Source organism: Roseovarius sp. MBR-154, assembly GCF_053628595.1.
The window spans coordinates 55124-111521 of the sequence record NZ_JBRJGR010000002.1 but is presented as its reverse complement, the minus strand read 5'-3'; the positions used below and the strand labels follow the sequence as shown (position 1 = coordinate 111521).

The following is a 56398-nucleotide window of genomic DNA, read 5'->3' as shown; positions in this document are numbered from 1 at the left end:
AGCGGATCGATTCCATCGCCCGCGAGATCACCGCGCGGCGCAATCCCAACATGCTGATCTTCATGCTTGCGGTGATCGTGGGCGCGCCCGGCTGGGGCTTTGTCGCGATGGCCGGCTGGACGCTGCTGTGGCTGATCTTCCACGGGGTGCGGCTGGTGCAGGCGTGGCTGCGCCCGGCACCGATCACCTCCTGGATGGAGGGCTGAACGCGGCATGGCGGGCACGGCAATCTTCGATCTCGACCGGACCATCACCCGGCAGCCCACATGGACGTGGTTCCTGCTGCATGTGAACGGGCGGCGCCCGCTGTTCTGGCTGCGCATGACCGGGATCGTGGGGCGGATGATCGGCTACAAGCTGCGTCTCGTGCCGCGCGACGCGATCAAGGCGGCGGGGGTGCGCACGCTGGCAGGTCATGACCGCGCCTCGCTTGAGGCCAAGGCGGACCGCTTTGTCGCGGGGCTGCTGGCGGATGGTCTGCGCCCCGGCGCGCGTGCGGCCATCGCGGCGCACAAGGCGCGCGGCGACCGGCTGGTGCTGGTGACCGCGGCGGTCGATGTGGTGGCGGAACCGCTGGCGCGGGCGCTTGGTTTTGACGATGTGATCGCGACCGGGCTGACATGGCCCCCGGGCGCGCGCGGTCCGGTGATCGACGGGGCCAATTGCTATGGCGCGGAAAAGCTGCGGCGCATGGAGGCGTTGCAGGCCGCGCGCCCCTTTGCCCGGCCGATCCACGCCTATAGCGATCACCTTTCGGATCTCGACCTGCTGACGCTGGCGGACCACGGCATCGCGGTCAATCCGTCCTCCGGTCTGCGCCGCGCGGCGCGGGCCCATGGCCTCGAAATCGTCGATTTCGAGCATTCGCAATCCCTACCCGTGACATTGGAGACCCCTGCATGAAAGCCATCATCCTGAGCGCCGGGCGCGGCTCGCGCCTGCTGCCGCTGACCGAAACCCGCCCCAAATGCCTGCTGCCCGTCGGCGCGACCACGGTGCTGGGCCGTCAGCTCGACACGCTCGAGGCGGCGGGGGTGAGCGAGGCGGTGGTGGTCACCGGGTTCATGACCGCGCTGGTCGAGGACGAGGTCGCGCGGCGCACGGGGCCGATGCCAGTGACCACCATGTTCAACCCGTTCTTCCAGATCGCCGACAATCTGGCAAGCTGCTGGATGGTGCGCGACCACATGGATGGGGATTTCCTGTTGATCAACGGCGATACGCTGTTTGAGGCGGCGTTGCTGGAGGATGTCCTGTCGAGCCCGCACGAGATGCCGGTGCAGGTCACCATCGACCGCAAGCAGGCCTACGATTCCGACGACATGAAGGTGCAGCTTGACGGCACCCGCCTGCGCGCCATCGGCAAGTCACTGCCGCCCGAGCGCGCGGATGCGGAATCGATCGGGATGCTGCGTTTTACCGGCGAGGGGCCGGAGATCTACCGCGCGAAGCTGGAGCAGATGATGCGCACGCAGGACGGCGTGTCGCAATGGTTCCTCAAGGCGATCGACGCGATCGCGAGCACAACCGGACAGGTCGGCACCTTTTCGATCGAAGGCCGCCGCTGGAACGAGGTTGACACGGTCGAGGATTACGAGGGCATAGACGGGCATTTCAAGACCTGACAACGCGGCGATCTGTGCCGCACTGCGTCAGGCGCGCAACATTTGGTGATCTGCCGGTGCCCTTTGTTTCACAGGGGGCAAGGAAGCTGCTATAGACCACCAAAAGGGGAAGGGGACCAATGGCTTTTTCTGGTGGCGATATGCGGCGCGCGGCGGGGGTCTTGCTGGCCGCATGCCTGTGTCTTGGGGGCGGCGGGCTTGTGACGCGCGCCACGGCGCAGGAGGCCGATGCGGCCTCGGAGAACGCCGCGACGGCCGAAGAGCCGCGCGGCACGAAGCTCGCCTTCGGAACCATCAAGGTCTCGGCTGACATGCCGCTCGAAGTGGTGTCGGACACGCTCTCGATGGATCAGAATGTCGATATCGCGATCTTTTCCGGCAACGTCACTGTCGATCATGGCGAGTTGCGCCTCGAGGCGGAGAGCGTGCAGGTGGAATATGGCAACACCGAGGAGGGCGGGGCGGCCAATGGCATCATCCGCGTGATTGCCGAGGGCGATGTGCTGATGCAAAGCCCCGACGAGACCGCCGAGGGTGACAAGGCGGTCTATACCATCGCCACGAGCGAGATCGTCGTGACCGGCGATGTGGTGGTGACGCAAGGAATCAACCGGGTCTCGGGCGAGCGCATGATCGTCGACCTGGAGGCGGGCACAGCGGTGATGACCGGTCGCGTGCGCACCTTCATCGACCCCGGTTCGACCCGTGACGAAAACGCCACCCCCGAGAGCGCGGAGCCCGACGCGGAGACCGGTCAATGACAGCAGACGCGGCGACCGCGCCGGATGCCTCGCAAGGGCTGCGAGTGCGCGGATTGCGCAAGAGCTACAAGCGCCGGATGGTGATCCGCGACGTGAGCCTCGATCTCGAACAGGGCGAGATCGTCGCATTGATGGGGCCGAACGGCTGTGGCAAGACCACCTGTTTCTACATGATCGCCGGGCTGCTGGAGCCCGATGGCGGGCAGGTGATCATCGACGGGGTCGAGGCCACGCATCTGTCAATCGACCGGCGGGCCAAGCTGGGCATCGTCTACCTGCCGCAGGACATCTCGATCTTTCGCGGGATGAGCGTCGAGGACAATATCCTGACCATCCTTGAATTGCTGGAGCCCGACGCCGCCAAGCGCCGCGAGAAGCTGGAGCAACTGCTGGAGGATTTCGATATCGTGCGGCTGCGCGATGCCTCGGCGCTGTCGCTCTCGGGCGGCGAGCGGCGACGGGTGGAGATCGCGCGCTGCCTTGCAGCGAATCCCCGATACCTGCTGCTCGACGAGCCCTTCGCCGGGGTCGATCCGATCACGGTGGCGGAAATCCGCGTGCTGGTTTCCGACCTCAAGGCGCGCGGCATCGGCGTGCTGATTACCGATCACAACGTGCGCGACACGCTCGAAATCGTGGACCGCGCCTATATCTTGCATGATGGCGGCATATTGATGAGCGGCACGCCGCTGGAGGTGGTGCGCAACGAAGACGTGCGCCGGGTCTATCTCGGGCAGGATTTCCACGTCGCGTGAGGCTTGCGGCGAACACGATCCTGTGCCAATCCGCCGCCATGCGTTGTGATTCCGCGCGCCCTGGCATAGGGTCGCGCCGCTTGCCGGTCATAGGGTCCCAAAAGGGCGCGGCAGTGTCTCATGCCTGAAGGATGATTGCAGATGGAAGATGTGAAACCCTCGCGACCCGAGAAGCCCAAGTCCCTGAACCGTCCCGTGCGCCGCTTTGTCAAGCGCAACGGCAAGAAGGCAATGAGATGGGCGTCGCGCTTTCAGAGCAAGCAGAGCCTCGTGCCTGACACGCCGTTTCTCGACACGCGCCATTTTCCGTTTCTCGACGAGTTCGAGCAGAAATGGGAGGTGATCCGCGACGAGGTGCGCGAGATCCTCAAGAACCGGGATGACATTCCCGGTTTCGAGGAACTGTCGCCCGACCAATACCGGATCGCGCAGGACCGGCAGTGGAAGACCTTCGTGCTCTACGGTTTTGGCGAGCAACTGCCCAAGAACACCCGGCAGGCCCAGGTGACCACGGAACTTCTGAGCCGGGTGCCCAATGTCCAGACTGCCTGGTTCTCGATCCTCGCACCGGGGTATCACATCCCCGCACATACCGGCGTGACCAAGGGCATCCTGCGTGCGCATCTGGGGCTGATCATCCCGCAGGAGCGCGAGAAATGCCGCATCCGCGTCGATGACGAGGTGCAGGCCTGGGAAACCGGCAAGGTCATCGTGCTTGATGACACTTACGAGCACGAGGTCTGGAACGATACCGACGAGGAGCGCGTGATCCTGCTGTTCGATTTCGACCGCCCGATGGGGTGGCGGGGACGGATGCTGAACCGCTTCATGCTGTGGCTGATGAAGTTCACCGCGTTCTATCAGGAGCCCAAGAAGAACCTTGCCAGTTTCGAGGACCGGTTCGAGGCGGCGACCCGTCGCGCCGATGCCAATCTCGAAAAGCTGAGCGACTAGGGACCGCCACCGATGCGGTCGGAGTTCGGCTCTTATCTCAAGTCATTGCGGGCGCGGCATCTGTCGCGGTGGCGCACGGGGCGTCACGTCGAGGCGCATCTGCGCTTTCCGGGCATGGCGTTTCACGAGGCGCTGAGCCGTGTCACCTATCGGCGGTTGTTCGGCCAATGGCCGGACCTGGACTACCCGCGCACGATCAGTGAGAAGCTTTGCTGGCTCAAGATCAATGACCGCCGCCCGATCAACGCGGTGATCACCGACAAGTACCGGATGCGCGGCTATGCCGAGGCGCTGGGGCTGGGGCACCTTCTGGTAGATATTCACGGGGTGTGGGATGCCGCCGACAAGGTGGCGTTCGACGCCCTGCCGGATGCCTACGCGCTCAAGGTCACCAATGGCAGTTCCTGGAACGTGATCAAGCGTCCAGGCGAGTCGATTGACGTGGATGCCGCGCGGCGCAAGCTCGATCGCTGGATGAAGACCGAGATGGCCGACAACAAGGGCGAATGGTACTACGCCGCCTCGCCACCGCGCATCATCGCCGAGCGATATCTCGAGAATGAAGCGGGCGACATGCCCGACTACAAGCTTTATGTGATGAATGGTGAGACCCGGATCGTGCATTATTGCGATAGCCGCTTCAACGGGCTGCGGCGCATCTTCATGCTGCCGGACTGGACGCCCGCGCCGTTCACCTTTCCCGCGTTCGGAGAGTTCGGCGCCTTGCCGGAGCGCCCCGAGGCGCTGGACGAGATGGTGCGCCTCGCGCGGATTCTCGCGCAGGACTTTGCGATGGTGCGGGTGGATTTCTACATCCATCAGGGGCGGCTCTTGCTGGGGGAACTCTCGCTCAATCCCGGCGGTGGTTACACGATGTTCAAGCCCGACGAGTGGAATCTGAAGATCGGCGACTGGCTGGACTTGCCCGACAAGGCCAGCATCGCAGGCTGAGGCCGGAGCCCTCCGGTTTTCCCTTGCACGTGCAGATACGGCTCAATAGAAGACCGGTGATTTTGACCGCCGCGGACGCCTCCGCGGCCTGATGCATATGGAAGGACGAACATGCAGGTCACCGAGACGCACAACGAAGGTCTGAAGCGGGGATACAAGATGATCCTGTCGGCGCAGGCGCTGGACGACAAGGTCAACGCAAAGCTGAAAGAGGCCCAGCCCGATATCGAACTCAAGGGTTTTCGCAAGGGCAAGGTGCCGCTGCCGCTGCTGAAAAAGCAGTTCGGTCAGCGCGTGCTGGGCGAGGCGATGCAAGAAAGCGTCGACGACGCGATGAAGGCGCATTTCGAGGAAAAGGGCGAGCGCCCGGCGTTCGAGCCTGACGTGAAGATGGCCAATCAGGACTGGAAGGAGGGCGACGACGTCGAGATCGAGATGACCTACGAGGCGCTGCCCGAGATCCCCGAGGTCGATCTGGGGTCGCTCAAGCTCGAGCGGCTGGTCGCCAAGGCGGATGACGCCTCGGTCGACGAGGCGCTCAACAATCTCGCCGAGAGCGCGCAGGATTTCAAGGATCGCAAGAAAGGCAGCAAAGCCAAGGACGGCGATCAGGTGGTGATCGACTTCGTCGGCAAGGTCGATGGCGAGGCGTTCGAAGGCGGCACCGCCGAGGACTACCCGCTGACCCTCGGTTCCGGCAGCTTCATCCCCGGCTTCGAGGAGCAGCTTGTCGGCGTGAAGGAGGGTGAGGAAAAGGCCGTAACGGTCAACTTCCCCGAGGAGTATCAGGCCGAGCATCTGGCGGGCAAGGAGGCGGTCTTTGACTGCACCGTCAAGGCCGTCAAGGAGCCGGTGGCGGCGGAGGTCAATGACGACCTCGCCCAGAAATACGGGGCCGAGGACCTGAACGCGCTGAAAGAGCAGATCCGGGAGCGTCTGGAGCATGAATTTGCCGGTGCGGCGCGTGCGATCCTCAAGCGGCACGTGCTCGACGCGCTCGACGAGAAGGTCAGCTTCGATCTGCCGCCCACCATGGTCGAGACCGAGGCCAAGCAGATCGCGCATCAGATCTGGCATGACGAGAACCCCGATGTGCAGGGCCACGATCACCCCGAGGTCGAACCTACCGAAGAGCACATGAAACTGGCGGAACGGCGCGTGCGCCTGGGTCTGTTGCTGGCTGATCTGGGCCAGAAGGCCGAGGTGCAGGTGAGCGATGCGGAGATGACCCAGGCGGTGATGAACCAGGCGCGGCAATATCCCGGTCAGGAGCGCGAGTTCTTCGAATTCGTGCAGAAGAACCCGCAGATGCGTCAGCAACTGCGCGCCCCGATCTTCGAGGACAAGGTGATCGACTATGTGGTCGAACTGGCCGATGTCACCGACAAGGAGGTCTCGAAGGAAGAGCTTGAGAAAGCCATCGAGGCGATGAACGACGAGGACTGATCCCGGTCAGCCTATCGCAATATCAAGGGCCGCCCCGGGGAGAAGTGGGGCGGCCCTTGTCGTTCGTGCGTGAGTGGGCGCGGATGTTCATGGATCATGGCTCGCACCCGCGCTGACGGGCCCTTCTGGGGGGTCAGGCGCCGACGTCTGCGCGCGAACGAATCTTCTTCACCAGCGCAGCCTTGAGGCGCTCCGCGGCTTCTTTTTCATCATCGGTGGTGGCGGCGGCGATCTGCTGATCGCAATATGCGCGCAATTCGGGCGGCATCATCGCCTCGGCGTCGCGTGCGGCAAGGGCCTCGGCCACCTCGTCCTCGTCGCCGAAGATGTTGCCGGTGATTCCGGCGAAGTTGCGGATCCGCGCGATTCGCTCTTCGGTGATGTCGCTGAGCGCCGCGAGAGCCTTGGTCTTGCCCATCTGGACCGTCTGTCCGAGATAGCCGTAGGGTGCGTTGTCACAGCGCTTGAGAATGCGATCCATGGCCGGATCGACCACGCTGATCACGTCCGTGATGCCGGACTCGTAGGCGTATTCGGCGATGCCCGCCATCAGTTCGCAGGCCGTGTAGGATACGCTGCGGGTTGCCTCCGGTCGCTTCAGGCGCTCGGTATCTATGCAGAACCGGGTGTTTTCCCAGACAGTTACGCTGCGCAGCGGCGGCTCGCCCATGAGAATGTCCTGAAACACGTCGGTCAGCATGTGCGGCCCGGTGGTTTGCAGCATGCGGTTGCACCCCACCACGTCATAATTTTCGTCAAGCGCGACAAGATAAACCGGATCGAGGCTGTCGAACATATCGCGCTCGCGCCCGTCCTGAATGGACACCTCCCATCCGAGGCGATCGTGAAAGACACGGGCCCGCAGCTTGAACATCTCGTCGATAACGGATTCGAACCGGTCGCGGTTCAGCGCGTCGATTACAAGGATCATTGTGTTTCTTCCCCAATAAAGAGTTATGTGGGGAAGAAGATAACGATTAACGACCGGATGGATATTAGGGAAATCCCGTAGTCCGCTAGCGGGCAGAGATTTGCCAATCCTGATCTATCGGTGACGCAAGATCACCGAGACGTGACATGTCCGTGATATGAAATCAACCGGGTTGTATCAAACCGAGACTGACGGCGCGGCCCACCGCTTGCGCGGTGCTGATCGTGCACAGCTTCTCGCGGGTCGAGCGCAGGTGCACCTCGACGGTCCGCGACGAAATCAGCAGGATGTCGCCGATGTCCTGCTGGGATTTTCCGGCTGCAACCCATTGCAGAATCTCGATTTCACGGGAGGAAAGCTTGGGCTGGCGCAGGGTCCTCATGAGCGGGTCGGAATTCATCACGGTATCGTGCAGGTGAACCGCATTGTTGAGTAGGCCGCCGATGATGTCGCGCTTGAGTTTGGTCCATTCGTCCTCGGCCACCGACGTGCAGGCGCAGAGCAGGCCGATCTCGCCATACATTCCCCGAATCGGCACGGTAACGCCTTGCGAGGGCAGGTTGAAATCATGCGCGTCCTTGAAGACCCGGTCGTAATTCGGATCGCGGACCAGGCGCCGCCAGTCCACCGGAGCGACGGATCGGGACGCGGAATTCAGGGTTGGGTCGTATTCCTGGAGGCGATGCTTGACGTAATGCGCCTTCCAGTCGTCAGGATAGGTAGTGAAGCCGTGCATCTTTCCCGAGATCGGGTTCGAGGCGAAATAGGTCGCATGTTCAACGCCAAGCGTGTCGCACAACTGTTTGAGATGTCCGACATAATCGCGTTCGCATTCCGGAATGCTCGCCAGATCTATGAGGTCTATGCGTTTGTTCATTGCGTCCGGGGACCATGTGGTGGTCCTGAAGCCTCCATCCCTTTGAAATGATGAAAACGGTGCATCTACAACACAACTAAACCTAGGTACGATAGCAGCATATGCGCCATTATCAATGGCACTACGTTACATGCCTGTCTCGATCACCAGCCGGGCCCGCTCGTGGATGCGAAATGTTCCCCGCTATGGGCCGCCGCAGATGCCGCCCGGGTCGCCCGGCCCTGTCGTCCCGGTCCGAAAAAGGGGAACGCCGCGTGCCCGGGTGGGCACGCGGCGTCGCTGTCGCAATTGCCTGCGATATCAGCTTCTCTCGTCATCATCCTCGACGGCCTCGGCCACCGGGGCGAGGTCGTCATCGTCAGAGGCGGCGGCACCGATATCCTCGAAGAGTTCGGCGATCTCGTAATCGGCGGCCTCCTCGGCTTCGGCGGCGGCGTCCTGGATGCTCTTGCCGGAGGCCTGCAACTCGGCCTCCTCGTTGGAACGTGCCACGTTGAGCTGGATCGTCGCCTCGACCTCGGGGTGCAGCGTGACGATCACGTCATGCAGGCCAAGTTCCTTGATCGGGCGGGTCAACGCGACCTGCTTGCGCTCCAGGGAAAAGCCGTTCTCGGTGGCGGCATCGGCTGCGTCGCGGGTGCTGACAGATCCGTAAAGCGCGCCGCTGTCCGAGGCTTGGCGAATCACGATGAACTGCTGACCGTGGAGTTTCGCGGCCATCGCCTCGGCCTCTTTGCGGGTCTCGAGGTTCTGCGCCTCGTACTGCGCCTTGCGGGCTTCGAAATCGGCGATGTTCTGCGCCGAGGCCGAGAGCGCCTTGCCCTGCGGCAACAGGTAGTTGCGCGCGAAGCCGGACTTCACATCGACGACTTCGCCCATCTGGCCCAGCTTGGCCACGCGTTCAAGAAGGATCACTTGCATCTGACTTCTCCTTATTTCACGGCATAGGGCAGCAGGGCGAGAAAACGGGCGCGCTTGATCGCACGGGCCAGCTCACGCTGCTTCTTGGCGGAGACGGCGGTGATGCGCGAGGGTACGATCTTGCCGCGTTCGGAGATGTAGCGTTGCAGCAGACGCGTGTCCTTGTAGTCAATCTTGGGCGCGTTGTCACCCGAGAAGGGGCAGACCTTGCGGCGACGGAAAAACGGTTTTGTAGCCATGGTTTATGTTCCTTTCTTCAGGTGATGGATCAGCGGCGCTCGCGGCGTTCGCCACGATCACCACGCTCTTCGCGCTTCTGCATCTGGACCGAGGGACCCTCGGCGTGCTCGTCGACCTTGATGGTCAGGACGCGCATCACGTCGTCATGCAGGCGCATCAGGCGTTCCATCTCCTGCACGGCCGAGGCGGGGGCGTCGGTGCGCAGAAAGGCATAGTGGCCCTTGCGGTTCTTGTTGATCTTATAGGCCATCGTCTTGACGCCCCAATACTCGTTATCCACGAGCGTGCCGCCATTGTCGGTCAGCACGGCGCCAAAATGTTCGATCAGGCCTTCGGCTTGCGCGTTGGACAGATCCTGACGCGCGATCATCACATGCTCATACAGCGGCATGTCAGCTCCATTTCTATCAAGGCGCATTTCATAGGAGGGGCATTTTCCCTTTCGCGGCCCATCCACGAGAGACTGCGCGGTCAATAACGAATGCGAAAGGTTGTGCGTGCATACATGTCGGCATCGCGTGGCGCAAGCCGAATTCCCGGCATCATGCGCGGGCCCGCGGATTGCCGTGCCGGTGCCCCATTTCCGGCGCTTTTCGCGGGCAGGTTCGGTGTGTTCGAGCAGAAGGAAAAGACAATGGTTGCATTGCCCGATATTGAGCGTGAATTCACGCAGGCCCCGCACAGCTATCAGGAGCCTGTCGATCTGCCGGAGCACAGAATGATCCGGATCGAAATGTCGACACTGCTGCGCGCACTCTGCGGCGTGGCACTGCTGGGCGCCGCTTTCGGCGTCTGGGTCGTGCATACGGGGGCGGGCGACCCGGCGATGATGCTGATCAAACTGGTGTTTTCGCTGGCGCTGTTCTGGGCGGGTACGCTGTGCCTTTCCGTCTTTGTTGCCGACACCGACCTACCCGAAGTGGAGATCGACAGCCGCGCCCGTACGCTTCGCGTGATCCGTCCGCAGCCCGGTGGACGCACCGCGCGGGTCAGCGTGCACGATTTCGACGATCTGGCAGAGCTATCGCTGCGCGACCGGATGTTGACCGCGCGGGACGCCCACGGGCGTCAGATCGTGTCGCTGGAACTCCATGACACGCGCAGTGAACGTGTGCTGCGGAAGGCTTTGAGCCTGGCGGCCTGAACCGCGCGAGCGGCACCTGTTCGCCTGTCCACAGGATCTGTTTGAAACTGTACTATTGTTCTTCTTGGGAACCATGCCATTTGTTACGGGTCAGTCCGACACGATATTTTTGGAGGTTCCCGCCATGAAACAGACTTTGATCGCCGCCGCGCTTGCCATGGGCGCAACCGGCGCGACCGCAGCACCCGAGGCCTATACGCTTGACCCGAGCCACAGCCAGGTCGTGTTTACATATAATCATCTTGGTTTTTCGACCACGCATGGCATGTTTTCGGGCTTCGAGGGCGAGATCATGTTCGACGCCGAGGACCCGGCCGCCTCATCGGTCAATGTCGCCATTCCGGTCATGTCGATGTTCACGGGCTGGGAGAAGCGTGAGGAACATTTCATGTCGGATGACTTCTTCGGCGCGAGCGAGGGTGACATGGTCACTTTCACCTCGACGGGCATTGACGTGACCGGCGACAACACCGCCGAGATCACCGGGGACCTGACGATGAATGGCGTGACCAAATCGGTCGTGCTCGATACCACGCTCAATCAAAAGGCCGACGCGCATCCGATGAACAACAAGCCGTGGCTCGGCTTCGATGCCAGCACCACGCTGCTGCGTTCGGATTTCGGGGTCGACAAGTTCGCTCCTTACGTCAGCGACGAGGTTGAGGTGAAAATCTCGATCGAGGCTGGCAAGGCGGAATAAACCCGCTGTTCCACTCACGGAAAAGTCGGGGCCGTTGGCCGTTCGCGAGGCTGCGGACGGCCCCTTTTCATCGTGGGATCAGGTGCCGTAGGCGCGGTTCGCAGCCATGACTTCGTCTGCCGCACCCAGCAGCGCCTCGACGATCCTGTCCAGTTCGGGCCGCGTCAGCCGGGCAGGCAGGCGGGCATCGCAGGCGCGCATCAGCATGGCGCGGGTCTGCGGCAGATCGGGCATCTTTCCCGGCAGGAATTGCCAGTTCCAGAAGGCGCGGGCATTGTCGGCGCTCAGCCCGAAGACCTGCACCTTAAGCCCGCGCGCCGCCGCCGCCTCTGCAAAGGCGCGGGTTTCGTCGTCGCTCAGGCCCACAAGGTTGAACTGGATGGAATCCGGCGCGCGCTGTTCCGGCCCGAGTTTCGCAGGCACCGACAGCCACGGCGAGGTATCGAGCCGCGCCGCCACGTAATCGTGATTGGCGCGACCCTCGCGCACCCGGCGCGCCACCTCGGGCAGTTGCGGGCGGATGATCGCGGCCGACAGGTTGTTCAGGCGCAGGTTGTAGAGTGGCAGGCGATTCTGCCAGCGGGCAAACCCGGCCTCGATCTCGGCGTCGGGTGTGCCCAGATGCTTGGCCCAGTTATGCTCGTAAGCCCCCGACATGATGACCGCACGGGCAATGAGATCGGCATCGTCGCTGACCATGATCCCGCCTTCGCCCGCGTTCACCAGCTTGTAGGATTGAAAGCTGAAACAGCCGACGCGCCCGAGCGTGCCGATGTTGCGGCCATTCCATGTGGTGCCGAGCGAATGCGCGGCATCCTCGATCACCGGAATGCCGCGCGCGTCGCACAGCGCCATGATCCGGTCCATGTCGGAGGTGTGGCCGCGCATGTGGCTGATGATCACCGCCTGCACATCGTCCAGCCGTGCCTCGAAATCCGCCAGGTCGATGCGGTAGTTTCCGCCCACCTCACACAGCACCGGCACGCAATCGGCATGTACCACCGAAGAGGGAACGGCGGCAAAGGTGAAGCCAGGGATCAGCACGCGGGCATCGCGCGGCGGGCCAAGTGCCTTGAGCGAGAGAAACAGCGCCGCCGAGCAGGATGAGACCGCGAGCGCGTATTTCGACCCAAGAAGCGCCGCGAATTCCTGTTCCAGAAGGGTGACCGGCGCATTCTCGGGCGCGGTGTAGCGGAAGAGATCGCCCGAGTGCAGCATCCGGTCGATTTCCGCGCGCGCGGCCTCTGGGATGGGTTCCGCGTCATAGACATTTGGGCTCTGCGTCATGTTTTCGGATTTCCTGAATATAGACTTCGGCTTTCCGGAACATGTAGGCCCGAATTGTGACAGTTTGTCAAAGAAAACCCCGCCTCATCCGGGCGGGGGTGCGTTTTCAGCCGAACGGCGAGGGATCAGATGCCGAGCCGGTCGCGCATCGAGAACCAGGTCATCGCCAGCACCAGAAGCGGCGTGCGCAGCGCGGTGCCACCGGGAAAAGCCGGGGCGGGCACGCGCGACAGCGTCTCGAACCCCGCCGCCTCGCTGCGCACCGCATCGGCCATGAGCTTGCCTGCATGGGTCGCGGTGCCCACACCATGCCCCGAATAGCCCGAGGCCGAGAGCATGTTGGGCGCGAGCCGCGCGAGATAGGGCATGCGTTTCATGGTGATTGCCAGCGTGCCGCCCCAAGCATAGTCGATGCGCGCATCGCGCAGATGCGGAAAGATCTCCAGCATCGGCTTGCGCACCAGTGCCGCAATGTCGCGCGGAAAGCGGTAGCCATAGCTCTCGCCGCCGCCAAACAGCAGGCGCTTGTCATGGCTGAGGCGAAAGTAATTCACGACGAACTTGCTGTCGGCCACGGCGACGTCGCGGGCGAGCACGCGCGCGGCCTCATCGCCCAGGGGTTCGGTCGCAGCGATGAAATTGTTGATCGGCATGACGCGGGCGGCGACCGTTCGGTCGAGGCCGCCGAGATAGCCGTTGCAGGCAAGGATCACGTGATCGGCCTTGACCGCGCCAGCATCGGTCGCCACGCGCGCCTGGGTGCCGCGGGCGATGTGATGCACCGCTGATCCCTCGAAGATACGCACGCCCGCCGCCTCTGCGGCGCGGGCAAGACCGAGCGCGTAGGCCAGCGGGTGCAGATGGGCGGCACCCATATCGAGCGTGCCGCCCTTATAGGCCGACGAGGGGCAGAGCGCCTGCATTGCATCGGCATCGAGTTTCTCAAGCTGATCATAGCCATAGTGCTCGGCCAGGTGATCGGCATAGCCATGCTCTGCCGCTGTCTCGCGGTCTGAGAAACAGGCATGCGCCACGCCCGGTTTCAGATGGCAGTCGATACCGTGCCGTGCCACCAGCGACGTGACCAGCGCCTTCGCATCCTCGGCCAGCTCCCAGAGTTTCAACGCATCCTCTGACCCGACCAGCCGCTCGAGCGCCGTCTGCTCCATCCGCTGTCCGCTGCCCAGTTGCCCGCCATTGCGTCCCGAGGCGCCGAAGCCCACGCGCTGTGCTTCCAGCAGCACCACGTCGAGCCCCGCCTCGGCCAGGTGCAGCGCCGCCGACAGCCCGGTATAGCCCGCGCCCACCACACAGACATCCGCCCGCATCTCGCCGCGCAACGGCGCGAACGGGGCGAGCGGTGCGGTGGTCGCGGCATACCAGCTTGGCGGATACTCGCCGCGCCGGTCATTGGCATAGAGCAGGTTCATGTCTTCTTCTTGGTCAAAATACTCGAAATCCGACGGCCTAGACCGGATCAGACGTTGAGCAGCAGGTGCTCACGCTCCCACGGGCTGATGACTTGCAGGAATTCCTCGTATTCGGTGCGTTTGACGATGGCATAGACGCGGGCAAAATCCGGCCCGAGGATGTCGTGCAGCGCCGTTGCCTCTTCGAACATGTCGAGCGCGTCGCCCATGACGTTGGGAATATCCGGCTCTCCGGCATAGGCGTCGCCCTTGAACTGCTTGTCGGGCCATTCTTCCTTGATGATGCCCAGAAGGCCGCAGGCGAGGCTTGCGGCGATGCCGAGATAGGGGTTGCAGTCCATGCCCGCCATGCGGTTCTCGATGCGGCGCGAGTCGGAGCCCGAGAGCGGTACGCGAATGCCGGTGGTGCGGTTGTCGCGGCCCCAGGCGAGGTTGATCGGCGCGGCGTGATCCTTGACGTAGCGGCGGTAGGAATTGACGTAAGGGGCCAGCACCGCGATGGCCGAGGGCAGGTGTTTCTGCAAACCGCCGATGAAGTGGAAGAACGCATCGGTCTCGCCGCCCTGCGGGCCGGAAAAGAGGTTGCGCCCGGTTTCCATGTCGAGGATCGAGTGATGGATATGCATGGCGCTCCCGGGCTCGTCCTCGATCGGCTTGGCCATGAAGGTGGCGAAACAGTCGTGGCGCAGCGCCGCCTCGCGAATCAGCCGCTTGAAGTAGAACACCTCGTCGGCCAGCTTGATCGGGTCGCCGTGGCGCAGGTTGATCTCCAGTTGCCCGGCACCGCCTTCCTGCGTGATGCCGTCGATCTCGAAGCCCTGCGCCTCGGCGAAATCGTAGATGTCGTCGATGACGGGGCCGAATTCGTCGACGGCGGTCATCGAATAGGCCTGCCGCGCGGCGGCGGGGCGGCCCGACCGGCCCATCATCGGCTTGATCGCATGCGCGGGGTCAAGATTGCGCGCCACGAGGAAGAATTCCATTTCCGGCGCGACCACCGGTTTCATGCCGCGCTTGTGATACATCTCGACCACCCGGCGCAGCACGTTGCGCGGGCTGTAGGGAATCGGCGCACCGTTGCGGTCGAAGGCGTCATGGATCACCTGCAGCGTCCAGTCCGCCGTCCACGGCGCGGCGGAGGTGGTCGACATGTCGGGCCGCAGGATCATGTCCTTCTCGATGAACCCGTCCTCATCCGCCGCCTCGCCCCAATCGCCGGTGATGGTCTGGTAAAAGATCGAATCGGGCAGGTGGAAATATTGCTGGCGGGCGAATTTCGAGGCCGGCACGGCCTTGCCGCGCGCGATGCCGGGCAGGTCCGAGATGATGCATTCCACCTCGTCGAGCCGTCGGTTTTCGAGATAGGCTTGCGCCGCTGGCGGCAGCGTCTTGGTCAATTCGCGTAGATCGGCCATGTCAGGCCCCTTTCCTGAAGACATCCGCGATGCGCGTGGCCATGGCGGCGTTGTCGGTGGGCGTGGTAAGACCTCGGCGTGCATGATCGCGCAACGGGTCCGGCACCACGCCGACGGCCCGGTGTTCGATCAGCCGGTCCATCATGGTTGCATTGAACTCGGGATGCGGCTGCACCGTGAAGATGCGGTCGCCGTAGCGCAGCGCCGCGATGTCGCAGCCTTCGGCGCGGCCCACGACCTCGGCCCCCTCGGGCACCGCGATCACCTGGTCCTGATGCCAGGCGTTGAGGGTGAGCGGGGTGCCTTCGATCTCGTATTGCGTGGGTCCCACGCGCCAGCCGTCGGGGTGTTTCACCACCGTACCGCCAAGCGCTTGTGCGATGATCTGATGACCAAAGCAGATGCCGACCATCGGCAGGCCCTCGGCGTGAATGGCGCGGATCAGATCCTCGAGCGGCGCAATCCAGGCGTGATCCTCGTAGGCGCCGTGTTTCGAGCCCGTCACGAGCCAGCCATCGGCGTCTTGCGGTCCGTCGGGAAACTCTTCGTCGACGACCGAATACGTCACGAAGTCAAAGTCGTTCCCGTCCAGCATGCGCGCCATCATTGTGTCGTAATCGCCCAGTTCCGGCAGGACGACATCGGGGGCGTGGCCGGTTTGGAGGATGCCTATTTTCATCATTGGCCCGTTATTTGATCAAATTATGCAGCGGTTGTTCTGACGCAGGCTACACCGTTTCGAGATAGGTCTTCCAGTGGTCCTCTGCGTCGATCTTCGAGATATGCGCATGTTCCTGTCGCTTGGTCATCACCAGATTGCGGATCAGCTCCGCCGGAAAGATGCGCGCGATCAGCGGATCGGCCTCGAAAAGGTCGATGGCCGCGCCCCAATCGGCGGCGAGTTGCGGCAGATCGGCCTCGTAGGCGTTGCCGGTGATCGGAGCGGGCGGGGTCATGCCGTCCTCGATGCCGGTGATGGCCGCGCCAAGGATGGCGGCGAAACTGAGATAGGGGTTGATATCGCCGCCCGCGACACGATGCTCGATCCGGCGCGCGGCATTGGGCCCGCCGGGGATACGCACCGCTGCGGTGCGGTTTTCATAGCCCCAGCCCGCGCCGGTGGGCGCATGCGCGCCGGGCACGAGACGGGCGTAGCTGTTGGCGTGCGGCGCGAAGATCAGCGTCGAGGGTGGCATCGCCGCGAGACAGCCTGCGACCGCGCTGCGCAGGATGTCGGTGCCCCGGTCGGTGCCGTCGTCAAAGACATTGCGGCCCTCGCCGTCCAGCACGGAGAAATGCATGTGCATGCCGTTGCCGGTGTCGTCGCCAAAGGGTTTGGCCATGAAGGTGGCGACATAGCCATGTTGACGCGCGAGCCCCTTGATCATGGTCTTGAAGAGCCAGGTATCGTCGGCGGCGCGCATCGCGGATTGGTGATGCAGGGTCAACTCGAACTGCCCGATCCCGGCCTCGCTGATCGCGGTCTCGACGGGGATCTCCATCTCGGCCCCGGCGGAATAGAGATCCGACAGGAAGGCGTCAAAGGCGTCCATTTGCCCGAGGCTGAGGATGCCGGGTGCCTTCATGCGTCGGCCTGAACGCGGATCGCGCACGGTTTTCAAGGACTTGCCGGAGGGGTCGACGAGGGTAAATTCGAGCTCGGTCGCGGCAAAGACTTCCCAGCCATGTGCAGCGTATCGGTCGAGCACGGCCGCCAGCGCGTGGCGCGGGTCGCCCGCGAAGGGCGCGCCGTCCTCGGTATGCATCACCATCGGCACCAGTGCTTGTGGCACCTCGAGCCAGGGCAAGGGAACCGCGCCGCGCTCGGTGGGGAAAAGACGCCCGTCGATGTCGCCGGTCTCGAAGACCAGTGGCGAGTCGTCGATATCCGCCCCGAACACATCTAGGTTGAGCGAACTGAGCGGCATGCGCAGCGCACCGCCGCCGAGTTTGTCGCCATGGCTTGCGGGGAGGCGCTTGCCGCGCATGCGACCGTTGAGATCGCAGGCGGCCACGCGGAAAGTCTGGAACTGTGTGAGGTCCATTTTGGGAGTCCTGATCGGGATTTGCCACAGCCTAGCCCGGCTCAGGGGGCTTTGCCAAGATAATTTGATCAAAAAATTTCGGGGTGTGTTCTTCGTCTCGTCATCGTCCGGCTTGACCGGACGATCTCTTTCCCGGGAGGTCCTCGGGTCAAGCCCGAGGATGACGAGGAGCGCGGGTCAACTGAGGCTCTGCTGCCAGCGGGTTTCCAGCTTCTCGATGGCGGCGATGCGCTCGGCGGTCTTGGGGTGGCTGAGCAGCCAGGCGGGCATCGCGCCACCCGGGCCCGAGGTCAGCGCCTCCAGCTTCTCGAACAGCGATTTTTGCGGCGTGGTGCCAATCCCGGCCTTGGTCAGCAGGGCGGCGGCATAGGCGTCGGCCTCATATTCATCGCCACGCGACAGGCGCGCGGCCAGAAGCGTCGTCAGGCCGTTGGCGATCCAGACGCCGACGCCCGGCAGAAACCGCGACAGCAGCATGGCAAGCGCCGTGCGCAGCGCATTCTGGCCCGAGAAGTCGATCATCCGACGGCGCGAATGCCCCAGAGCCACGTGGCCCAGTTCATGCGCGATGACCGAGGCCATTTCCTCGGCCGAGACTTCGCCGGTCTGGAACTTGCGATAGAACCCACGCGTGATGAAGATGCGCCCGTCAGGGGAGGCCAACCCGTTTACCGGGTCGATCTCGTAGATATGCACCCGCACGCGCGGCAGGTCGAGTGCTGCGGCGAGCCTGTCGGTCATCCGCTTGAGCACCGGGTCGGCCAGCTCGGTCGAGCGCGTGTCGAGCTCGCGCGTGGTGCGCCAGGCCGAGAAGCGGTACATGGCGAGCGCGTAGAGAATTGCGAGCAGGATCGGCGTGAACTTGAGCATGGGGAGAATATGGGGCGTGGGCGGGGAGGTGGCAAGCGCGGAAGGTGCGGACAGGGGCGCTAGCCGCCGACGATCCAGCCCACGCCAAAGGCCACCACCGCGCAGACCGTTCCGACAAGCACGGTCTCGCCGACGCTGCGCCACAGTCGCTCGCCGCGGGCATGCCAGCGCAAGAGGCCAAGTAGCACAAGCGCCACGCCGGTGGCCAGGATCGACAGCCGCGTCGTGGCCGGTGTTGGGTCAAGCAGCAGGTAGGGGATGAGGGGGACCGCGCCGAAGGTGATGAAGGCGACGAAGGTGAAGGTGCCGTTGCGCGCCGGGCTTTCGCCGTCGGGGTCGCGCAGGCCGGTCTCCTCGGCGAGGATCCATCTCGGCCATCACCTGCGGGTGGCGGGTGGAGATGTCGCTGGCGTCTGCCGCATCCTGCGCCGAGAGGCCCTTGGCCCGCAGGATTTCAGCCAGGCGCGCGCCCTGTTGGTCTGGGGTCTAAAAGCTGCGGCGCCGCTCCTCGGCGCGGCGGGCGCGGTAGAGGTCGTGCTGGGCGCGCAGCGACAGGAATTCGCCGAGGCCCATGCTGACCCCGTCGGCAAAGAGATTGGCAAGACCGAAGAGCAGCACGGTGATGGCGCCGACCTCGGCCATGCCCTCGGCCTGTACCCCGGCGAACCCGGCGATGATGGCGAAGGTGGTGACGATCCCGTCGGTGCCGCCATAGACGATCTGCTTGAGATATTACTGAACGCGCCCGAAGCGCGGGCGGGTGGGCGCTGGGGCCTGCGTCGTCATGGGATGCCTCTGCGTGTGGACGCGTGGGTGAGGCCAAAAAAAAAGCGGGCGCGGGGCGCATGCAAGGGAAAGAGTGATAATTTCCACTTGCGCAAACGCGCGAGGGGCATAACTTTGCGGTATGAATATCACCCTGCGGCAACTCACCTATTTCAAGGCGCTGAGCGAGCAGCGCAATTTCGGGCGCGCGGCGGAGGCGGTGAACATCTCGCAGCCCGCGCTCTCGGTGCAGATTCGCGAGATGGAGGGTGCGCTTGGTGCGAAACTGGTGGAACGGCGGGCGCGTGACATGGTGCTGACCCCGTTTGGGCGGCGCATTCTCGACCACGCCTGCCGCGTGTTGGAAGAGATGCAGGGGCTGGCCGAGGCGGCGCGCTGGCAGGGCGGACTGGCGGGGCGGCTGTCGCTGGGGATCATTCCGACGATTGCGCCCTATATTCTGCCCGGTGTGCTCGAGGCGTTGCGCAGCGGCGACATCTCGCTCGACGTGCAGGTGCGCGAGGCGCGCACCGAGCAGTTGATCGCCGAGATGCAGAGCGGGCAACTCGATGCCGCGATCATGGCGCTGCCGGTTCCCGCCGATGGGCTGGCAGCGCGGGCTCTCTTCAAGGACCGGTTCCTGCTGGCGGGCAGTGCGGCGCGGCTCGACGCACTCGGGCAGGGGGCGGAAGCGTTGCGCCCGAGGTCGCTGACGCACAGCCCGCTTCTGTTGCTGGAGGATGGCCATTGTCTGACCGACCAGGCGCTCGAGGTGTGTGGACGGGGCCGGGGTCATGCGCAGATCGACATGGGGGCGTCGTCGCTCGGAACGCTGTCGCGGCTGGTGGCGGCGGGCTTTGGTCTGACGCTGATGCCGGAACTGGCAGCGGCGACCGAATCGCGCGCCGCGCCCGAAATGCGGCTGCGCCGCTTTGCGCCGCCCGAACCCTATCGCGAGATCGCCCTGGTGCGTCGAAACAGCACTGAGGAGGCGGCCTGGTTCGAGGAACTGGCCGATCTTCTCACGACGGTGGGCGGCGGTTTGATCACCCAGGTGCGCAGCGCGGTTGAGGCGGCCCGCGCCAACGGTGACGCGGGCCTTTGACCGTCGGGACACTCTGAAACTGCGATGGCACTCGTTACCCGTATTGCAGGCGCCGGGATGCGGCCTTGCATCACTGGCACTCACCATCGCCATGACTTATACTAAAAGGACCTTACCAAATCATTCGCGGGGAAAAATTCGTGCGCGATCTCAAACTGCCCGCCGGGCGCCACCCCGAAAAGGCGCATCGGCCCGACAATGCCCAACCGAAGAAACCCGACTGGATTCGCGTCAAGGCACCGACCAGCAAGGGGTATTTCGAGACCCACAAGATCATGCGAGAGCACAAGCTGGTGACGGTCTGCGAGGAGGCGGGCTGTCCCAATGCGGGCGAATGCTGGGCGCAGGGGCACGCCACGATGATGATCATGGGTGAGATCTGCACCCGGGGCTGCACGTTTTGCAACGTGGCCACGGGCAAGCCGCAGGCGCTTGATGTGTTCGAGCCGGGGCGCGTGGCGGACGGGGTGCAGAAGCTGGGGTTGAATCACGTGGTGATCACCAGTGTCGACCGTGACGATCTGGAAGATGGCGGCGCTGAGCATTTCGCCCAGACCATCCGCGCGATCCGTCATCGCACGCCCGGCACCACGATCGAGATCCTGACGCCGGATTTCCTGCATTGCGAGGACAGCGTGCTGGAGACGGTGGTGGCGGCGAAACCGGATGTGTTCAACCACAACCTCGAAACCGTGCCGGGGCTTTATCCATCGGTGCGACCCGGGGCGCGGTATTTCCACAGCTTGCGCCTGTTGCAGCGAGTGAAGGAGCTGGATCCGACGATGTTCACCAAGTCGGGGATCATGGTGGGGCTGGGCGAGGATCGCCAGTCGGTGCATCAGGTGATGGATGACATGCGCGCGGCGGATGTGGATTTTCTGACCATCGGGCAATATCTGCAGCCGACGCCCAAGCATCACGCGCTGGACCGGTTCGTGCATCCCGACGAGTTTGCGGCCTATGAAAAGGCGGCCTATGGCAAGGGGTTCCTGATGGTGTCGGCCACGCCGCTGACGCGGTCGAGCTACCACGCGGGCGATGATTTCGCACGGTTGCAGGCCGCGCGCAACGCCAAGCTGGCGTGAGCGCGGTCGACGCAGGCGGGGGCGCTGCCCCCGTCGCCTGACGGCGCTTCCCCCGGAATATTTCTGGCAAGATGAAGCGGATGCAAAACGGGCCGGTCGTGGTGACCGGCCCGTTTGTTGTCGCGGGGTGGGTGGTTCAGCGGCCCCAGGTGCGTACCGGTCCGCAATCCATGTGCACGAAGTTGGAGCCGGAATATTTGCCGACACCGCCGCCGCCGCAGGCCACGCCCGCTCGGTAGATCTGGCTGACCGACCGGCTGCCGAGGCGAAGATCGGCAGCTTCGCCGATCAGGTGGCGGGAATTCTTGGCCACGCCGCGCGAGCGCGAGCGCAGCATCGCGTTGGTCTTGGGGCTGCGATAGCCGCTGAGCAGCGTGTAGGGCTCGCTCGCATCAAGCAGGTTATGGCTGGCGGCCATGATGTCGATGGTACGGGTGTCGATGGTTCGGGTCTCATCGGTGCGCCAGTCGCGCATGAAGAGGGTGATTTCGTTCAGCGCCTCACGGATGTAATCTCCCTCGATCCAGTAGATTGTATCGAGACGTTCGCCAGTACGTGGCGAAACCATGCGCAATCGTCGGATATCGCCGGCGCCGCGCAGGAAACCTGCGGCCTGGCTGAATGTCGGAGCTGCCGTGAGTGCGGTGGCCGCAAATGCCGTGAGCACGCCACGGCGTGAGATACCAGTCGAGCTGAATTCTGTCATGTTTTCAAGCGCCTGTCCCGTCGCCTACCTGCGGCCGCTGTCCCGCGACCTTCGATTTCATCCCCAGATGCTCGGATTGTATGACATAACAAGAATCATCAACCAAGCCCCGATTTGACATATTGCGTGAGGATCAAGCCATTTCGGCGGGATCTCGCGCATGGGTTCCCGGATGTGACCGATTTGCGCAAGGCGTGCCCTGAACGCGACAGTCTCACGCGGATATTCCCGAATGTGACCCCAAAAGGTTAGGAAAAAATTGAGATCGGCCCATGTACCTGATTAAATCGGAGCGACGGAAACGCGAATTGTGAGGGTATGATGTTCGGATCTTTGTCACGCAGACTGTTTGCCGGTGTGCTGGCCTGTCTTGTCGGCACGGCTACGGTCGGGCAGGCCGCAGAGCCGGGCAGCATGGCCTTCCGGCAGGCGGTGGCCGAGGCGGCTGCCGGGGATCGCGAGCTTGCCGCCTATTACCGCGACGCCGAGTATCGCCCGCTCTGGACCGGAGAGGGCGAGGCGGACCGCGCCCGCCGCGCGGCGCTGGTGCGTACCCTCGCCAATGCCGGGCTGCACGGGCTGCCCGAGGCGCGCTATGATCTTGACGGATTGATGTCGCGGATGGTGGCGGCCCGTTCGCTGCGTGATCTGGGAATGATCGAGGTGGCGCTGAGCCGGGCCTATCTCGCCTATGCGCGCGATGTGCAATCCGGCGTGCTCGAGCCCGCGCGCGTGGTTGGCGATATCAAGCGCGAGGTGACGGACCGTCCGGCGACGCAGTATCTGACCGAGATCGCGTCGGATGCACCGGCCAGGGTGATGCGGGCGCTGCCGCCCAAGACCAATGAATACGCACGGCTGATGAAGGAGAAGCTGCGCCTCGAGCGTCTGATTGAAGAGGGCGGTTGGGGACCAGCGGTTCAGGCCGAGAAACTTTCGCCCGGCGATGCCGGGGCTGCTGTAATCGCGCTGCGCAACCGTCTGGTGGCCATGGGTTATCTGCGGCGCAGCGCCAGCAGCCAATACGATGGCACCATCCAGGCGGCTGTGCAGGACTTCCAGCGCGATCATGGGCTGGAGACCGATGGCGTTGCCGGGCCCTCGACCCTTGCCGCGCTCAACCGCAGTGCCGATCTGCGGCTGCAATCAGTGATTGTCGCGATGGAGCGCGAGCGCTGGCTGGCGCGGGATCGCGGCGCGCGGCATGTGCTGGTGAACCTCACTGATTTCAGCGCGCGGCTTCTCGACAATGACAGCGTGACCTTCCAGACCCGCGCGGTCATCGGCAAGAATGTCGGCGACCGGCGCAGCCCGGAATTTTCAGACGAGATGGAGCATATGGTGGTCAACCCCACCTGGCATGTGCCGCGCTCGATCGCCGTCAAGGAATACCTGCCGCAGATGCAGCGCAATCCGAATGCTGCCGGGCATCTCAAGCTCTACAATCGCAACGGGCGCGAGGTCAGCCGGGGCGCGGTCAATTTCGGGGCCTATAACGCCCGCACCTTCCCCTTTGCAATCAAGCAGCCGCCCTCGCAGAGCAATGCGCTTGGTCTGGTGAAGTTCATGTTCCCCAACAAATACAACATCTACCTGCATGACACGCCGCAAAAGGCGCTGTTCGACCGAGAAAAGCGGGATTTCAGCCATGGCTGCATCCGCCTGCAACAGCCGTTCGATTTCGCCTATGCGCTGCTTGCCCCGCAGGAGGCCGACCCGAAAGGCTATTTTCACTCGGTGCTCGACACCGGGCGCGAGACCTATGTGCATCTCGACCGGCATGTGCCCGTGCATATCATCTACCGCACCGCCTTCACCCAGGCGCAGGGGCGGGTGCAGTATCGCGATGATGTCTATGAGCGCGATGCGCTGATCTGGGAGGCACTGCGCAAGGCGGGGGTTTCGCTGGCGGCGGTTCAAGGCTAAATACCTCTTCGACAGAAGAGGTGGCGGATGTCCTTCAGCATAGAGCAGGTGGCTGCGGCTTTGGGCGCGAGGGCCTGTGGCGCGCGTCATCTGGAACTCGATGCGGTGGCGGAGCCGGCGCAGGCCGGGCCGCGCGATCTTGCCCTTGCGATGACACCGGCCTATGCCGAAGGGCTGCGGCAGGGTCGGGCCCGCGCGGCGCTGCTCTGGGATGGCGCCGACTGGCAGGCGCTCGGTCTTGAGGCCGCGATTCTTGTCGCGCGTCCGCGCCATGCACTGGCCGGGCTGACCCGGATGTTCGATCCCGGGCAGGGCTGGGAGCCGGGTCTTCACCCCACTGCCGTGATCCATCCCGAAGCGCGGCTTGGGCGCGCGGTGTCGGTCGGCCCGCTTTCGGTGATCGGCAAGGGCGCACGGATCGGGGACGGCTCGGTGATCGGGGCGCAATGTTTCGTCGGCAAGGATGCGGTTCTGGGCGAAGGCGCGTTGCTGCGCGAGGGGGTGCGGATCGGCGCGCGCGTGCGAATCGGTGCGCGGTTCATCGCACAGCCCGGTGCGGTTGTCGGCGGCGACGGCTTTTCCTATGCCACGCCCGAAGCCTCGCATGTCGAGGCGGGCCGCGCCACACTCGGGCAGGGTGCTGACGGCACGGCGCAAAGCTGGGAGCGCGTCCATTCGCTCGGTTCGGTCAGCATCGGTGACGATGTGGAACTGGGCGCCAACTGCACCATCGACCGGGGCACCATCCGCGACACCGCTGTGGGCGACGGTACCAAGATCGACAATCTCGTGATGATCGGCCACAACGTGAACGTCGGGCGCGATTGCCTGCTTTGCGGTCATGTTGGCATCGCCGGCTCCACCCGGATCGGCAACAACGTGGTGCTGGGGGGCAAGACCGGGGTCAGCGACAATATATTCATCGGTGACAACGTGGTCACCGGCGGCGGCACCATCGTTCTGTCGAATATCCCCTCGGGGCGGATGGTGCTGGGCTATCCAGCCATGCCGATGGAGGCCGCCGTTGCCTCGTTCAAGGGGGTGCGGCGTCTGAAAAGATTGTTTCAGGATGTCGCCCACCTTAAGAAAACCGTTACAGACCCGGCGCAAAAGACCTGAAATCGGCCGCAAGGCCAGCAGTGAGAAAGACCCGACATATGAACAGCATTCAGGACCGTGTCATCCGCATCATCGCCGAGCAGGCGGTGCTGGAGCCGTCCGACGTCACGCTCGACAGCACGTTGGAGGATCTGGGCATCGACAGCCTTGGCCTCGTCGAGAGCATCTTCGCCATCGAGGAGGCGTTCGACATTTCGGTGCCGTTCAATGCCAACGAGCCCTCGCAGAGCGATTTCGACATTTCCTCGGTACGCAGCATCGTCGCCGGGATCGAGCGGCTGATCGCGGAGCAATCGTGAAACGAGTCGTCATTACCGGGGCCGGCACGATCAACGCTCTGGGCCATGACGTGCCCGCCACGCTCGAGGCGATGCGCGAGGGGCGTTGCGGCATTGGAGAACTCGACTTTCGCGATGTCGAGCGATTGTCGATCCGCATCGGTGCGCAGGTCAGGGATTACGATCCGGAGACCGCGTTCAACCGGCAGCAATTGGCGCTTTTCGACCGCTTCACGCAATTCACGCTGATCGCGGCGCGGCAGGCGATCGCGCAGGCGGGGTTGGAATTCACCGGCGAATTGGCGGCGCGGGCGGGGGTGATCCTGGGCAATTCGGGCGGCGGCATGACCACGCTCGACGAGAATTACCGCAGCGTCTACGAGGAGGGCAAGAACCGGGTCCATCCTTTCGTGGTGCCCAAGCTGATGAACAACGCCGCCGCCTCGCATCTGTCGATGGAGTTCAACCTCAAGGGCCCGTCCTTTACCGTCTCCACCGCCTGTGCGTCGTCCAATCACGCGATGGCGCAGGCGTTTCAGATGGTGCATGGCGGGATCACCCCGGTGATGGTGACGGGCGGATCGGAATCGATGCTGTGTTTTGGCGGGGTCAAGGCGTGGGAGGGCTTGCGCGTGATGAGCCGCGACGCCTGTCGCCCGTTCTCGGCCAATCGCAACGGCATGGTGCAGGGCGAGGGGGCAGCGATCTTCGTCTTCGAGGAACTCGAGCACGCCCGCAAGCGCGGCGCCGAGATATTGGCCGAGGTGGCGGGGTTTGCCATGACCTCGGATGCCTCTGATATCGTCATGCCCTCGAAGCAGGGGGCGGCGCGGGCGATTCAGGGGGCGTTGCGCGATGCCCGCGTGAACCGTGAGGATGTGGGCTACATCAACGCCCACGGCACCGGCACCGCCGCCAATGACAAGACCGAGAGTGCGGCGGTCGCGGATGTGTTCGGGGCGCATGCCGATAAGCTGATGATTTCGTCCACCAAGTCGATGCATGCGCATCTGATTGGCGGCACCGGGGCGGTGGAACTGCTGGCCTGTATCATGGCGCTGCGCGATGGCATCATCGCGCCCACCATCGGCTATGAAGAACCGGACCCGGAATGCGCGCTCGACGTTGTGCCCAACGTGGCGCGCGAGGCGCATGTCGAGGTGGCGCTGAGCAATGCATTCGCCTTTGGCGGGTTGAATGCGGTGATGGCGTTGCGGCGGTTCGCGTAGGGGGCGATTGGCCTGAAGCGGACGTTGCACCCCTCCAGAAGGTGCCGCGTGATTGCGGGGCCGGGGACTGGCGATGTGATGGGTGTGGCGGGCGCTTCATGTCGGCCAAGTCATTCTAACCTCGACACATTGAGCTTGCCAAAACATCGCCATGCCGGGGCACGGCGTCATGCCGGGGGCATGCCTCTGGCCCGGCGATCGCGCGGCACCTTCGGTGCGTTTCGCGCGGGATTCGGTGCGTTTCGCGCGGGATGCGGCAACTGAAGCTCCAGGCCGATTCCGACGCGCCCCGCACCACTGCGCCGTTTTGCCCGGCGCCAGTGGGGTGCCTCCTCCGGTTTGACCGGAGGATCCATCGGCCAGCAGATCCTCGGCTCAGGGCCGAGGATGACGCCGTGCCGGATCAGTTTGACAGCTCGGACGCCGCGTCATAGGCGGCGGTGAACCCCTTGAGTGAGGCGTCGATCCGCACGGTCTGGTCCGGGGCCTGCGCCGGGACGATCGAGATCGTCGCGGTCACGCCGCGCTTGAACGCGTCGATATCCGCCTGGGTCAGCCCGATCCGCGCGAAGCAGCCCGCCATGGTGCAAAACGAATAGCTGTAGCTCTTGGCCTTGCCGTCATCCACCGAGAGCTTGACCTCCTCGCTCAGCAGCGTGCCGAGCGGCACGGCGATGGTGGCCCCGGCCACGACATTTCCGGCATTGGCCAGTTTGTAGAGGCTGAACTCGGCCACGGGATTGCCCTGGGATTCCTTGAGCAACTGGTACATCTGGCACAATTCCGGCGTCTCCTCGCCCTCGGTGCGGAAACACTTGATCTGCCAGTCCTCGTGGGTTTCCCGGATATAGGATCCGTCTTGCGCCACCTCGCGTCCGGTATCGAGCCCTTGGGTGAGCGCGCTGCCTGCGCCCTGTTCGGTCTCGCCCGTGGTCTGGCCCCCGGTTTCGGCCCCGGTTTCGGCCCCGGTTTCGGAAGGTGTCTCGGCATCCTGCGCGCCAACGGCGGTGCCGAGAGCGAGCAGGGCTGCGAAGGACAGGCGTGAAATTAGTCTGGACATGGGTTCCCCGTGACATAAACGTTGGATTTGCAGGCGATTTATCACGTCCCGCGCGTGGTGTCAGGTGGAAATGGCGCGCGCGTCGTCCGGTCTGCGCGGCTTTTCGCCCTGTCATGGGCCGGTCGCGTGACCTCCGCCTGGGTGGCACCAAAAGAAAGAGGCCTCGCGGCCTCCTTCCATGGTTCTCCCCGTCGGACTGGCCGACTTAGTTATTGGAGGGAACGCTAGGCCAGAAAGCCACATCCGTCAACAGGCTATGTCGCGGGCCGCGGAAAAAAGGCCGCACCCGAAGGCACGGCCAGTCTGACAGGGAGGAAACACCCGAAACCAAAAGGACACACGGGCCGGGCATGAATTGAGACTGGCACAGAAAGGTTAACTTTGTATGGTCAATCCGTGACGATTTCTGGACAGGGGCATCGGGCCGTGACCAATTCGATTTTCATAGGCGGTGGCGGGCCGGACTATTCCGAACCGCAGGAACTCCTGCTCAAATACGCGAACCGGCACGGGCTTGTGGCCGGGGCGACGGGCACGGGCAAGACCGTGACGTTGCAGATCCTCGCCGAAGGGTTCTCCGATGCGGGCGTGCCGGTGATCCTGTCGGATATCAAGGGCGACGTGTCGGGCATGGCGGTGGCGGGCAGCGCCGAGCATAAGCTGCACGCGCCCTTTTCCGAGCGCGCGGCGACCATTGGGTTCGAGGCGTTCCGCTATGACAGTTTCCCGGTGGTGTTCTGGGACCTCTTCGGTGAGCAGGGCCACCCGGTGCGCACCACGATTGCCGAAATGGGGCCGCTCTTGCTGTCGCGTCTGCTGGGCCTGTCGGATGCACAGGAGGGTGTGCTCAACATCGCGTTTCGCGTGGCCGATGAAGAGGGCCTGCCGCTGCTCGATCTGGATGACCTGCGGGCGCTGCTGCTCTGGGTGGGCGAGAATGCAGATGCGTTGTCGCTGCGCTATGGCAATGTGGCGGCGGCCTCGGTGGGGGCGATCCAGCGGTCGCTGCTGGTGCTGGAAAATCAGGGGGCGGCGCATTTCTTTGGCGAACCGGCGCTTGATCTGGTTGACCTGATGGGGGTGACGCCCGAGGGGCGCGGCCATGTCAATATCCTCGCCGCCGACCGTCTGGTGCAGTCGCCGCAGCTTTATGCCACCTTCCTGCTGTGGCTCCTGTCGGAACTCTTCGAGACGCTGCCCGAGGTCGGCAACCCCGACAAGCCGAAGCTGGTGTTCTTCTTCGACGAGGCGCATCTGCTCTTTGATGACGCGCCCAAGGTGCTGGTGGACAAGGTCGAGCAGGTCGCGCGGCTGATCCGCTCCAAGGGGGTGGGGGTCTATTTCATCACCCAGAATCCCGATGACGTGCCCGAAGATGTGCTGGGGCAACTGGGCAATCGCTTTCAGCATGCCTTGCGGGCCTTCACCGCGCGTGACCAGCAGGCTTTGCGCCGCGCCGCCGAGACCTATCGCCCCAATCCGCGATTTGATACCGGCGACGCGATCCGCGATGTCGGCGTCGGCGAGGCGGTGACCTCGATGCTCGAGGGCAAGGGGGTGCCGGGCGTGGTCGAGCGCACGCTCATCCGCCCGCCTGCGACGCAGCTTGGCCCCTGTGACGCCGAGACCCGGCGTGCGCTGATCAAGGCGTCGCCGGTGGCGGGGAAATACGACACTGCGATCGACCGTCCTTCGGCGCATGAAATGCTCGCCGCGCGAGCCGAGGCGGCGGCGAAGGCGGCCGAAATGGCCGAGGAAGAGGCAGAGGCCGAAGCGGAAAAAGCCCGCGAATTCAACACCGCGCGCCGCTATTCCGGCGGAGCCAGTCCGGGCCGTGCGCGTCGGGTCTCGGGCTCGGACGGGATCGGCGGGGCGCTCGCCTCGGCGCTGGTCAAGGAACTCAAGGGCACCACAGGGCGGCGCCTCGTGCGCGGCATTCTCGGTGGGCTGTTCAAGGGTCGCTGAGGCTGGCATAGGTACGGAGCGGTGCCACTTGCCGGTTGCCGCGTGATGACAGGGCTGACGAGAGAGACCCCGATGCCGATTGATCCCGAGATGACCGCATGACCCCCGGTGCGCGCGTGGCCGCCGCGATTGAGGTGCTTGATACGATCCGCGCGGGCGGCGCGGCAGAACAGTCGCTGACCGGATGGGCGCGCGGTGCGCGCTATGCAGGATCGAAGGATCGCGCGGCGGTGCGCGATCACGTGTTCCATGTGCTGCGCCGGTGGCGCTCCTGCGCGGCGCTTGGCGGTGGTGAGGCGGGCCGGGCGCTGATGCTCGGGGCGCTGCGTGACAGGGGCGCGGACCTGGCGCAGGTGTTCACCGGAGTGGGCCATGCGCCCGCCCTGCTCGGGACGGATGAGATGGTTCAGGGTCGCCCCGCGACCGAGGTCGAGGCGCGCGATCTGCCGGACTGGCTCTGGCCGCATATCGAGCACTCGCTTGGCGGGGATGCCGGGCGCGTGGCCGAGGCGCTGCGCCACCGTGCGCCGGTGATGCTGCGGGTTAACCTGCGGCGCCTTTCGCGGGACGAGGCGCGGGCCCGGCTGGAGGCGGAGGGGATCGTGACCGAACCTGTCGACACGGCCCGGGCGGCACTGCATGTCCTTGATGGTGAACGCAAAGTGGCCCAATCGGCGAGCTATGCCGAGGGGCTGGTCGAATTGCAGGACGCCAGCAGTCAGGCGGCGATGGAGCGGCTCGACCTGCCCGTTGGCGCACGCGTGCTCGACTATTGCGCCGGGGGCGGCGGCAAGGTGCTCGCCCTTGCCGCGCGCGCCGAGGCGGTGTGGTTCGCGCATGACATCGCGCCGCAGCGCATCGCCCATCTGCCCCCCCGCGCGGAGCGGGCGGGGGTTGAGGTGACGGTGCTCGCGACCGAGGCGCTTGGCGGCGCTGCGCCATTCGATCTGGTGCTCTGCGACGTGCCCTGTTCGGGCAGCGGCACCTGGCGGCGCAGCCCCGAGGTAAAGTGGCGTCTGACGCCCGAGCGTCTGGCGGAACTGACCCGGGTTCAGGCCGATATCCTCGCGCGCGCGGCCGCTCTGGTGGCACCGGGCGGGCGGCTCGTCTACACGACATGCTCCGTGCTCGATATTGAAAATCAAGAGGTTACGGGAGATTTCACCGTCGCGTTCCCGTCCTGGACGGTGACAGATAGCTGCCATTGGCCGGTCTGCGACACCGGCGACGGCTTCTATTTGGCACAAATTGAGCGGGAAGCGTAGGGCATCCATCAATCTTGACGTGTTTTTTGCGCTACCGTTAAGCTTGGCTTAATGGATCTGCGCCAGTCTCGGCGCGACTTGCACCGTAAGAAAGGCGCGTCAGTGGCATTCATCACCGTTCCCGGCGGGCGTTTTCAGCAGGTCGCGCAGCGCCTCGGGCCGCGCAGGGGCCTTGTCATGGCGGCGGCGGTGCTGTTCGGTGGGGCGGCGATGCTGGTGGCAGATGCGCGCGCTCAGGGCCTGCTGGCGCTCATCGCCGCAATCCTCTTGGGATGCAGTGCCTGGATCGTGCTCCTGCGGCACCGTGCGGCGGTGCGAGAGCGCGATATCGTCACGCAGGCCAAGTTGATGACCGAGGCAGATTTGTCGTCCCGCCTGCTCACGACCTCGGAGGGGCGGATTCTCTTTGCCAATGCCGCAGCGCGGCGGCATCTGGTGCGGCCCGGCACCGGCACGCTTGCCGGGGCGTTGCGCGATAGTCTCGCCAATCCCGCCGCAATTCTCTACCGCATGGAAAGCCGCGCCGCGGCCAAGGGGGCCGCCGCGGAACATATCATTACCCGCGCAGGCCAACTGCATCTCGATGTCCACCGCGCTGGCGAGAGGCTGTACCTGTGGCGGTTCGATCAGATCGGCCAGCGTGGCCACCGCGACGCCGACGGTCATGCACTGCCGATGCTCACCGTGGGTCGCAACAATGCGGTTCTGTACATGAATGCGGCGGCGCGTGACCTGGTTGGCGAGCGGGTCCGCACGCTGGCGCGGATCTGCCCCGATCTGCCGCCGCGCTCCGGCGAGATCTATCCGGTGGCCACGCCGGACGGGCCGGTCGATTGTCTGCTGGTCGAACGCGAGGGACTGGCCGGTCGGCGCGAGGTCTATCTGCTGCCCGGAGTCGCGGCACCGGAGCGGGTCTTGGACGGATGGGCGTTTTTCGAATCGCTGCCGGTGCCGCTGCTCAAGCTGGGCCGCGATGGCACAATCACCCTGTCAAACGGTCCTGCGCGCGCGCTCCTCGGGGTTGCGACGGCGACGGGCCTGCGGCTTGGAGATGCGCTCGAGGGGCTGGGACGCTCGATCGCGGACTGGCTGGACGACGCGGCGGTGGGGCGCGGCACCGTCCATGCCGAATTCCTGCGCGTCCGCCGGGACGACCGCGAAGTCTTCGTGCAGGTGACGCTCAACCGCGCCACCGATGCGGGCGAGGTGGTGCTGATTGCCGTCATGACCGATGCGACCGAGCTCAAATCGCTTGAGGCGCAGTTTGTCCAGAGCCAGAAGATGCAGGCCATCGGACAGCTTGCGGGGGGGATTGCGCATGATTTCAACAACCTGTTGACCGCAATTTCCGGCCATTGCGATCTGCTCCTGCTGCGCCACGATCAGGGCGACCCCGACTATGCCGATCTCGTGCAGATCAACCAGAATGCCAATCGCGCGGCGGCCCTGATCAACCAGCTGCTGGCCTATTCCAGAAAGCAGACGCTGCAGCCGCAGCTGCTCGACCTGCGCGACACGCTGTCGGATCTTACGCATCTGCTGAACCGGTTGGTGGGCGAAAAGGTCTCGCTCACGCTGAGCCACGATCCCGGGCTCAGCGCGATCCGTGCCGACAAGCGCCAGTTGGAACAGGTGATGATGAATCTTGTGGTCAACGCCCGCGACGCAATGCCAAAGGGGGGCGCGATTCGCATCGTGACGGCAAACCTCTGGCTCGAGCAGCCGCTGCGCCGTGATCGCGCGCTGGTCGCGCCCGGACGCTATGTTTCGGTCAAGGTCATCGACGAGGGCGAGGGGATCGCCCCCGACAAGCGCCAGAAGGTGTTCGAGCCGTTCTTTACCACCAAGCGCACCGGCGAGGGGACCGGTCTTGGCCTGTCGACGGCCTACGGCATCGTCAAGCAGACGGGCGGGTTTATCTTCGTCGACAGTGCGCCAGGCGAGGGGGCCACCTTTCAACTGCTCTTTCCCGCCTATGCCGAGTTGCAGGCGGGCCCGCCGCGCTATGCGCCGTCCGCGATGCCGATCGGGCCGGCCAGCGGCGTGGTGCTGCTGGTCGAGGACGAAGCCCCGGTTCGCGCCTTCGCGAGCCGGGCGTTGCAGATGCGTGGCTTTTCCGTGCTTGAGGCCGCCTCGGCCGAGGATGCGCTCGAGATCCTCGCCGATACGGCGCTGGATGTGGATGTCTTCGTCACCGATGTGGTGATGCCGGGCATGGACGGCCCAACCTGGGTGCAGCAGGCACTGATGGCGCGCCCGCATGTCAAGGTCGTCTTCATGTCTGGCTATGCCGAGGAAACCTTTGGCGAGGCGCAGCGCCAGATCGCCAATTCGGTCTTTCTGCCCAAGCCCTTCTCGCTCGACGAGCTCACTCAGACCGTTCAGCGGCAATGTCGTTGAGTGGAGGCCGGACGCCCGACTGCGCTTAGCGATCCGCGGGTTTCGGTCGCGCTGGCAGCGGGATGTAGGCCCCACCGCCCGCGATGCCCTGCCATAGGGCAAAATCGTCGGCGTGTTTGCGGCGCAGCAGCGCGTCGGTCTTGTCGGACAGCTCCAGTCCCAGGGAGGGCGAGGCATTGTGCTGTGCGGTCTCGATCCGGGTGCCCAGCCGGTCCGCCAGAAACGCGATCAGATCGTCCGGTGTCTCGTAGCGGAAGAGATGCGTGACCTTCGTGCCGTTGCGCTGCGGCTCGAGGAATTTCGATTGCGCCCCGACATTTGCAAAACCCGGCGGCTTGCCCTGGCAATAGGCCGAGACGAACGCGTCAAAGCTGATCCCTCGTGTGCTGTTCGGATGATCCGCCAGCGCCGCGCGGTGGCGATAGCGATACCAGCTTCCAAGCCAGTTCACGGGTTCGCGCATCACCGCCGCCACCGCCATGTCGCCCCCCGAAAAACGCTCGATCATCGGGCGAAAGAACCGATTGTAGCGATAGACCGGCGCATGCTTGAGTTCGGGCGGGTCACGCACGACCATCGAGGCCATCGGCCCGAGCGCCGCCTCGAGCGCTGTGCTGCCGGTCTTGGGAACCGCGAGCAAGACCAGGCGTTGCTTCGAAAAAATCAACATTTTCGGCCTCTTACATGATATTATTCGCGACGCGGTGTCACGTAAACCTTTTCGCAAGGTTTAGCAGGAAAACTGATACTGCCAATTAAGAACTTGAAATGTTCTCGTTTTGCCCTCATACGGGCTGGGAACAGGTCGTGAACACAGGCAGTCATTGCCGCCCCGGTCTGGGTATGGGATAAGGAAGCGAATGAATGGCAACGGCAGATCTTCTCTCCATGGATAACAAGCGCAGCGCAGACAAGCAAAAGGCGCTCGACAGCGCCCTGGCCCAGATCGAGCGGCAATTCGGCAAGGGCTCGATCATGAGGATGGGGGGCGACAATCCCGTCGCGGATATCGAGGCGACCTCGACCGGGTCGATCGGGCTCGATATCGCGCTCGGCATCGGCGGCATCCCAAAGGGACGCGTGGTCGAGATTTACGGTCCCGAAAGCTCGGGCAAGACCACCCTCACGCTGCATTGCGTGGCCGAGGAACAGAAAAAGGGCGGCGTCTGCGCCTTTGTCGATGCCGAGCATGCGCTCGATCCGACCTATGCGCGCAAGCTCGGGGTCGATCTCGATGAGCTGCTGATTTCGCAGCCCGATACCGGCGAGCAGGCGCTCGAGATCGTCGACACGCTGGTACGCTCCGGCGCGGTCAGCCTCGTGGTCGTCGATTCGGTGGCCGCGCTCACCCCCAAATCAGAGCTCGAGGGCGAGATGGGCGACAGCAGCGTAGGTGTTCAGGCCCGGCTTATGAGCAAGGCCATGCGCAAGCTCACCGGCTCGATCAGCCGCACGAAGTGCACGGTGATCTTCATCAACCAGATCCGCATGAAGATCGGCGTCATGTTCGGCAGCCCCGAAACCACCACAGGCGGCAATGCGCTCAAGTTCTACAGTTCGGTACGGCTCGATATCCGCCGTATCGGCTCGGTCAAGGACCGCGACGAGGTCGTTGGCAACGCCACCCGCGTCAAGGTGGTCAAGAACAAGGTCGCGCCGCCTTTCAAGGAGGTCGAGTTCGACATCATGTATGGCGAGGGCATCAGCAAGATGGGCGAACTGCTCGATATGGGCGTAAAGGCCGGGATCGTGGCCAAGTCCGGCAGCTGGTTCAGCTATGGCGACGAGCGAATCGGCCAGGGGCGGGAGAATGCCAAGACCTATCTGCGCGACAATCCCGAGATCGCATATGACATCGAGGACAAGATCCGTGCGGCGCACGGGCTCGATTTCGACAGGCCGCCGCTGGCGGCGCGCGACGGGAACGATATCCTCGAAGGCTGATCACAGAGTTCGTCGAGACCAGGCCCGGGCACCGCACCGGGCCTTTTTTCTTGCGGTGGACATGGCGCGGCGGCCCCGCTAAATCTGCGCGGACGCTGGCCCTTCCCCTGCCTGAAGAGAGAGACCCATGCCCACGCTGAATGAAATCCGGTCGACCTTTCTCGATTTCTTCGAACGCAATGATCACCGGATCGTCGATAGCTCACCGCTGGTGCCGCGCAACGACCCGACGCTGATGTTCACCAATTCCGGCATGGTGCAGTTCAAGAACTGTTTCACCGGCGTCGAGCATCGCGATTACAGCCGCGCCGCGACCAGCCAGAAATGTGTACGCGCAGGCGGCAAACACAATGATCTAGACAATGTGGGCTATACCGCGCGCCACCACACGTTCTTTGAAATGCTGGGAAATTTCAGCTTTGGCGATTATTTCAAGGACCAGGCGATTCCCTATGCCTGGGACCTGCTGACCCGTGATTTCGGGATCGACAAGTCGAAACTGCTGGTGACTGTCTATCACACCGATGATGAGGCCGCGAATATCTGGAAGAAATACGCGGGTCTGAGCGACGACCGGATCATTCGCATCGCGACGGATGACAATTTCTGGTCGATGGGGCCGACCGGGCCCTGCGGCCCCTGCACCGAAATCTTCTACGATCACGGGCCTGAAATCTGGGGTGGCCCTCCGGGCAGCGCCGAGGAGGATGGCGACCGCTTCATCGAGATCTGGAACCTCGTCTTCATGCAGAACGAGCGTTTCGCCGATGGCACGCAACGCGATCTCGACATGCAGTCGATCGACACCGGCATGGGGCTGGAGCGGATCGGCGCGCTGTTGCAGGGCAAGCATGACAATTACGACACCGACCTGATGCGCCACCTGATCGAGGCGAGCGCGCACGCCACCAGCGCCGATCCCGATGGACCCGGCAAGGTGCATCACCGGGTGATCGCCGATCATCTGCGCTCGACGTCGTTTCTGATCGCGGATGGCGTGATGCCGTCCAACGAGGGACGTGGTTACGTCCTGCGGCGGATCATGCGCCGGGCGATGCGCCATGCGCATATGCTGGGCGCCAAGGACCCGGTCATGTATCGCCTGGTGCCCGCGCTGGTCGCGCAGATGGGTCAGGCCTTTCCGGAACTGGGCCGCGCGCAGGCGCTGATCGAGGAAACCCTGGCGAGCGAGGAGACACGGTTCAAGCAGACGCTCGACCGGGGGCTGCGGCTGCTCGACGACGAACTGGCGCATCTGCCCGAGGGCGCGGCGCTTCCCGGGGCGACGGCGTTCAAGCTCTACGATACGTTCGGATTTCCTCTCGATCTGACGCAGGATGCCTTGCGCGAAAGGGGCCGCACGGTCGACACGGGCGGGTTCGAGTCCGCGATGGCAGAGCAGAAGGCCAAGGCGCGTGCCGCCTGGACGGGCTCGGGCGAGGCGGCGGATCAGGCGATCTGGTTCGATATCGCCGAGGACAAGGGAACCACCGATTTCCTGGGCTACGACACAGAAACCGCCGAGGGCCAGATTGCCGCCATCGTCTCCGAGGGCGCTGTCAGCGAGGCGGTGGCCAAGGGAGAAACATGCCAGATCGTGTTCAACCAGACGCCGTTTTACGCCGAGGCGGGGGGGCAGGTCGGCGATTCGGGCACGCTGGAGACCGAGACCGGTCGCGCGCGCATCACAGACACCAAGAAGGTTGCCGGGGTGTTCCTCCATTTTGCGGAAGTTGAAACCGGCGAAATCAAGAGCGGACAGGCGGCGAAACTGGGGGTCGATCACGCGCGCCGCAGTGCGATCCGCGCAAATCATTCCGCCACGCACCTGCTGCACGAGGCGCTGCGCCGCGCGCTCGGGCCGCATGTGGCGCAACGCGGCTCGCTCAACGCCTCTGACCGGCTGCGCTTTGACTTCAGCCATGCCAAGGCGCTCAGCCCCGAGGAAATGACCCTGGTCGAGGCCGAGGTAAACGCCTATATCCGGCAGAACGCGCCGGTCGAGACGCGGATCATGGCCCCCGACGACGCGCGTGATCTGGGCGCACAGGCGCTATTTGGGGAGAAATACGGCGACGAGGTGCGGGTCGTGTCGATGGGCACGCTCGACGGGTCCGGCAAGGGCAGCGACGGGCGCACCTATTCGATCGAGCTTTGCGGCGGCACCCATGTCCGCCAAACCGGCGATATCGGCACGTTCGTGGCGCTTGGTGACAGCGCGTCGAGTGCGGGCGTGCGCCGGATCGAGGCGCTGACTGGGGCGGCGGCGTTCGACTATCTCAGTGGGCAGAGCGCGCGGCTGGCGCAGGTCGCGTCCGATCTCAAGACCCGGCCCGAGGATGTGCCCGAACGGGTGAAATCGCTGATGGAGGAGCGCCGCACCCTCGTCAACGAAGTGGCACAGCTGCGCCGCGATCTGGCGATGGCGGGCGGTTCGGGGCAGGGCGAGGCCGCAGCACATCGCGATGTGGCCGGGGTTGCCTTTCTCGCGCAGGTGCTCTCTGGCGTGCAGGGCCGCGACCTGCCGCCGCTGATTGACGAGCACAAGGCGCGCTTGGGGAGCGGTGTGATCTTGCTTATTGCCGAGACCGGCGGCAAAGTGGCGGTTGCGGCGGGCGTCACCGATGACCTGACGGCGCGGCTTTCGGCGGTCGATCTGGTTCGGGCGGCGGTGGCAGAACTGGGCGGCAAGGGCGGCGGTGGTCGACCCGACATGGCCCAGGGCGGCGGCAGCGATATTGGCGGGGCCGAGGCCGCGATCAAGGCGGCGGAGGGGGTCCTGACCTCCTGAGGAGGTTGAATGAGTGCCTATCTTATCGGACGGATCACGGTGAATGACCCGCAGGATTATCAGGCTTATGCCAGCCAGACCGTGGCGCTCGCCGAAAAATTCGGCGGGCGGTTCCTGGTCAAGGGCGGGGAGCAGACGGCCCTCGAGGGCAATTGCCCCGAACGGCACGTGATCATCGAATTTCCCGATCGGCAGGCGGCGCTCGACTGGTACCGATCGCAAGAGTATCGCCGCATCCTGCCGCTTGCTCTCTCATCCAGCAGCCGTGATATCGTCATCGTCGATGGCATCTGAACCGACAGGAGATCATCCCATGCCCGCCCTATGGATCGCCCATGTGACCGTCACCGATGACGAGGCTTATGGCCGTTATGCCGCGCTTGCCGGTCCTGCCATCGCCAAGCATGGCGGGGTCTTCATCGCGCGCGGCGGGCGCTATGTGCAGCTTGAAGGCAAGGAGCGGGCGCGCAACGTGGTCGCGCGCTTTCCCAGCCTTGAGGCGGCGGAGGCCTGCTATCGCAGTCCCGAATATCAGGAGGCGCTCGACCATGCGCGCGGCGCCTCGGAGCGGGAACTGGTGATCGTCGAAGCCACCGAATAGACTGGCCGGTGTGTGGCGTTGCTCTAGCTTTCCCCGGGAAAGGGGATTGCATGCGGATTTTCCTATGTTTCTGGCTCGTCCTGAGCGTGAGCGGTGGTGCGGTGCAAGGGATGGAGGCGCTCAAGGAACCGGGCGTCATTGCCTTGATGCGCCACGCCTTGGCACCCGGGACGGGTGATCCGGCGCGGTTCGATGTCGAGGAGTGCAGCACGCAGCGCAATCTCGATGCACGGGGACGCGCACAGGCGCGCCGCACCGGTGATGCGCTGCGCGCGGCAGGCGTGCGTTTCGACGCGGTCTGGGCCAGTCAATGGTGCCGGGCGCGCGACACGGCAAGCCTGATGGAGGTGGGGGAAGTGCGGGAACAGCCGCCGCTCAATTCCTTCTTTGCCGCGCGCGGCGACCGGGTGGCGCAAACCGAGGCGACGCTCAATCTGATTGCCGGTCTGCCGCCTGACGCGCGGCTTCTGATCGTGACCCATCAGGTCAATATCACCGCCTTGACCGGCCGCGGCGTCAGCTCGGGTGAGTTCATCGTCACCCGGCGCGGGCAGGACGGGCTCGAGCCCGTGGGCCGGTTCATGATTGCGCCGTAGGTGTCCTCTGGACCTTCGGAGCATGAGCGGCCATGAGCGAACCTGCATCCCGCCAGAAGGCACCGCGGCACGGCGACACGCCAGAGGCATGCCTCTGGTATGACGATCGCGCGGCTCTGTCGGTGCGGTTCGCGCGGGGTAGGCCAACGGCCGCTCCAGGTCATAAACCACCCATCCCAGACGCGGCTCCCTAGCCCTTTTTCGACATCCGCTTGCGCTCATGCGGGTCGAGATAGCGCTTGCGCAGGCGGATCGCGTTCGGCGTCACCTCGACCAACTCGTCATCGTCGATATAGGCAATCGCCTCTTCCAGGCTGAGCGTGATCGGCGTGGTCAGGCGGACCGCCTCGTCGGTGCCCGAGGCGCGCACGTTGGTCAGTTTCTTTCCCTTCAGGGGGTTCACCTCGAGATCGTTGTCGCGGCTGTGCTCGCCGATGATCATGCCGGTATAGATCTTGGCCTGCGGGCCGATGAACATGCGCCCGCGCTCTTCGAGATTCCACAGCGCATAGGCCACCGCCTCGCCGTTCTCCATCGAGATGAGCACGCCCGCGCGCCGCCCCGGAATGGGGCCGCGATGCGGTGCCCAGGTGTGAAATACCCGGTTGAGCACGCCGGTGCCGCGCGTGTCGGTCAGAAACTCGCCATGATAGCCGATCAGCCCACGCGACGGCACGTGCGCGATGATCCGCGTCTTGCCGGCGCCCGCCGGTTTCATTTCGGCCAACTCACCCTTGCGCGGTCCGGTGATCTTTTCGATCACGGCGCCGGAATATTCGTCATCGACGTCGATGGTGACCTCTTCGATGGGCTCCAGCCGCTCGCCGTTCTCGCCCTCGCGCATCAAGACCTGCGGCCGCGAAATACTGAGCTCAAAGCCCTCGCGGCGCATGTTCTCGATAAGCACGCCCATCTGCAATTCGCCGCGCCCCGCCACCTCGAAGGCCTCGCCGCCCGGGGTGTCGCTGATCTTGATGGCGACGTTGGATTCAGCTTCTTTCATCAGGCGTTCGCGAATGACGCGGCTTTGCACCTTCTTGCCGTCGCGGCCCGCGAGCGGGCTGTCATTGATCCCGAAGGTGACAGTAATGGTCGGCGGATCAATCGGCTGTGCCGCGATCGGATCTTCAACGGCGAGCGCGCAGATCGTGTCGGCGACGGTGGCCTTGGACATGCCCGCGAGGCTGACGATGTCGCCTGCCGTCGCCTCTTCGATATCCTGGCTTGCAAGGCCCCGGAAGGCTTGAATACGGGTGACGCGGAACTGCTCGATCTTCTGGCCGATGCGGCTGAGCGCCTGCACGGTCTGGCCAACCTTGAGGCGGCCGGATTCGACGCGGCCCGTCAGCAGGCGACCGACAAAGGGATCGGCGCCGAGCGTGGTGGCGAGCATGCGGAAATCGTCGTCCACATGCGCGATCTGGCGCGGTGCCGGGACGTGATTGATGATCAACTCGAACAGCGCCGAGAGATCCTTGCGCGGCCCGTCCAACTCGTGATCGGCCCAGCCAGAGCGGCCAGAGGCATACATATGCGGGAAGTCCAATTGATCGTCATTGGCGTCGAGATTGGCGAAGAGGTCGAAACACTCGTTCAGCGCGCGATCGGGCTCGGCATCGGGCTTGTCGACCTTGTTGAGCACCACGATGGGCCGCAGCCCGAGGCGCAGCGCCTTGGAGGTGACGAACTTGGTCTGCGGCATCGGCCCTTCGGCGGCATCGACCAGCAGGACGACCCCGTCGACCATCGACAGGATCCGCTCCACCTCGCCGCCGAAATCGGCGTGGCCGGGGGTGTCGACGATGTTGATGCGGGTCTTTTTCCACATCAGGCTGGTGGGCTTGGCAAAGATCGTGATGCCGCGCTCGCGCTCCAGATCGTTGCTGTCCATGGCGCGCTCATCCACCATCTGATTGGCGCGGAAGGCGCCCGACTGTTTCAGCAATTCATCCACGAGGGTGGTCTTGCCGTGGTCGACATGGGCGATGATGGCGATGTTGCGCAGATCCATTGGGGTGTCCTGTTCCGTGATGCCCGCGCCCTATACGCCGGAGCGCGGAAAGACCAGAGGCAAAGCGCGCGCCCGGGTGACGGCGCGCGCGTGACTGTGGTGATGCGGTGACATGGGCCGGGGCCCGGTCATCGGGTCAGAACGGGATCTCGTCATCCATATCGCGCGAGGGGCGGCTGCCACCGCCGCCACCGGCATCGCCGCCGCCATATCCCGGGTCCTGAGACCCGCCATATCCCGGATCCTGGCTTCCGCCATAGCTTCCGCCACCGCCACCACCGCCCTCGCCGCGCCCGTCGAGCATCACGAGGGTTGCATCAAACCCCTGAAGAACGATCTCGGTGGTGTAGCGGTCCTGGCCGGACTGATCCTGCCATTTGCGGGTTTGCAGCTTGCCCTCGAGATAGACCTTGGAGCCCTTGCGCAGATACTGTTCCGCGACCCGCACCAGACCCTCGGAGAAGATCGCAACCGAATGCCATTCGGTACGCTCGCGCCGCTCGCCGGTGTTGCGGTCCTTCCACGTCTCGGAAGTGGCGATGCGCAGGTTGCAGACCTTGCCGCCGTTCTGGAAGGTCCGCACCTCGGGGTCGCGGCCCAGGTTGCCGATGAGTATTACCTTGTTGACAGAGCCGGCCATCGCGCCCTCCTTGAATCGAGTTATCCGTGCGTTTCGCACGGTTACACCATCGCAACGAGGTGAAGGAAAGGTAAAAATACGCCTGCTTTGGGCGAGATATCGCGTAATTGCGGAGTGAAAGGCAGAAATGGCTCGAATCTTCGGGTGTTTTCCGTATATTGCCGCAAACCGGTGTGATGGGGCGGGGACAGATGCTCGGACGGATGGGTGCGATGGTGATCGCGGCGCTGATGCTGCCTGCGGGAACCCAGGCGGAAGTTCTGTCGACCAAGGGGCGACTGTCGATGTTCGAGTCGCAAACCCGGGTGCTCGATACCCGCGCGCGTGAACAGTACAACGACTCGGTGCGGCTTCAGCCGGAGCGGTTCCAGGCTCCGACCATGTGGGACGACCTCGTACCGTCCTTTCGCGGGGCCTATCGCGGGCCTTATCTTGACCTGGCGAAACAGGCGGCACGGCGCTACCGGGTGCCAGAGGATCTGTTCGTGCGGCTGGTGCAACAGGAATCAGGCTGGCGCGCCGATGCGGTTTCGCACAAGGGGGCGATTGGCCTTGCGCAGTTGATGCCGCAGACCGCACGGCTTCTGGGGGTCAATCCGCATGACCCGCGCCAGAACCTAGAGGGTGGCGCGCGCTATCTGGCGGAGCAATACCGCGCCTTTGGCTCGTGGCGGCTGGCTCTGGCAGCCTATAATGCGGGTCCGGGCGCAGTGCAGAAATATGGCGGCGTGCCGCCGTTCAAGGAAACCCGCAATTACGTGCGGGTGATTCTCGGCAGTTAGGGCAGCACCTTCGGTACGTTTCGCCCGGGATGCGGCAAAGACCACTCCAAACCATCCGCCCCCCCAAGGCGCAATACGCTCGCGAGACGCGCAACAGCAGCCTCAGCCCCGAAAGCCGATCCTGTAGAGATGGATCTCGTTCGAGGGGTGCTTCTCGGCATTCACCAACTGCCCGTTGTGGTGATTGTAGAGCGCGCGCCAATAGGGCTGGATGATCACGCCCTCCTCGCGCAGGATGGTTTCCAGCCGCGCCATGACGGCGCGTCGCACCTCGGGATCGGCGAGACGGTTGGCCTCGTCGAGCAGCGCATCGAATTCGGCGTTGGAAAACCCGCTCTCGTTCCAGACCGCCCCCGAGTGATAGGCGAGCGACAGCACCTGCACATCGAGCGGCCGGTGATTCCACTGCGTGCCGGAAAACGGATAGTCGCGCCAGTTCGACCAGAAGGTCGCGCCCGGCACGATCCGCCGCTCGACCCGCAAGCCGGCATCGCGCAACTGGGCTGCCACGGCATCGCCGGTGTTGCGTTGCCATTCATCATCGAGCGTCACCAGCTCATGCTGAAAGCCCAGCAGCCCTGCGGCTTCGATCTCGGATCGGGCAAGGGCGGGATCATAGGGCGCAGGGCCGATATCGGCATAGGCGGGGTGGATCGGGCTGACATGATGATTGGCCGCCACCGTGCCGCGTCCGCCATAGCCCAGTTCAAGGCAGATCGCGTTATCCACTGCGAGAGCGAGCGCGCGCCGTACGGCGGCATTGCGATAGGGATTGGTGCCCACGAGCGCGGCACTCTGCGAGGCGCGCACCACCATGGTCGCCGCCGTCTCGGTATGGGTGGCGGTCCAGCCGATTGCGTTCATGGCGTCGATGAAATCGCCCACCGTTTCGTAGAGCAGATCCACAACCCCGTCCTCTGCTGCCGCAAGCCAAGTCGAGGGGTTTGTGCCCAGGTCGATGAATTCGACACGGTCGAGCCACGGCCCGCCGAACACCTTTGTGCCCCACCAGTCGTGATCGGGGTGGCGTTCGAGAATGCAGCGTTCCCCGACCGTCATGCTGACCGGGCGAAACGGCCCGGTGCCGATGCCGTGGGTGAAGGGATCGCCGCCGTCATAACTTGGATGCACGATGGCGGCCGGATAATCGGACAGGTTGGCGATCAGCGCAATATCGGGGCGCGACAGCGTCAGGGTAACCGTCAGCTCGTCCTCGACCGTGATCGCCCCCGCGCGCGCCTGACCCGTGGCCAGATCAATAAGCGCGGTGCAGCGGCTCGCCATGGAATTGCCGGGCGCGGTGGTGTCGCACCAGCGGGTGATATTATGCGCCACATCTTGCGCGGTGAACGGGTCGCCGTTGTTCCAGCTCACGCCCGGACGCAGGCGCAGGACGTAGCGGGTGGCGTCGTCATTGACCTCCCACTGCTCGAGCAGCATGCCGTGAAACGTGCCGTCGCCCTGATATTCGACCAGATATTCGAGAAAGCCCCGGGTCTGGTTGGCCAGTTCGCTCCAGTCATAGCTGCGCGGATCCTTGAGCGCCTTGACGCTTTGCTGAATACGCAGGGTACCGCCCCGCAGAATGGCGGGCTGCGCGCGCACCGGTCGGGTCAGGCCGCCCAAGGCATAGGCCGCCGTTGCCCCGAGCCCGAGCGTGGTCACCCGGCAGAGAAATTCGCGTCGCCCCATGCGCCCGGCCCGAAGCTCTGTCACGAGGGGGGTGGTCGCGGGATGGGGGGGCGTTCGCGTCATGGCGGGCTTTCGTCGGTTGGAGGGCTCATGTCATTAGATAATGCCAGGCGGCCAAGCGCAACCCGGCAAGGGGCGGATCGCGGAGTTTGGAGTGCAAGGGGGCAGGCAGAATGGGCCTGTTGCGGACATAGCACCCCGTAGAAGGTGCTGCGTGATCGCTAGGCTGCGGGACGGCCCGGCGATCGCGCGGCACCTTCGGTGCGTTTCGCGCGGGAGGCGGCAACGGCTGCTCCAGGCCCCTCTCGTCTGCGCGCCGCGCCCCTTCAGACCGCGCGGGCCATGGGGCCACGCGCCGCCGGTTTGCTCCGCAGGGCCGAGGGGCTTTGTCCGGTGTGATGCAGGATGAAGCGCGAGAAATAGGCGGCACTGCCAAAGCCGAGGCTGGCGGCGATCTGTCCCACCGGCAATTCATTCGCCTCGAGCAGGGCGCGCGCGGCGTGCAGGCTGCGTTCGGTCAGCATGTCGGCGGCGGTGAGACCCGAGACTTGCTTGCAGACCCGGGTGAGGTGGGTTGGCGTGACGCCGAGCGCCCGGGCATAGACCGCCATAGACCGCCCGTTCTGGAAGTCGCGCTCGATCAGGGCCGCATAGGCACGCACCAGCCGCTCGCCCGCTGTGGCGCGCTCGGTCTCGGGATGGTCGATCATGGCGCGCCGCAGCCAGACGCTGACCAGATTGGCCTCGGCGTTGAGCGCCTCGTCCATGAAGGTGCGCTGGCTGTTCTGCTCGCGCTGCATCGCCTCGAAAATCGAGGTGAGTTCATTCTGTCGCGCGACATCGCGGATGCGCAGATGCTGGGGGCTGTCGGGCATCGGTACCGCGCCGCCCGAGGGCACCTCGCAGACCAGTCCGAAACCGGATTTGCCGAGATCGAGCGAGAACATTGTGCCCGCCGGAATGGCCAGCGCATTATGCACCCCGACGCCGCGCCGCACACCCTCGATCACCGCGATGCCCTGGCCGCGGGTGATCCAGACCAACGCGTGATGCGGACAGGAATGTTGCAGCGTGGCGCGCCAATTGGCCCCTCGCGCCCATTGCACCACGGTCATGACTTGCGCGTGTGGCATATGGCGGATGTCCTGAAAATAGTCGCGTTTGGACTAGTCTTCGCACGAATTTGAAGAGTTGTCAGGAGAAAATTGCGAAAAATCTAAAGCGCATCGGCGGCGATCCGCCGCCAGTCGCGCATCCGGGCCCGAAACCAGCTACGTTGCCGCTTGGCATATTGCCGGGTCGCGATGGTGGCGGCGTCGCGCGCCGCCTCAAGCGTGATCTCGCCGCGCAGATGCGCCACCAGTTCCGGCGCGCCGATGGCTTTCATCGACGGCAGGGCTGGACCCCAATCGGTGAGGTTGGCGCGCACCTCGTCGAGCGCGCCGGCCGCCAGCATCGCGTCAAACCGACGGGCGATGCGGGTGTTGAGCCAATCCTTGTCTGCCTCGACCAGGAGTGCCGTGCAGGCCGTGACCGGCAGCAGGGGCGGCGGCGTGGTGTCCTGCCATGCGGCAAGTCCCCGCCCGGTGGCCTGCTGCACTTCCCAGGCGCGTTGCGCGCGCATCGGGTTCTGCGTGTCAATACGGGCGCGGGTGGTGGCGTCGATGCCGTCGAGAAGCGCGTCGATGCCGCGGTTGGTGCGCAGACGGTCGCCCTCGGCGCGGATCGCGGCCGGTGTGGCCGGGATCTCGGCCAACCCTTCGGTGAGGGCGGCGAAGTAGAGCCCGGTGCCGCCCACGACGATCGGGCGTTCGGGACCGTCGAGCAGGTCCGCCACCTCGCGCAGCCAGTGGCCCGCCGAATAGTCCTGCCGCGCGCCGACATGCCCATATAGCCTGTGTGGCAGGGCCGCTTCATCCGCCGCATCGGGCCGTGCCGAAAGAATACGCCAGTTTTCATAGACCTGCAGCGCGTCGGCATTGACGATCACGCCGCCCTGCGCCCGTGCGATCGCCATGGCGAGCGCCGATTTTCCGCTCGCCGTCGGTCCCGCGATCAGGACGGGGCGGGTGGGGTCGATGTCGGGTAGGGTGTCCATACTCCTGCGTTAGCCAAGTTGCCCGCGCTTGACGAGAGGGATTTCGGGCGGTTTCCCGCGCCAGCGCGGTTTTCAGCGATTGCACCTGCCGCCCATTTGCGACATTTTGCGGCCAACCCGAAATTCAGCGGAGATTGCGATGACAGCCCCCGACAGCCCGAAGCCGAGATTCAGCCGCGTCATGCTCAAGATCTCGGGGGAGGCGTTGATGGGGGATACAACCTACGGTCTGCACCCCCCCACCGTCGAGCGCATCGCACGCGAGGTGAAGATCGTCCACGATCTCGGCGTCGAGATCTGCATGGTGATCGGCGGCGGCAACATCTTTCGCGGTTTGCAGGGGTCCGCGCAGGGGATGGAGCGTACCACAGCCGACTACATGGGCATGCTGGCCACGGTGATGAACGCGCTCGCCATGCAATCGGCGCTGGAAAAACTCGGCGTCTATTGCCGGGTGATCTCGGCCATCCGGATGGACGAGGTGGCAGAGCCCTATATCCGCCGCCGCGCGGTGCGCCACCTGGAGAAAAAGCGGGTCTGCATCTTTGCGGCAGGCACCGGCAACCCCTATTTCACCACCGACACGGCGGCCACGCTGCGCGCCAACGAAATGGCCTGCGAGGCGATCCTGAAGGGCACCAAGGTGGATGGCGTCTATGACAAGGACCCGATCAAGCATGCGGATGCCAAGCGCTTCGAACAGGTCACCTATGACGAGGTTCTGGCGCAGCATCTGGGGGTGATGGACGCCTCGGCGATTGCTCTGGCGCGTGACAACAACCTGCCGATCATCGTCTTCTCGCTCGATGAGCCGGGCGGGTTCAAGGGCATTCTCGCCGGCGAGGGTACCTATACAACCGTGCACGGTTGAGGCTAAACAGGGGACAAGAGGCAGCCCGCAAGAAGGACCGAACGACATGGCTGACGATATTGAAATCGACACGGGCGACCTGGAGCGCCGGATGGAAGGGGCGATGAATTCGCTCAGGACCGAGTTTGCCTCACTGCGCACAGGCCGGGCCTCGGCCTCGATGCTGGAGCCGGTGCAGGTCGATGCCTATGGCCAGATGACCCCGATCAACCAGGTGGGCACGGTCAACGTGCCGGAACCGCGCATGGTGACCATCAATGTCTGGGACAAGGGCCTGGTCGGCAAGGTCGAGAAGGCCATCCGCGAAAGCGGACTGGGGATCAACCCGCAGCTCAATGGCACGATCATCATGCTGCCGATCCCCGAGTTGAACGAAGAGCGTCGCAAGGAGTTGACCAAGGTCGCCTCGCAATACGCCGAACATGCCCGCGTGGCGATCCGCAACGTCCGCCGCGACGGCATGGATAAGATCAAGAAGGCCAAGGCCGGCGGCATGTCCGAGGACGATCAGAAGTTCTGGGAGACCGAGGTGCAGGATCTGACCGACCGCTTCATCAAGCATGTCGACGAGGCGCTGGAGCACAAGCAAGCCGAGATCATGCAGGTCTGAATGATGAAGGACGCGTACATGGCAAAGACCAAGCCCGCAGGCGAGGGCCCGCGTCATGTGGCGATCATCATGGACGGCAATGGCCGCTGGGCGCAAAAGCGCGGACGTCCGCGCCTCTTTGGTCATCACGCGGGCGCGCGCCGGGTGCGCGAGATTGTCGAATCCTGCCCGGGCCTCGGCGTCAAATACCTGACAATGTTTGCCTTTTCGACGGAAAACTGGCGCCGCACCCAGACCGAGGTGGCCGGGCTGATGAGCCTCTTTCGCCGCTACATCATGAAGGAAATGCAGGAGTTCGTGCGCGAGAATGTGCGCGTGCGCTTCATCGGCGACCGGCCCCGGCTCGATGCCAAGCTGCGCGGGCTGATGGATGAGGCCGAGGCGATGACCGCCCACTGCACGGGCACGAACCTGACCATCGCGCTCAATTACGGCGGGCGCGACGAGGTTTCGCGCGCCACTCAGCGGCTGGCGCGGGACGTGGCGGAGGGGCGGCTCAGACCCGAGGATGTCGATGAGGAGACGCTGCCGCGCTACCTCGATACCTGCGTGCTGCCCGATCCCGATCTGGTGATCCGCACCAGTGGCGAGGCACGGATTTCCAATTTCCTGCTGTGGCAGTCGGCCTATGCGGAATACGAGTTCATCGACACGCTCTGGCCCGATTTCACGCCTGACATCTTTGCGTCGCTGCTGGCGCAATACGGCGCGCGCGACCGGCGGTTCGGGGCCGTCCCCGCATGAGTGCTGCCGCCCGATGGTACGATCTGGCCCCGAGGATGATCTCGGGGCTGGCCATGGTGGCCGTCGGCGCAGGGGCGATCTGGATCGGCGGCGCGGTCTTTGCCGGGCTGGTCGCGGCGCTGGCCGGGCTGACGGTCTGGGAAGGCGCGCGCATGTTCGCGGCCCCTGACGCACCGCGCTCGGGCCTGTTGGCCGCGACTGCGGTGGTGCTGGCGCTCTGGCTGCCGGGCCTTGTGGTGCTGCCGCTTTTGCTGGCGGTGGCGCTGGTCACGGTGCGGGCGGTCGAGCGCGAGCGCGGGCCGTTCTTCGCACTCACCCTCTGGGCGCTACTGGGCTGCTACGCCATGGGTCTGCTGCGTGCCGAGGCGGGGGGCGTCTGGGTGCTGTGGCTGGTCTCGATCGTGGTCGTCTCTGACGTGGCGGGCTATTTCGCGGGCCGCAGCCTGGGCGGGCCGAAATTCTGGCCGCGCGTCAGCCCAAAGAAAACCTGGTCGGGCACCGTGGCGGGCTGGCTCGGGGCAGGGATCATCGGTGCGCTCTTCGCGGTCTCGACCGGGACCGGGCTGGAGCTCATTCCGGTCTCGATCCTCGTCGGGTTTGCCGGGCAGATGGGCGATATCGCCGAGAGCGCCGTCAAGCGACTGCGCGAGGTCAAGGATAGTTCCAACCTCATTCCCGGCCATGGTGGCGTGCTCGACCGGTTCGATGCGATGCTGGGGGCGGCGCTGGTGGTGGTGATCCTGTGGGCGCTTGGCCTGATGCCGGGGGTGGCATGAAGCGGGTGTCCATTCTGGGCGCATCCGGCTCGGTCGGGCAGAGCACGATCGACCTTATTTCGCGTGATCCGGAGGCCTATGACGTGGTGGCGCTGACCGGGGGCGGCAATGTCGCGCGACTGGCGGCCGATGCCCGTGCGCTCAACGCCGATCTGGCAGTCGTGGCGCAGGAGGATCTGTTGCCGGATCTGCGCGCCGCGCTCGATGGCTCGGGGGTGGAGGCCGCCGCCGGGCGCAACGCGCTGATCGAGGCGGCGCGGCGGCCCGCAGATTGGGTGATGTCGGCTATCGTGGGCGCGGCGGGGCTGGCGCCCGGTCTGGCGGCGCTGGAGCAGGGCGCGACGCTGGCGCTGGCCAACAAGGAATCGCTGGTCACTGCCGGGCCACTGCTGATGGCGACGGCGCGGACGCATGGCGCGCGGATTCTGCCGGTGGACAGCGAGCATTCGGCGATCTTTCAGGCGCTCGTGGGTGAGGACCGGGCGGCGGTGACACGCGTGATCCTGACCGCCTCGGGCGGGGCGTTTCGCGACTGGCCGCTGGAGCGGCTGGCGGCGGCGACGGTATCAGAGGCGTCCTGCCATCCCAACTGGGATATGGGACAGCGGATCACCATCGATTCGGCGTCGATGTTCAACAAGGCGCTGGAGATGATCGAGGCCCGCGAATTCTTCGGCTTTGCCCCGGATCAGATCGAGGTTCTGGTGCACCCGCAGTCGCTGGTGCACGCGCTGGTGGGGTTCTGCGATGGCGGGCTGATAGCGCATGTCGGCCCGCCGGACATGCGCCATGCCATCGGTTATGCGCTCAACTGGCCGGACCGGCGCAGCTTGCCGGTGGCGACGCTTGATCTCGCGGCGGTGGGACTGCTGGAGTTTCGTGCGCCCTGCGAGACGCGCTATCCTGCGCTGCGGCTGGCGCGCGAGGTGATGGCGGCGGGCGGTTTGACGGGGGCGATATTCAACGCCGCCAAGGAACGCGCGCTGGATCACTTCATCGCCGGACGAGTGCGCTTTACCGATATGAGCGCGATTGTCGAGGACACTCTCGCAGCCCTTTCAGCGCAGCCCGAGGCGCGTTGTGACGATCCGACCCTTGATGTGGTGGCCCATATGGACCATCTGGCAAGGGATGAGGCCGACCGGGCGGCCATGATGCGACAAATTTAGGGACAGCACGTGGATATACTGACTTTCCTGCCGCAATTCGGCAGCGTTTTCATGACCATACTGGCCTTCATCGTGGCCCTTTCGGTGATTGTGGCGGTGCATGAATACGGCCATTACATCGTCGGGCGCTGGTCCGGCATCAAGGCGGAGGTGTTCTCGCTCGGCTTTGGCCCGGTGCTGTTTTCGCGCGTTGACCGGCATGGCACACGCTGGCAGGTGGCGGCGCTGCCGTTTGGCGGCTACGTGAAATTTCTGGGTGATTCCGACGCGGCGAGCGGTAAGGACGGCTCGGCAATTGCGGACCTGCCGCCAGAGCGTTTGCGCCAGACCATGCACGGTGCGCCGCTCTGGGCGCGCACGGCGACGGTGGCGGCGGGGCCGGTGTTCAACTTCATCCTGTCGATTCTGGTGTTCGCTGCGGTGATGATGTCCGGTGGCAAGACCGCCGATCCGCTGACCGTGGGCGAGTTGAAGCCGCTGCCGTTTGAGGGGGTGACGCTGCAACCGGGCGACGAGATCTTGTCGGTCGCAGGCACGTCTCTGCCGGATATCGAGAATGGCGAGGTCTATGACGAGTTTCTCGACACGCTGCCGATGCGCGCGCTGCTCGAGTATGAGGTTCGGCGCGCGGATGACCGCGTGACCGCGCAGGGCCCGCATCTGCTTCCTCCGTTGGTGGGGAGCCTGTCGCCGCAATCGGCTGCGTTCGATGCCGGGCTGAAGGCGGGCGACGTGATCACCGCCGTGAACGACCGGCCCGTCGTGGCATTTTCGGAACTCAAGGAGATCGTCGAAGGCTCGAACGGGGCGCCGCTCGCGCTGACCATGTGGCGGCCTGAAAGCGGCCCATATGAGACAACGCTGACCCCGCGCCGGGTGGATGAGCCGCAGCCCGAGGGCGGATTCAAGACCGAATGGCGCATCGGGGTGGCGGGGGCCATGGCATTCGAGCCCGCAACCGAGGCGCTCGGTCCGGTCGAGGCGCTCGGCGCTGCGGTGACACAGACCGGTGATATCATTCGAAGCTCGCTTTCAGGCCTCTATCACATGGTCACCGGGGCGATCAGCAGTTGCAACATGTCCGGCCCGATCGGCATCGCCGAGGTGTCGGGTGCGATGGCCAGCCAGGGCGCGCAAAGCTTCATCTGGTTCATCGCGGTGCTCTCGACCGCCGTGGGGCTTCTGAACCTCTTCCCGGTGCCGGTGCTCGATGGCGGGCATCTGGTGTTCTATGCCTATGAGGCCGTCGCCGGTCGCCCCCCGAGCGATCGCGCATTGCGGGTGCTGATGACGGTGGGGCTGACGCTGATCCTGTCGCTGATGCTGTTTGCGGTGTTCAACGATCTCTTCTGCCCGTGACGCGCGCCTGCGGGGCGGAGGCCGGAATTTGAGTATTTGTGGAACGGTGACGGGCAGGGGGTGTTTTTGCCGCTTGGTTGATTTATCCTGCCGGGCAACGAGACCGGGGATCGGCGGATGAGCAGTATCATTCGAACATGGCTGATGCAGCTGGCGCTGCTGGTCTGTGCCTTTAGCGCGCAGGCGCAGGGGGAAGGATTCAGCGGTCTGGCGCGGCTCGATCCGGCGCGGAGTGCGATCACCGATGCGGGCGGCGGGCTCGATGTGACGCTGGCGCTGTCGCAGGGCGTGCCTTGGCGGGTCTTCACACTCGACGATCCGGCGCGTCTGGTGCTCGATTTCCGCGAGGTGGACTGGCAGGGCGCGGGAGCGCGCGAACTGATCGACGGGCAACGCGCGCTTGGCCTGCGGCTGGGGCAGATCCGGCCCGGCTGGTCGCGCATGGTGGTCGATCTCGCAGGGCCGCATGTGCTGGAAGAGGCCGGGCTGCGTGTCGATCCGCAGAGCGGCATGGCCCTGCTGCAACTGCGCCTCGGCGCACCGGATCCGCAGACCTTTGCCGCTGAGGCGGGCGCGCCTGACCTGCCGGGTTGGGATTTGCCCGCCGCCGCGCCCGTGCCCGAGCCGCCCGCGCCCCACAGCGGTGCCTTGCGCGTGGTGCTCGATCCCGGGCATGGCGGCATTGATCCGGGGGCTGAGGCGGATGGCACGCAGGAAAAGGACTTGATGCTGACCTTCGCGCGCGAATTGCGCGAGGTGCTGATGCGCGCGGGCGGCTTCGAGGTGGTGCTGACCCGCGATGCCGACGAATTCGTCAGCCTGGAGCGGCGGGTGGCACTGGCGCATCGGGCCGGGGCGGATGTGTTCGTGTCGCTGCATGCCGATGCGCTCTCGGGCGCGCGGGCGCGCGGGGCGTCGGTCTATACGCTCTCTGACAGCGCGTCGGATGCCGCGAGTGCCGCGCTGGCCGAGCGCCACAACCGCGCCGATATCCTCGCCGGGGTCGATCTGAGCGGCAAGGACGACGTGGTGGCCGACGTGCTGATGGATCTGGCGCGGATGGAGACGCAGCCGCGCGCCGATCATCTGGCGGAGGTGCTGCTCGATACATTGCGCGCCGCCGATCTGCCCCTCTTGTCGCGGCCCCAGCGGCATGCCGGGTTCTCTGTGCTCAAGGCCCCGGACATCCCCTCGGTGCTGATCGAACTGGGATTTCTCTCCAGCCAGCGCGACCTCAAGAACCTGCGTGATGCCGACTGGCGGGCACAGGTGGCGGAGACCCTGCGCGATGCGCTCGGGACATGGCGCGACGCTGATGCGGCGCGCGCCGGGCTGGTACGGCAATGAGCGGGGCCGCGCCAATCCTTTTGACCCTTGCGCCAGTGATGCCTATATGAGGCGCATTCATCCAGCGGGGGCGCGCGTGTTTCGACCGATTCTGAGCCTGTTCGGCACTGTCTTCAGCCTGATCACCCTGATCGTGGTGATCGTCGGGCTGTCGATCGGCGCGATCCTGCATATCTACGGCAAGGATTTGCCAAGCCATGAGAGCCTGGCCAATTACACGCCGCCCACGATCAGCCGGATCTATTCCAGCGAGGGGCGGATCATCGACGAGTTTGCCCGCGAGCGGAGGCTCTTCACCCCTGCCGAGGATATTCCCGATCTGGTGAAACAGGCCTTCATCAGTGCCGAGGACAAGAATTTCTACGAGCATGGCGGCTATGACGCCGTGGGCATCGCCTCGGCCATCGTCGATGCTGTCAAGTCGCGCGGGCGCAATCTGCGTGGCGCCTCGACCATCACGCAGCAGGTGATGAAGAATTTTCTGCTCTCCGGCGACCGGCAACTGGAACGCAAGATCAAGGAGATCATCCTTGCCACCCGGATCGAGGAGACGCTGAGCAAGGAGAAGATTCTCGAGCTTTACCTGAACGAGATTTTCCTCGGTCAGAACAGTTATGGCGTCACCGCCGCCGCGCAGACCTATTTCAACAAGACCCTGAGCGAACTGGCCCCGCACGAGGCGGCGACCATCGCGGCCATGCCAAAGGCCCCGAGCGATTATCACCCGGTGCGCGAGAAGGCGCGTCTGCTCGACCGACGCAATTTCGTGCTGCGGGAGATGTGGGAGAACGGCTATCTGACCGAGGCGGAGTATGATGCGGAGCGCGAGGCGCCGCTGCGCTCGGTGCAGAACGGAGATTTCGCGCCGTTCAGCGCCGATTTGCCGCCGCGCGATTACTTTACCGACGAGATCCGCCGACAGCTCAGCGAGGATTTCGGCGAGGGCGAGTTTTTCTCGGGCGGGCTGTCGGTGCGGGCAACCGTCGATCCCGAGATGCAGGAGAATGCGGCCCGCGCGCTGCGACGCCAGCTGGAGCAATATGATCGGGGACGGGGGCGCTGGCGTGGCACCGGGCAGACCCTGCCGGTCGAGGCGCTCGCCTCGGAGGACAGCTGGCGCGCGGCACTCAACGATCTGCGTGTGCCGCGCGATATCGAATTGAACGGGCAATGGTATCCGGCGGTGGTGCTGGAGACCGGCGACCAGACGATGCGTATCGGCATCGAAGGCGTCGAGGGCGTGCAGGAGGTGCCGCGCGCCGATATCGCCTGGCTGCCCGGCGATTTCCACGAAACGTTTGACCCAAGCGACGTGGTGCATGTGCGCCGAATGACCGAGGACGGGAGCGGCGATTTCCTCCGCTGGAGCCTGCGGCAGGTGCCCGAGGTCGAGGGCGGCTTCATGGCGATGGATGTCAACACGGGCCGGGTTCTGGCGATGCAGGGCGGGTTTTCCTATCAACATTCGGTGTTCAACCGCGCCACCCAGGCGATGCGCCAGCCCGGCTCCAGCTTCAAACCCTTTGTCTATGCCGCAGCCCTCGACAGCGGCTATTCCCCGGCCACGATCATCATCGACGCGCCGATCGAGATCGACACGCCGCAGGGTTTGTGGCGGCCGCGCAACTCATCGAACAAGTATTACGGTCCGACACCGTTGCGGACCGGCATCGAGCAATCGCGCAACCTGATGACCATCCGCCTCGCGCAGGAGGTGGGGATGGATGTGATCGCGGATTACGCCGAACGTTTCGGGGTCTATGACAATATGGGCAAGTTTCTGGCGAATTCGCTGGGCTCCGAGGAGACGACGCTGTTCAATATGGTTGCGGCCTATGCAATGTTCGCCAATGGCGGCGAGCGGGTGCGTCCGAGCCTCGTGGACCGGGTGCAGGACCGTTATGGCCGCACCATCTATGCCCAGGATCAGCGGCAATGCGTGGATTGCGACGATCCCACCCTGCCCGAGGGCCGGGGCCCGCGCATCGTGTCGGATCGCGAGCGGGTGATGAATGCGGTCACCGCCTATCAGCTCACCTCGATGATGAAAGGCGTGGTGGATCGTGGCACCGCGTCGGGAGCGATCGACCTGCCGGTTCCGGTGGCGGGCAAGACCGGCACCACCAATGATGCGCGCGACGTGTGGTTCGTGGGCTTTACCAGCAATATTGCCGCCGGGTGCTATATCGGACACGACCAGCCGCGCGGACTTGGGCGCGCGGCCTATGGCGCGTCGATGTGCGGGCCGGTGTTTCAGGAATTCATGACCGACGCGGTGGCCAAGTATGGTGGCGGTCCGTTCGAGGTGCCGCCCGGCGGTCAATTCATCAAGATCGACCGGTTCAGCGGCGCGCGTCTGCCCGACGACGCCGAGGGGGCGAATGTCGTGGCCGAGTATTTCCGCGACGGCGAGGAGCCGATCTTCGGAGTGGCCTATGATGGCGGCTTTGCGATGGGCAACGATCTCGATCTTTACAGCGGCGGTGAAAACGAGCAGGTGCGCGACGTGACCACCTCGACCGGCGAAAAGGCACAGGTCGGCGGCAAGGCGACCTTTGGGTCAATGAGTTCGGGCGGGCTTTACTAGGGCTGGGCTCCGGATGTGCCGATGGGGCGGAATAGCCTGAACCGGACATCCGATTGAAGCATCCTGCGCGGCTCACTGCAACGGCAGCAAACGGCCAGAACCGGATCCAGTATGCCCGTGATGCGCATCTCCGCGATGACGTGCTGCCCTTGCCCGGCCCGCCGCCCTGCGATATCACCCGCATCTGAGCAGGCAAGGACAGATCAGACAATGCGCGCCGAAACCCAGACCCTCGTTTCCGAGATCGAAAAATCGCTCGAGTTGCTGCGCCAGCGGCTGGGGTGGGAGACTGCCCAGCACCGGCTGGAGGAATTTAATGCCCGGGTCGAGGACCCGACGCTCTGGGACGACCCCGCGCAGGCGCAAAAGCTGATGCGAGAGCGGCAGGCGCTGGTCGACGCGCTGGAGACCCATGACAACATCAAGCAGGAGATGGAGGATCAGCTTGGCCTGATCGAGTTGGGCGAGATGGAGAACGATACCGAGGTCGTGAGCGAGGCCGAGGCCGCGCTGCGCACCCTCGCG

The 56398-nt window shown here is 64.6% G+C and carries 55 protein-coding genes (2 of these 55 cut by a window edge); 34 read left to right on the top strand and 21 right to left on the bottom strand.

Annotated features, from left to right (window positions below):
• The 8 genes from ACSSV4_RS03765 to tig all read left to right on the top strand — a co-directional run.
• Positions 1-206, top strand: the 3' portion of a protein-coding gene (locus ACSSV4_RS03765) for a CDP-alcohol phosphatidyltransferase family protein (RefSeq protein WP_454273557.1). The gene continues 928 nt to the left of window position 1, outside the view; the window shows 206 of its 1134 coding nt (coding positions 929-1134); its start codon lies off the left edge, out of view; its stop codon occupies positions 204-206.
• A gap of 7 nt (positions 207-213) precedes the next feature.
• Positions 214-903 carry an HAD family hydrolase gene (locus tag ACSSV4_RS03760; RefSeq protein WP_454273556.1) on the top strand — a complete coding sequence of 230 codons (690 nt, stop codon included), beginning with the start codon at positions 214-216 and terminating at the stop codon, positions 901-903.
• On the top strand, positions 900-1625 hold the full coding sequence (locus ACSSV4_RS03755) for a phosphocholine cytidylyltransferase family protein (protein WP_454273554.1): 726 nt from the start codon (positions 900-902) through the stop codon (positions 1623-1625). Before ACSSV4_RS03760 ends, ACSSV4_RS03755 begins: the two co-directional genes overlap by 4 nt.
• Before the next feature lie 119 nt (positions 1626-1744).
• Positions 1745-2386 carry an LptA/OstA family protein gene (locus ACSSV4_RS03750; protein WP_454273552.1) on the top strand — a complete coding sequence of 214 codons (642 nt, stop codon included), beginning with the start codon at positions 1745-1747 and terminating at the stop codon, positions 2384-2386.
• Positions 2383-3141, top strand: a complete 759-nt coding sequence (gene lptB / locus ACSSV4_RS03745) for an LPS export ABC transporter ATP-binding protein (protein ID WP_454273551.1) — start codon at positions 2383-2385, stop codon at positions 3139-3141. The genes ACSSV4_RS03750 and lptB overlap by 4 nt, the downstream gene beginning before the upstream one ends.
• Before the next feature lie 141 nt (positions 3142-3282).
• Positions 3283-4095 (top strand): aspartyl/asparaginyl beta-hydroxylase domain-containing protein, encoded by an 813-nt coding sequence (locus ACSSV4_RS03740; protein WP_454273549.1) that lies wholly within the window; start codon positions 3283-3285, stop codon positions 4093-4095.
• A 12-nt stretch (positions 4096-4107) separates the two neighbouring features.
• Positions 4108-5046, top strand: a complete 939-nt coding sequence (locus ACSSV4_RS03735) for an ATP-grasp fold amidoligase family protein (protein WP_454273547.1) — start codon at positions 4108-4110, stop codon at positions 5044-5046.
• A gap of 111 nt (positions 5047-5157) precedes the next feature.
• The gene (gene tig, locus ACSSV4_RS03730; protein ID WP_454273545.1) at positions 5158-6492 is read left to right on the top strand and encodes a trigger factor; all 1335 of its coding nucleotides are present in this window, start codon (positions 5158-5160) and stop codon (positions 6490-6492) included.
• A 133-nt stretch (positions 6493-6625) separates the two neighbouring features.
• Here tig and ACSSV4_RS03725 read toward each other — a convergent pair whose 3' ends face one another.
• The 5 genes from ACSSV4_RS03725 to rpsF form a co-directional block, all read right to left on the bottom strand.
• Positions 6626-7423, bottom strand: a complete 798-nt coding sequence (locus ACSSV4_RS03725; RefSeq protein WP_454273543.1) for an acyl-homoserine-lactone synthase — start codon at positions 7421-7423, stop codon at positions 6626-6628.
• Between the two features lie 163 nt (positions 7424-7586).
• The gene (locus ACSSV4_RS03720) at positions 7587-8288 is read right to left on the bottom strand and encodes an autoinducer binding domain-containing protein (RefSeq protein WP_454273876.1); all 702 of its coding nucleotides are present in this window, start codon (positions 8286-8288) and stop codon (positions 7587-7589) included.
• 312 nt (positions 8289-8600) lie between these two features.
• Positions 8601-9221, bottom strand: a complete 621-nt coding sequence (gene rplI / locus ACSSV4_RS03715; protein WP_454273542.1) for a 50S ribosomal protein L9 — start codon at positions 9219-9221, stop codon at positions 8601-8603.
• Between the two features lie 11 nt (positions 9222-9232).
• Entirely contained in the window at positions 9233-9460 is a 228-nt protein-coding gene (gene rpsR / locus ACSSV4_RS03710; protein WP_013961325.1) for a 30S ribosomal protein S18, read from the bottom strand.
• Between the two features lie 29 nt (positions 9461-9489).
• The gene (rpsF, locus tag ACSSV4_RS03705; protein WP_454273541.1) at positions 9490-9852 is read right to left on the bottom strand and encodes a 30S ribosomal protein S6; all 363 of its coding nucleotides are present in this window, start codon (positions 9850-9852) and stop codon (positions 9490-9492) included.
• Positions 9853-10071: 219 nt separating this feature from the next.
• Between rpsF and ACSSV4_RS03700 the strand changes: the two genes are divergently transcribed.
• Both ACSSV4_RS03700 and ACSSV4_RS03695 read left to right on the top strand, forming a co-directional pair.
• The gene (locus ACSSV4_RS03700) at positions 10072-10605 is read left to right on the top strand and encodes a hypothetical protein (protein WP_454273539.1); all 534 of its coding nucleotides are present in this window, start codon (positions 10072-10074) and stop codon (positions 10603-10605) included.
• Between the two features lie 124 nt (positions 10606-10729).
• Positions 10730-11305: a YceI family protein gene (locus ACSSV4_RS03695; protein WP_454273538.1), complete on the top strand. Its 576-nt coding sequence runs from the start codon at positions 10730-10732 to the stop codon at positions 11303-11305.
• Between the two features lie 78 nt (positions 11306-11383).
• Here ACSSV4_RS03695 and ACSSV4_RS03690 read toward each other — a convergent pair whose 3' ends face one another.
• The 8 genes from ACSSV4_RS03690 to ACSSV4_RS03655 all read right to left on the bottom strand — a co-directional run bounded on the left by ACSSV4_RS03690 (position 11384) and on the right by ACSSV4_RS03655 (position 19027).
• Positions 11384-12592, bottom strand: a complete 1209-nt coding sequence (locus tag ACSSV4_RS03690; protein WP_454273537.1) for a DegT/DnrJ/EryC1/StrS family aminotransferase — start codon at positions 12590-12592, stop codon at positions 11384-11386.
• A 125-nt stretch (positions 12593-12717) separates the two neighbouring features.
• On the bottom strand, positions 12718-14022 hold the full coding sequence (locus ACSSV4_RS03685) for an NAD(P)/FAD-dependent oxidoreductase (RefSeq protein ID WP_454273536.1): 1305 nt from the start codon (positions 14020-14022) through the stop codon (positions 12718-12720).
• Positions 14023-14069: 47 nt separating this feature from the next.
• A complete protein-coding gene (locus tag ACSSV4_RS03680) occupies positions 14070-15437 on the bottom strand; it encodes a glutamine synthetase family protein (protein WP_454273535.1) in 1368 nt (455 codons plus the stop codon).
• A gap of 1 nt (position 15438) precedes the next feature.
• Entirely contained in the window at positions 15439-16116 is a 678-nt protein-coding gene (locus ACSSV4_RS03675; protein ID WP_454273534.1) for a type 1 glutamine amidotransferase, read from the bottom strand.
• Between the two features lie 49 nt (positions 16117-16165).
• Positions 16166-17482: a glutamine synthetase family protein gene (locus ACSSV4_RS03670; protein WP_454273532.1), complete on the bottom strand. Its 1317-nt coding sequence runs from the start codon at positions 17480-17482 to the stop codon at positions 16166-16168.
• Positions 17483-17659: 177 nt separating this feature from the next.
• Complete coding sequence (locus ACSSV4_RS03665) at positions 17660-18352, bottom strand: M48 family metallopeptidase (RefSeq protein WP_454273531.1); 693 nt, start codon at positions 18350-18352, stop codon at positions 17660-17662.
• A gap of 59 nt (positions 18353-18411) precedes the next feature.
• A complete protein-coding gene (locus ACSSV4_RS03660; protein WP_454273875.1) occupies positions 18412-18696 on the bottom strand; it encodes a VIT1/CCC1 transporter family protein in 285 nt (94 codons plus the stop codon).
• Positions 18697-18838: 142 nt separating this feature from the next.
• Positions 18839-19027 carry a VIT1/CCC1 transporter family protein gene (locus ACSSV4_RS03655; protein WP_454273874.1) on the bottom strand — a complete coding sequence of 63 codons (189 nt, stop codon included), beginning with the start codon at positions 19025-19027 and terminating at the stop codon, positions 18839-18841.
• A 232-nt stretch (positions 19028-19259) separates the two neighbouring features.
• Here ACSSV4_RS03655 and ACSSV4_RS03650 point away from each other — a divergent pair, with 232 nt between their 5' ends.
• Together ACSSV4_RS03650 and lipA are read left to right on the top strand one after the other, a co-directional pair.
• On the top strand, positions 19260-20222 hold the full coding sequence (locus ACSSV4_RS03650; RefSeq protein ID WP_454273530.1) for a LysR substrate-binding domain-containing protein: 963 nt from the start codon (positions 19260-19262) through the stop codon (positions 20220-20222).
• A gap of 140 nt (positions 20223-20362) precedes the next feature.
• Positions 20363-21307, top strand: coding sequence for a lipoyl synthase (gene lipA / locus ACSSV4_RS03645; protein ID WP_350136655.1), 945 nt, complete (start codon positions 20363-20365; stop codon positions 21305-21307).
• Between the two features lie 136 nt (positions 21308-21443).
• On the opposite strand, the gene ACSSV4_RS03640 is transcribed toward lipA, so the two are convergent.
• Complete coding sequence (locus ACSSV4_RS03640) at positions 21444-22013, bottom strand: YcbK family protein (protein ID WP_454273528.1); 570 nt, start codon at positions 22011-22013, stop codon at positions 21444-21446.
• A gap of 321 nt (positions 22014-22334) precedes the next feature.
• On the opposite strand from ACSSV4_RS03640, the gene ACSSV4_RS03635 reads away from it, so the two are divergent.
• Genes ACSSV4_RS03635 through ACSSV4_RS03620 form a run of 4 tightly spaced genes read left to right on the top strand, consistent with a single transcriptional unit; the run spans position 22335 to position 26565 of the window.
• Positions 22335-23939, top strand: coding sequence for a L,D-transpeptidase family protein (locus tag ACSSV4_RS03635; RefSeq protein WP_454273873.1), 1605 nt, complete (start codon positions 22335-22337; stop codon positions 23937-23939).
• Positions 23940-23966: 27 nt separating this feature from the next.
• Positions 23967-25058 carry a UDP-3-O-(3-hydroxymyristoyl)glucosamine N-acyltransferase gene (locus tag ACSSV4_RS03630; RefSeq protein WP_454273527.1) on the top strand — a complete coding sequence of 364 codons (1092 nt, stop codon included), beginning with the start codon at positions 23967-23969 and terminating at the stop codon, positions 25056-25058.
• A gap of 38 nt (positions 25059-25096) precedes the next feature.
• Entirely contained in the window at positions 25097-25357 is a 261-nt protein-coding gene (locus tag ACSSV4_RS03625) for an acyl carrier protein (RefSeq protein WP_454273526.1), read from the top strand.
• Positions 25354-26565, top strand: a complete 1212-nt coding sequence (locus ACSSV4_RS03620; RefSeq protein WP_454273525.1) for a beta-ketoacyl-[acyl-carrier-protein] synthase family protein — start codon at positions 25354-25356, stop codon at positions 26563-26565. Before ACSSV4_RS03625 ends, ACSSV4_RS03620 begins: the two co-directional genes overlap by 4 nt.
• A 403-nt stretch (positions 26566-26968) precedes the next feature.
• Here the strand turns inward: ACSSV4_RS03620 and ACSSV4_RS03615 are convergent, their stop codons facing one another.
• Positions 26969-27625 (bottom strand): invasion associated locus B family protein, encoded by a 657-nt coding sequence (locus ACSSV4_RS03615; protein WP_454273524.1) that lies wholly within the window; start codon positions 27623-27625, stop codon positions 26969-26971.
• Positions 27626-28051: 426 nt separating this feature from the next.
• On the opposite strand from ACSSV4_RS03615, the gene ACSSV4_RS03610 reads away from it, so the two are divergent.
• The 3 genes from ACSSV4_RS03610 to ACSSV4_RS03600 all read left to right on the top strand — a co-directional run bounded on the left by ACSSV4_RS03610 (position 28052) and on the right by ACSSV4_RS03600 (position 33255).
• Positions 28052-29590, top strand: coding sequence for a helicase HerA-like domain-containing protein (locus ACSSV4_RS03610; protein WP_454273522.1), 1539 nt, complete (start codon positions 28052-28054; stop codon positions 29588-29590).
• Positions 29591-29688: 98 nt separating this feature from the next.
• Positions 29689-30855, top strand: a complete 1167-nt coding sequence (locus ACSSV4_RS03605; protein ID WP_454273521.1) for an RsmB/NOP family class I SAM-dependent RNA methyltransferase — start codon at positions 29689-29691, stop codon at positions 30853-30855.
• A 102-nt stretch (positions 30856-30957) separates the two neighbouring features.
• Entirely contained in the window at positions 30958-33255 is a 2298-nt protein-coding gene (locus tag ACSSV4_RS03600) for an ATP-binding protein (RefSeq protein WP_454273520.1), read from the top strand.
• Between the two features lie 25 nt (positions 33256-33280).
• On the opposite strand, the gene ACSSV4_RS03595 is transcribed toward ACSSV4_RS03600, so the two are convergent.
• On the bottom strand, positions 33281-33925 hold the full coding sequence (locus tag ACSSV4_RS03595; protein ID WP_454273518.1) for a gamma-glutamyl kinase: 645 nt from the start codon (positions 33923-33925) through the stop codon (positions 33281-33283).
• Positions 33926-34119: 194 nt separating this feature from the next.
• Here ACSSV4_RS03595 and recA point away from each other — a divergent pair, with 194 nt between their 5' ends.
• The 5 genes from recA to ACSSV4_RS03570 all read left to right on the top strand — a co-directional run bounded on the left by recA (position 34120) and on the right by ACSSV4_RS03570 (position 39187).
• Entirely contained in the window at positions 34120-35199 is a 1080-nt protein-coding gene (gene recA, locus ACSSV4_RS03590; RefSeq protein WP_454273517.1) for a recombinase RecA, read from the top strand.
• A 127-nt stretch (positions 35200-35326) separates the two neighbouring features.
• Positions 35327-37990 carry an alanine--tRNA ligase gene (alaS, locus tag ACSSV4_RS03585; protein ID WP_454273516.1) on the top strand — a complete coding sequence of 888 codons (2664 nt, stop codon included), beginning with the start codon at positions 35327-35329 and terminating at the stop codon, positions 37988-37990.
• A gap of 9 nt (positions 37991-37999) precedes the next feature.
• Positions 38000-38284 carry a DUF1330 domain-containing protein gene (locus tag ACSSV4_RS03580; protein WP_454273515.1) on the top strand — a complete coding sequence of 95 codons (285 nt, stop codon included), beginning with the start codon at positions 38000-38002 and terminating at the stop codon, positions 38282-38284.
• A 19-nt stretch (positions 38285-38303) separates the two neighbouring features.
• Positions 38304-38591: a DUF1330 domain-containing protein gene (locus tag ACSSV4_RS03575; protein WP_454273514.1), complete on the top strand. Its 288-nt coding sequence runs from the start codon at positions 38304-38306 to the stop codon at positions 38589-38591.
• Positions 38592-38641: 50 nt separating this feature from the next.
• Positions 38642-39187: a histidine phosphatase family protein gene (locus ACSSV4_RS03570; RefSeq protein WP_454273513.1), complete on the top strand. Its 546-nt coding sequence runs from the start codon at positions 38642-38644 to the stop codon at positions 39185-39187.
• Positions 39188-39377: 190 nt separating this feature from the next.
• Here the strand turns inward: ACSSV4_RS03570 and typA are convergent, their stop codons facing one another.
• Entirely contained in the window at positions 39378-41198 is a 1821-nt protein-coding gene (gene typA, locus ACSSV4_RS03565) for a translational GTPase TypA (protein ID WP_454273511.1), read from the bottom strand.
• A 136-nt stretch (positions 41199-41334) separates the two neighbouring features.
• On the bottom strand, positions 41335-41838 hold the full coding sequence (gene ssb, locus ACSSV4_RS03560) for a single-stranded DNA-binding protein (RefSeq protein WP_454273510.1): 504 nt from the start codon (positions 41836-41838) through the stop codon (positions 41335-41337).
• 191 nt (positions 41839-42029) lie between these two features.
• Between ssb and ACSSV4_RS03555 the strand changes: the two genes are divergently transcribed.
• A complete protein-coding gene (locus tag ACSSV4_RS03555) occupies positions 42030-42620 on the top strand; it encodes a lytic transglycosylase domain-containing protein (RefSeq protein WP_454273509.1) in 591 nt (196 codons plus the stop codon).
• Between the two features lie 102 nt (positions 42621-42722).
• On the opposite strand, the gene ACSSV4_RS03550 is transcribed toward ACSSV4_RS03555, so the two are convergent.
• The 3 genes from ACSSV4_RS03550 to miaA form a co-directional block, all read right to left on the bottom strand.
• Positions 42723-44375, bottom strand: coding sequence for an ABC transporter substrate-binding protein (locus ACSSV4_RS03550; RefSeq protein WP_454273507.1), 1653 nt, complete (start codon positions 44373-44375; stop codon positions 42723-42725).
• Positions 44376-44638: 263 nt separating this feature from the next.
• Entirely contained in the window at positions 44639-45445 is an 807-nt protein-coding gene (locus ACSSV4_RS03545; RefSeq protein WP_454273506.1) for a helix-turn-helix domain-containing protein, read from the bottom strand.
• An 83-nt stretch (positions 45446-45528) separates the two neighbouring features.
• Positions 45529-46410, bottom strand: coding sequence for a tRNA (adenosine(37)-N6)-dimethylallyltransferase MiaA (gene miaA, locus ACSSV4_RS03540; RefSeq protein ID WP_454273505.1), 882 nt, complete (start codon positions 46408-46410; stop codon positions 45529-45531).
• 139 nt (positions 46411-46549) lie between these two features.
• Here miaA and pyrH point away from each other — a divergent pair, with 139 nt between their 5' ends.
• The 9 genes from pyrH to prfB form a co-directional block, all read left to right on the top strand.
• Entirely contained in the window at positions 46550-47281 is a 732-nt protein-coding gene (gene pyrH, locus ACSSV4_RS03535) for a UMP kinase (protein ID WP_454273504.1), read from the top strand.
• 46 nt (positions 47282-47327) lie between these two features.
• Positions 47328-47891: a ribosome recycling factor gene (gene frr, locus ACSSV4_RS03530; RefSeq protein WP_454273502.1), complete on the top strand. Its 564-nt coding sequence runs from the start codon at positions 47328-47330 to the stop codon at positions 47889-47891.
• Positions 47892-48635 carry an isoprenyl transferase gene (locus ACSSV4_RS03525; RefSeq protein ID WP_454273501.1) on the top strand — a complete coding sequence of 248 codons (744 nt, stop codon included), beginning with the start codon at positions 47892-47894 and terminating at the stop codon, positions 48633-48635.
• Complete coding sequence (locus ACSSV4_RS03520; RefSeq protein WP_454273499.1) at positions 48632-49411, top strand: phosphatidate cytidylyltransferase; 780 nt, start codon at positions 48632-48634, stop codon at positions 49409-49411. The genes ACSSV4_RS03525 and ACSSV4_RS03520 overlap by 4 nt, the downstream gene beginning before the upstream one ends.
• On the top strand, positions 49408-50580 hold the full coding sequence (gene dxr / locus ACSSV4_RS03515; protein ID WP_454273498.1) for a 1-deoxy-D-xylulose-5-phosphate reductoisomerase: 1173 nt from the start codon (positions 49408-49410) through the stop codon (positions 50578-50580). The genes ACSSV4_RS03520 and dxr overlap by 4 nt, the downstream gene beginning before the upstream one ends.
• Positions 50581-50589: 9 nt before the next feature.
• A complete protein-coding gene (rseP, locus tag ACSSV4_RS03510) occupies positions 50590-51939 on the top strand; it encodes an RIP metalloprotease RseP (RefSeq protein WP_454273496.1) in 1350 nt (449 codons plus the stop codon).
• A 117-nt stretch (positions 51940-52056) separates the two neighbouring features.
• Entirely contained in the window at positions 52057-53286 is a 1230-nt protein-coding gene (locus ACSSV4_RS03505) for an N-acetylmuramoyl-L-alanine amidase (RefSeq protein WP_454273495.1), read from the top strand.
• Positions 53287-53362: 76 nt separating this feature from the next.
• The gene (locus ACSSV4_RS03500) at positions 53363-55873 is read left to right on the top strand and encodes a penicillin-binding protein 1A (RefSeq protein WP_454273872.1); all 2511 of its coding nucleotides are present in this window, start codon (positions 53363-53365) and stop codon (positions 55871-55873) included.
• 210 nt (positions 55874-56083) lie between these two features.
• Positions 56084-56398, top strand: partial view of a peptide chain release factor 2 gene (gene prfB, locus ACSSV4_RS03495; protein ID WP_454273493.1) — the 5' portion only. 813 nt of this gene lie beyond the right edge of the window; 315 of the gene's 1128 nt are visible here — the first part of the coding sequence; the start codon lies at positions 56084-56086; the stop codon falls past the right edge of the window.

What these genes read in the sequence shown, in the direction of transcription:
- ACSSV4_RS03760 (WP_454273556.1), top strand. Translation starts at nt 214, where the DNA reads ATGGCGGGCACGGCAATCTTCGATCTCGACCGGACCATCACCCGGCAG.
- ACSSV4_RS03755 (WP_454273554.1), top strand. Translation starts at nt 900, where the DNA reads ATGAAAGCCATCATCCTGAGCGCCGGGCGCGGCTCGCGCCTGCTGCCG.
- ACSSV4_RS03750 (WP_454273552.1), top strand. Translation starts at nt 1,745, where the DNA reads ATGGCTTTTTCTGGTGGCGATATGCGGCGCGCGGCGGGGGTCTTGCTG.
- lptB (WP_454273551.1), top strand. Translation starts at nt 2,383, where the DNA reads ATGACAGCAGACGCGGCGACCGCGCCGGATGCCTCGCAAGGGCTGCGA.
- ACSSV4_RS03740 (WP_454273549.1), top strand. Translation starts at nt 3,283, where the DNA reads ATGGAAGATGTGAAACCCTCGCGACCCGAGAAGCCCAAGTCCCTGAAC.
- ACSSV4_RS03735 (WP_454273547.1), top strand. Translation starts at nt 4,108, where the DNA reads ATGCGGTCGGAGTTCGGCTCTTATCTCAAGTCATTGCGGGCGCGGCAT.
- tig (WP_454273545.1), top strand. Translation starts at nt 5,158, where the DNA reads ATGCAGGTCACCGAGACGCACAACGAAGGTCTGAAGCGGGGATACAAG.
- ACSSV4_RS03725 (WP_454273543.1), bottom strand. Translation starts at nt 7,423, where the DNA reads ATGATCCTTGTAATCGACGCGCTGAACCGCGACCGGTTCGAATCCGTT.
- rplI (WP_454273542.1), bottom strand. Translation starts at nt 9,221, where the DNA reads ATGCAAGTGATCCTTCTTGAACGCGTGGCCAAGCTGGGCCAGATGGGC.
- rpsR (WP_013961325.1), bottom strand. Translation starts at nt 9,460, where the DNA reads ATGGCTACAAAACCGTTTTTCCGTCGCCGCAAGGTCTGCCCCTTCTCG.
- rpsF (WP_454273541.1), bottom strand. Translation starts at nt 9,852, where the DNA reads ATGCCGCTGTATGAGCATGTGATGATCGCGCGTCAGGATCTGTCCAAC.
- ACSSV4_RS03695 (WP_454273538.1), top strand. Translation starts at nt 10,730, where the DNA reads ATGAAACAGACTTTGATCGCCGCCGCGCTTGCCATGGGCGCAACCGGC.
- ACSSV4_RS03690 (WP_454273537.1), bottom strand. Translation starts at nt 12,592, where the DNA reads ATGACGCAGAGCCCAAATGTCTATGACGCGGAACCCATCCCAGAGGCC.
- ACSSV4_RS03685 (WP_454273536.1), bottom strand. Translation starts at nt 14,022, where the DNA reads ATGAACCTGCTCTATGCCAATGACCGGCGCGGCGAGTATCCGCCAAGC.
- ACSSV4_RS03680 (WP_454273535.1), bottom strand. Translation starts at nt 15,437, where the DNA reads ATGGCCGATCTACGCGAATTGACCAAGACGCTGCCGCCAGCGGCGCAA.
- ACSSV4_RS03675 (WP_454273534.1), bottom strand. Translation starts at nt 16,116, where the DNA reads ATGAAAATAGGCATCCTCCAAACCGGCCACGCCCCCGATGTCGTCCTG.
- ACSSV4_RS03670 (WP_454273532.1), bottom strand. Translation starts at nt 17,482, where the DNA reads ATGGACCTCACACAGTTCCAGACTTTCCGCGTGGCCGCCTGCGATCTC.
- ACSSV4_RS03665 (WP_454273531.1), bottom strand. Translation starts at nt 18,352, where the DNA reads ATGCTCAAGTTCACGCCGATCCTGCTCGCAATTCTCTACGCGCTCGCC.
- ACSSV4_RS03650 (WP_454273530.1), top strand. Translation starts at nt 19,260, where the DNA reads ATGAATATCACCCTGCGGCAACTCACCTATTTCAAGGCGCTGAGCGAG.
- ACSSV4_RS03640 (WP_454273528.1), bottom strand. Translation starts at nt 22,013, where the DNA reads ATGACAGAATTCAGCTCGACTGGTATCTCACGCCGTGGCGTGCTCACG.
- ACSSV4_RS03635 (WP_454273873.1), top strand. Translation starts at nt 22,335, where the DNA reads ATGTTCGGATCTTTGTCACGCAGACTGTTTGCCGGTGTGCTGGCCTGT.
- ACSSV4_RS03630 (WP_454273527.1), top strand. Translation starts at nt 23,967, where the DNA reads ATGTCCTTCAGCATAGAGCAGGTGGCTGCGGCTTTGGGCGCGAGGGCC.
- ACSSV4_RS03625 (WP_454273526.1), top strand. Translation starts at nt 25,097, where the DNA reads ATGAACAGCATTCAGGACCGTGTCATCCGCATCATCGCCGAGCAGGCG.
- ACSSV4_RS03615 (WP_454273524.1), bottom strand. Translation starts at nt 27,625, where the DNA reads ATGTCCAGACTAATTTCACGCCTGTCCTTCGCAGCCCTGCTCGCTCTC.
- ACSSV4_RS03605 (WP_454273521.1), top strand. Translation starts at nt 29,689, where the DNA reads ATGACCCCCGGTGCGCGCGTGGCCGCCGCGATTGAGGTGCTTGATACG.
- ACSSV4_RS03595 (WP_454273518.1), bottom strand. Translation starts at nt 33,925, where the DNA reads ATGTTGATTTTTTCGAAGCAACGCCTGGTCTTGCTCGCGGTTCCCAAG.
- recA (WP_454273517.1), top strand. Translation starts at nt 34,120, where the DNA reads ATGGCAACGGCAGATCTTCTCTCCATGGATAACAAGCGCAGCGCAGAC.
- alaS (WP_454273516.1), top strand. Translation starts at nt 35,327, where the DNA reads ATGCCCACGCTGAATGAAATCCGGTCGACCTTTCTCGATTTCTTCGAA.
- ACSSV4_RS03580 (WP_454273515.1), top strand. Translation starts at nt 38,000, where the DNA reads ATGAGTGCCTATCTTATCGGACGGATCACGGTGAATGACCCGCAGGAT.
- ACSSV4_RS03575 (WP_454273514.1), top strand. Translation starts at nt 38,304, where the DNA reads ATGCCCGCCCTATGGATCGCCCATGTGACCGTCACCGATGACGAGGCT.
- ACSSV4_RS03570 (WP_454273513.1), top strand. Translation starts at nt 38,642, where the DNA reads ATGCGGATTTTCCTATGTTTCTGGCTCGTCCTGAGCGTGAGCGGTGGT.
- typA (WP_454273511.1), bottom strand. Translation starts at nt 41,198, where the DNA reads ATGGATCTGCGCAACATCGCCATCATCGCCCATGTCGACCACGGCAAG.
- ssb (WP_454273510.1), bottom strand. Translation starts at nt 41,838, where the DNA reads ATGGCCGGCTCTGTCAACAAGGTAATACTCATCGGCAACCTGGGCCGC.
- ACSSV4_RS03555 (WP_454273509.1), top strand. Translation starts at nt 42,030, where the DNA reads ATGCTCGGACGGATGGGTGCGATGGTGATCGCGGCGCTGATGCTGCCT.
- ACSSV4_RS03550 (WP_454273507.1), bottom strand. Translation starts at nt 44,375, where the DNA reads ATGACGCGAACGCCCCCCCATCCCGCGACCACCCCCCTCGTGACAGAG.
- ACSSV4_RS03545 (WP_454273506.1), bottom strand. Translation starts at nt 45,445, where the DNA reads ATGCCACACGCGCAAGTCATGACCGTGGTGCAATGGGCGCGAGGGGCC.
- miaA (WP_454273505.1), bottom strand. Translation starts at nt 46,410, where the DNA reads ATGGACACCCTACCCGACATCGACCCCACCCGCCCCGTCCTGATCGCG.
- pyrH (WP_454273504.1), top strand. Translation starts at nt 46,550, where the DNA reads ATGACAGCCCCCGACAGCCCGAAGCCGAGATTCAGCCGCGTCATGCTC.
- frr (WP_454273502.1), top strand. Translation starts at nt 47,328, where the DNA reads ATGGCTGACGATATTGAAATCGACACGGGCGACCTGGAGCGCCGGATG.
- ACSSV4_RS03525 (WP_454273501.1), top strand. Translation starts at nt 47,892, where the DNA reads ATGATGAAGGACGCGTACATGGCAAAGACCAAGCCCGCAGGCGAGGGC.
- ACSSV4_RS03520 (WP_454273499.1), top strand. Translation starts at nt 48,632, where the DNA reads ATGAGTGCTGCCGCCCGATGGTACGATCTGGCCCCGAGGATGATCTCG.
- dxr (WP_454273498.1), top strand. Translation starts at nt 49,408, where the DNA reads ATGAAGCGGGTGTCCATTCTGGGCGCATCCGGCTCGGTCGGGCAGAGC.
- ACSSV4_RS03505 (WP_454273495.1), top strand. Translation starts at nt 52,057, where the DNA reads ATGAGCAGTATCATTCGAACATGGCTGATGCAGCTGGCGCTGCTGGTC.